Below are 41,533 nucleotides of genomic sequence, written 5' to 3'. Positions count from 1 at the left end.
GGCAGGGTGCTGGCGGTCATCGTTCTTCTCCTGCGGTGGTGGCGGAGGTCGTGACGGCCCCGGCCGTGTCGCGTCGCAGCACGAAGCGCTGGTAGACGAGGGCGACGACGAGCGAGATGAGGAACAGCACGACCGCGACGGCGTTGCCGTAGCCGTAACTGCCCGAGGTGCGGCCGTTGGCCACCATGTAGGTCGCCATGGTCGACGTGCCGGCGGTGGCCGCGATGTACTGACCCCAGATGATGTAGACGAGGTCGAACAGCTGCAGTGAGCCGATGATCGACAGGAACGCCCAGATGCGCAGCGTCGGTCCGAGCAGCGGCAGCGTGATGCGGCGCTGGATCTGCCACCAGCTCGCGCCGTCGATGGCCGCGGCCTCGCTGAGCTCCTCGGGCACGCCCTGCAGCCCGGCCAGGAAGAGGATGACGGCGAAGCCGACGTACTTCCAGGTGATGATGACGAGCAGGGTCCAGATCGCGATGCTCGGGTCGGCGAGCCAGTCGGTCGCGAACGAGCCGAGGCCGACCTTGGTGAGCAGGTCGTTGACGGCGCCGCTGCCCTGGAGCATGAGGCTCCAGCCCGTACCGACGACGACCTCGCTGATGACGTAGGGCACGAAGATCAGCACGCGGATGAGCGACTGACCGCGCAGCTTGCGGTTGAGCAGCAACGCGAGCCCGATGGCCACAGGGCCCTGCAGCACGAGCGAGAGCACGACGATCGTGGCGTTGTGCCGCAACGCGTCGAGGAAGGTCGGGTCCTGGAAGATCGTGACGTAGTTGCGGAACCCGACGAAGTCGGTCGGCGGGCCGAAGCCCGACCAGCTGAAGAAGCCGTAGTAGGCGGCCATCACGATCGGGAAGACCACGAACGCCAGGAACACGACGAGGGCGGGACCTACCAGCAGGGCGATCTCGAGGCCGCGGGCGCCACGCCCCTTCCGGGACACGGCCCGGGAGGCCGCCGGGGGCGAGGCGAGTGCCTCGCCCCCGGCGGTGGCGTGAGGCCGCGAGGGTGCGGCGGGCCGCACGGAGGGTTCGCGGAGACTCACGATCCGACCTCTACGCCTTCTTGGCGGCGGCGTCGACGGCGTCGACGAACTGCTGCGGCGTGCCGTCACCCGAGAGCAGGTCGACCACGGCGACGTTCATCGCGTTGCCGACGTTCAGGCCGTAGACGGTGTCGAGCCACTGCGAGACGAAGGGGGCGTCGTTGTAGGCGCTGAGCACGTCCTGCAGGTAGGGCTCGGTGACGGCCTCCTGGGCGACCGTGTTGACGGGAGGCGCGTTGAAGGCCTTGTAGTAGGCCGTCTGCACGTCGGGGGTCGCCAGGTAGTTCAGGAAGTCGACGCACGAGTCGGGCGCACCGGCCGAGCACGAGTACCCGTCGACCCCACCCATGATGGCGCCGGTCTCGCCGTCACCGCCGTCGACGGCGGGGAAGGGGAACCAGCCCAGGTCGGACAGCGGCTGCTGGTCGGGCGTGAGCGAGGCGATGACGCCCGGGTTCCAGGCACCCATGAGCTCCATGCCCGCCTGGTGGTTGGCGATCAGGCCGGCCGAGCTGCCGGCGCCCTGCTGGGCCGCCGTGGTGAGGAACCCGTCGTTGAACGGCTCGGTGTCGCGGAAGTCGGCGAGGTCCTCGGCCGCCTTGACCCAGCAGTCGTCGCTGAAGTCACGGTCGGTCGCGGCCTTCTCGAGCACGTCCGAGCTGCACGAACGCAGCGCGAAGAAGAAGTACCAGTGGGCGGCGGGCCAGGCGTCCTTGGCGCCGAGCGCGACGGGCGAGACGCCCGAGCCCTTCAGGGCGGTGACGGCCTGGTCGAGCTCGTCCATCGTCTTCGGGGCCTCGGTGATGCCGGCGGCGTCGAAGAGGTCCTGGCTGTACCAGAAGCCACCGGGGAGCACGGCGACGGGCATCGAGTACACCTTGCCGTCGACCGAGCCCGACCCGAAGGTCCCCTCGCTGATGTCCTGCTTCGCGTCGTCCGAGATGACGTCGGTGAGGTCCTTGACCTGTCCGGCCGAGACCATGGCCTGGAGCTTGCCGCCGCCGCGCTGCAGGAACACGTCGGGGGCGTCGCCCGAGTTGAGGGCGGTCTGCAGCTTGCTGTCGAAGTCCTCGTTCTGCACGGTCTGGACGTCGATCTTCACGTCCGGGTTGGCCTTCTCGAAGTCGGCCGCGGTGGCCGTCCAGAAGTCCTGGCCGGGGCCGGTCGTCGAGTTCTGCCACAGGGTGAGCGTGCCGTCGTCCGACCCGCTTCCGCCCCCGGTGCTGCAGCCGGTCAGCAGTCCCGCTCCGATCAGCAGGGCCGCAGACCCGGCCAGGAGCCGTCGAGATGTGGTCATGGTTCCACCTTTTCCTCTTCGTTGAGCGGCCGTGGTCGGCCGAGCGTGCCGTGCTCCGATGCGCGGCATGGCCTCAGTGTCGAAAACGTCCGGACCGGTGTCAAACGTTTTCGAAAACCATTTCCGTCGGGCTAGGCTGCCGACGTGATGACGGCACGGGTGACGATCCACGACGTGGCACGAGCTGCCGGGGTGTCGGTCGCGACGGTGTCCAAGGCGGTCAACGGCCGCTACGGCGTCTCGGCCCAGGCGATCGAGCGCGTGATGGCGGCGGTGGACGAGCTCGGTTACGAGTCGAGCCTGGTGGCCAGCAGCATGCGGGCCCGCCGCACCGGGGTGATCGGCGTGCTCGTGGCCGACTTCGAGCCGTTCAGCTCGGAGGTGCTCAAGGGGGTCGGGGCGGCCGTCCGGTCGAGGGGCGCCGAGTACGACCTGCTGGCCTACAGCGGGGCGCACCGCGGCGAGAACACCGGGTGGGAGCGTCGCTCGCTCAGCCGGTTGAGCGGCACGCTGATCGACGGCGCGATCCTCGTCACGCCCTCGGTGCTGACCACCGCCGCGAGCATCCCCGTGGTGGCCGTCGACCCGCACACCGGGCGCACCGACCTGCCGTCGGTCGAGGGCGACAGCCGGGGCGGGGCGCTGCTCGCCGTCGAGCACCTGCTCGGCCTGGGGCACCGTCGCATCGGCTTCCTGGCCGGACGCCCCGACCTGCGCTCGGCGTCGTTGCGCGAGGCGGGCTACGTGCAGGCGCTCCGGGCGGCCGGCATCACCCGCGACCCGGCGCTGACCCGCAACGGCGACTTCGAGTTGACGGCCTCGCGCCAGGCGGCCCGCTCGCTGCTGACGAGCCCCGACCGGCCGACGGCCGTCTTCGCCGCCAACGACCTCTCGGCCATCGCCCTGCTGCGCACCGCGCTCGACCTCGGCCTGCGGGTGCCCGACGACCTCAGCATCGTCGGGTTCGACGACATCCCCGAGGCCTCCCGCGAGTCGCCTCCGCTGACCACCGTGCAGCAGCCGATGCAGCGGCTCGGCAGCGCGGCGGCGGGCATGCTCTTCACGATGCTCGAGGGCGGCGAACCGGCCGCGCCCGAGGTGCAGCTGCCGACGCGGCTCGTGGTGCGCGGGACGACGGGGCCGCCGCGCGGGTGAGCCCGGCGGAACCGGTTGCCTGTTTACACTTCCCTACGCGTCGGCGTACCCTTGTGTGCATGCCTGAGCAGAGCGTGGCCGACTACGCCGCCAAGAACGGCCTGTCGGTTCGACGTGTCCAGGCCCAGGCTGCGAGCGGCGCACTGCCCGCACGACGGGTCGCGGGGCGTTGGCTGATCGATGAGTCGCTCGAACACCGTGCCGTCGCACGGCGCCCTCTCGGTGCGCGCATGCAGAAGGCCCTGTCCGCACGACTCGAGGATCTCGACGACGGGTTGACGCCTACGGAGAAGGTGCGCCTCGTGAGGCACCTCGACGACTTGCGGTCAGCCGACGACCCCGCCGACCTGATCTGGGCGTGGTTCCGACCTCGGCAGCCCCTGCGACTCGACGGACTCGCGAGCGACGTCGCCGACCTCCCCGGCGACGCCCGAATCGTCCCGTCCGGGTTCAGCGACCCTCGCGCCGGGATCGCGGCCGCCGGAATGCTCGAGGCCCACGTCGGCACCGACGACCTCGACGCCGTACTCGACGACTTCATCCTCGAACCCTCCGACCGGCCGACCGTCCTGTTGCACGTCGACGACGCCCGCCCCGTCCATCCGGTGCCACTAGCGGTCCTTCTCGTGGATCTCGCACAGAGTCCCGGGCCGCGCGAGCGTGCCCAGGTGGGCCGTCTCGTGGCCGAGCGCCTGTCATGACGATCGTCGCCCCCGTCATGACCCCGGCTCAGGCAGCCGCATGGCATTCCCTCTTCGCCGTCCACCGACGACTGCCGACCGGCTGGTGCCTCGTCGGAGGCCAGATGGTCCATTCGTTGTGCTGGGAGCACGGAATCACCGCATCCCGCCCCACCGAGGACGCCGACGCCGCACTCGACGTCCGGGCACACCCCCGGATGCTCTACGACTTCACCCGCAGCCTGGCGGACCTCGGTTACGGGCCGGACGGTGAATCGTGGAACGGGCACCACCACCGGTGGGTCAACGGGTCGGCACAGATCGACGTCCTGATCCCTCGCTTCCTCGGCGAGCGTGCCGATTCCCGACGTGGCGCATCAGGTGGGACGACGATCGCTTCCGCGGGCGCACAAGGGGCGCTGAACCGAGCAGGGCCCGTGCGGATCGAGGTCGCCGGTGTCGTCGGGACGGTTCTCCGGCCGACGTTGCAAGGAGCCTTGTTCGCGAAGGCGGCTGCTCTCGTCAACGACGATCCGAATCCCGACCGCCATCTCCTCGACATCGCCTTGCTCGGCACGGCGGTGGGCAGGACCGTGCGTCTCGCCGAAGGCGCGACCACCGTCGAGAAGCGTCGCCTGCTCTCCGCCCTGGAACGGCTCGATCGCCGCCCGGCTCTGACGGCCGGGATCGACCGCGGCCCCGGGGTGACCCGCCGACTCCGACTCGCCCTGGACCGGACCTGACGACCCCGCAGACCCCGGTGTCGCCCTTGACACCAGAGTCCGTGCCGAGAGTTCGGGCTCCCGACCGTGCCGACGGTTCGGGCCGCCGACGGCGTGCCGCGACAGGGTCGGTCGGACACGGGGCACCCCAGGAGGCACCCGGGCATGTCTTCGGAGCGGCACGCCTCCCCCGTTTGGGCGACGTCGCGCGAAAACGGGAACGCAGGAGGCGCGGGTCACGCGACCCGCGCCTCCTGCGTCCTCGGGGCCGTCAGGCCCGGCCGATCAGGCCCAGAGGAACGGCACCACGAACACCAGCAACGTGACGACCGGTCCGATGACCACCATCGAGAGGCCCCATCGGGTCAGGTGGCGGTAGAGGCGCGGACGATCCTCTTCCACGCCCGAGGCGACGATGGTCGCGCCGGTCGTGCCGAACGGGGCGCAGTCGACGAGCGACGCGGAGATCGCCAGGGCGTAGATGAAGCCGGTCATCTCGAGTCCGCCGCCCGGCACGAGCAGGGGGACGGCGAGCGGGATGAGCGCACCCAGGATGCCGATGGTCGACGCGAAGGCCGACACGAGTCCGGCGATCACGCAGATGACGAACGCGGCGAGCAGCGGCGACGAGACCGACCGGGCGACCTCGCCGAGCTGGTCGATGGCACCGAGCCGCGTCAGCACGCCGACGTAGGTGATGATCCCGCCGAGCAGCAGGATGGTGTTCCAGTCGACGCGCGCCAGCGACGCCCGGCCCACGTCTGGCTTCACGAAGGCGAGGAAGACGGCGAGCGTCAGCGCCACGGCACCGAGGTTCAGGTCGACGTCGAGCAGCGTGATCGTGAAGAAGCCGACGATCAGCACGGGGATGCTCACGAGCACGACGACCTGGTAGGCGCCCAGCCGGGTGGCCGTGGCCGGCTCCGTCAGCACGGCCGTGCCGCCCGCACCGCGCCCCGTACCTGCACCTGCACCTGCACCGCGCCCGGCACCGCGCGTGCCGCCGGTCCCGCCGCCTGCCGTCGTGGCCCGGGCCGCGCCCGCCGCCCGGGTCCGGGCGATCAGCTCGCGACCGCCGAACAGGAAGAACGCGACCAGCACGACGAGCGTGTTGACGCCCACCGAGAGGCCGAACATGAGACCCGGGTTGTAGGGGATGCCCGAGGCCCGCGCCACCGTCATGACCGTGATGCCGTTGATGCTGGTCGGGGCGAGGGCACCGCCGACGATGGCCGAGCTCATGACGATGCCCATCATCGTCGAGTGGATCTTGTGCTTGTGCGCCAGGCTCATCGCGATCGGCACGATCGTGAACGCCGCGTGCGACGTGCCGAGGCAGGCGACCAGCGTGCCGATGACGAACATCGCCCACGGGATCAGCGCCACGCGGTCGCCGATCAGCCCGACCGAGCGGTCGACCAGCCAGTCGACCACCCCGGTCTCGCGGGCTATGCCGAACAGGTAGGTGATGCCGAGCAGGATCAACAGGGCGTCGACCGGGAATCCGCCGAGGACGTCGTCCAGGCTCTCGCCCACGACGAGCACGCCGACGAGGAGGGCCGCGACGAGCGCCAGGGCTCCCATGTGCACGTTGCGGATCGCCGAGAGGGCGAAGACGGCCACGAGGACGATCAGCGCGACGAGCTCGACGCTCACGAGGTCGCCGCCGGGGTGGGTTCGGTCGGGTCGGGGGTGTAGGGCATCGTCGTCGATCTCCTGGTTCGGGGTGTCGCGGGTGGAGTGGGGTCGGCGGGCGTGGGGTCGGCGGGCGTGCGGTCGGTCATGGTCGTCGTCCTTCGGGAGCGTCGGCGGGCAGGGCGGGGCGTCCGCTCGACCCGTCGACGACGAGGAGCGGTGCTACGCCATGGGCGGCGGGCACCCGGCGATCTCACCGTGGGCGTTGCTGCCCCACAGGCTCATCCAGCCGTTCGTGCCGCAGGTGCGCTTCGTCAGCACGAGCCGCTTCGGGAACGCCTGCTGCGCCGTGCGCGCCCGGCGCGGGGCGCGGGACGGGCAGGCGGGTGACGACATGCCCACCAGGGTACCGCCGGGCCCCGGGGAGCAGGCCGGGACGCCGCCCACCCGCGGGTCCCACGGTGCCGGCCCGCGCCTCCTGCGCTCTCGGGGCGGGACTCCTGCGCTCTCGGGGCGGAGCGCACCGCCAACTGAGCGTCGCACCGCGTGTTTCGGCGGTGCGACGTTCAGCCGGCGGTGCGACCTGCGCCTCCTGCGGTCAGGCGACCGGGCCGCCGCGCCCGCCCGGTCGAGGTCGCACCACGCCCGCGTCGTCCAACCACGCACGAGGGTGGTTCGACGACGCGGGCGTGGTGCCACCCGGTTCTCGTCGGACCAGGAGGCGCGGCGACGGTCAGGAGGCGCGGCGCACGTCAGGAGGCGCGGCGCACGTTCTCGACGAAGCCCGCGGCCCGCACGCGCAGGCTCGCGATGCGCTCGAGTCGGGCCGCCTCGGCGTCGAACCCGAGGTAGGCCTCGGCCGGCAGCACGTGCACGTTGGCCGAGCACTCGAACCCGCCGCAGACGAGCGTGCCCACGGTGTCGCCGTTGCGTCCGGCCGCGCCGGCTCGCTTGGCGCCGTAGAACAGCACGTCGGCCGGCAGGCGGACGTCCTGGCACCAGGTGCACTGCGCACGCTGCCGGGGCGAGGCCTCGGCCTGCCGCAGCACGACGCCGGCGACCGCGGGGCCCGGCTCGCCGTCCGCGTCGAGCGTCGGCACGACGACGTAGGCCCGGCGGGCGAGCCTGGGGTCTCGCCAACCGAGGTACTCGAGGTCGGTCCAGTCGAGGTCGGCGAACTCGGGCGGCAGCGTCAGGTCGGCTGCTTCTCGGCGGCTCGCGTTGACGAACGAGGCGCGGACGGTCTTCTCGGTCAGGGGGATCATGTGGTTCTCCGGTCGTCGGGCCCGGGGCACGGTGACGTCGACGCGCACACCCGCGCGATCGGCGACCGCGCGGGTGCCCGCCGTCGACGCGTCGGCCGACCCGGGTGTTCTCGTGGGATCGTGCCGGGGCTCCAGCCCACGCGGCACGGGTGCGCGGTCGGACCTCGACGGTCGATCCGCGGCGGAGACGCGACTACCTGCAGCCGGCGCACGCGGCGCCGACGACCCCCTCACGCCCGGTGGGCGTCGCAGGTGCGGACGGGATCTTCACCCGGCCACCCTACGACCGTGAGCGCTCCTCGGCAACGGCGCCCGCGCCTCCTCGTCCTGGCCGGGTCGCACCACGCCCGCGTCGTCGAACCACGCTCCAGGGTGGTTCGACCACGCGACGATGGTGCGACCCGATCAGGAGGCGCGGGTCGCGTCCCCGAGGCCGGCGACGGCCACAGCGCACCACGAAAGGGACGTCGCACCGCCGAGTTCGGCGGTGCGACGTCCAGTCGGTGGTGCGACGTGCGGGGTCAGCCCGCGTGGCGCCCGTGGTGGTCGGGGTCGCTGCCGTCGGGGACGGCGTCCACGGGGGCGGTCGGGTCGACGTGCGAGACGTGCCCGTCACCGGAACCCGAGCCCGAGCCCGCGTCCGCGTCCGAGCCCGAGCCCGAGCCCGAGCCCGACGCGTCGCCGGCCGAGGCGTGCGGCCGCGACCGCTCGAGGGAGGCGCCCTCGACGTCGACGTCGGGCAGGATGCGGTCGAGCCACTTCGGCAGCCACCACGCGGCGTCGCCGAGCAGGTGCATCACGGCCGGGATCAGCAGCAGGCGCACGACGAACGCGTCGACCAACACGCCGAGGGCGAGGCCCAGGCCGATCGACTGGATCATCACCGAGTTCGAGAACACGAAGCCCGAGAAGACCGCCGTCATGATCAGCGCCGCGGCCGTGACCACCGTGCGACCGGCGTGGACGCCGCGCTGCACGGCCAGGCGGGCCGGCGAGCCGTGGGCGTACGCCTCGCGCATGCCGCTGACCAGGAACAGCTGGTAGTCCATCGCGAGCCCGAACAGCACGCCGACCATCAGGATCGGCAGGAAGCTCAGGATCGGCCCCGGGTCGTGCACGCCGAAGACCGGGCCGAGCCAGCCCCACTGGAACACCGCGGTGACGCCGCCGAACGCGGCGAACAGCGACAGCACGAAGCCGATGGTGGCGGTGATCGGCACGAGGATCGAGCGGAACACGAAGATCAGGATGATCAACGACAGCCCGACCACGACGAGCAGGTAGAGGGGCAGGGCACCGGCCAGCTTCTCGCTGACGTCGATGTTGCCCGAGGCGTTGCCTGCCACGCCGAGCGACGAGACGTCGTCGATGTCGAGGCCGCGCAGGTCGCGGACGAGCTGCTCGGTCGACTCGGCGGTCGGTCCGCCCTTCGGCACGACCTGGAACGCCAGCAGGGTGTCGTCGTCCGAGGCGCCGATGGGGGCGACCGCGGCGACGTCGTCTTGGTCCTTGAGGATCGTGCCGATGCGCACCTGCTCGGAGACGAGGTCGTCGTCCGAGATCGCGGTCGGCAGGTCGGCCACGACGACCAGGGGGCCGTTGACGCCGGCACCGAACTTCTCGTCGATCAGCTTGTAGGCCTTGTAGGCGCTCGAGTCGACCGGCTCGGACGACCCGGCGGGCAGGCCGAGGCGCATCGAGAGCGCGGGGATGGCGACGATCAGCAGCACGGCGACGCCGGCCACGAGGGTCAGCACGGCGCGGGTGGTGCTCATCGGCTTGGTCGGCACGCGGACGGCACCCGTGTTGCCGACGTTCTTCCGAGCCTTCTTGGTGAGGATGCGCAGGCCGACGAGGCGCAGCAGCGCCGGGGTGAGCGTGATGGCGATCAGGATCGCCACGAACACGCAGACGGCGCCGACGGTGCCCATCAGGCCGAGGAAGGGGATGCCGGTCAGGTTCAGTGCGAGCAGGGCGATCAGCACGGTCGAGCCGGCGAAGACGACCGCGTTGCCCGACGTGCCGTTGGCCAGGCCGATCGACTCGTGCAGCGGCACCCCTTCTTTCAGCTGGGTGCGGTGCCGGTTGAGGATGAACAGCGAGTAGTCGATGCCGACCGCGAGGCCGAGCATCACGCCCAGCACGGGCGTGACCGACAGCATCTCGACGGCACCAGAGAGCGACAACGAGGCGAGCACGCCGACGCCGACGCCGATCAGGGCGTTGACGAGGGGCAGGCCGGCACCGATGAGCGTGCCCAGCATGACGAACAGCACGATGGCCGCGATGACCACGCCGGCCACCTCGCCCGGGCCGAGGATCTCGGGGATGCTGGCCGCGATGTCGTTCGACACCTCGACCTGGACGCCGTCGATGTCGGCGTCGTTCATCGCCTCGACGACGGCCTCCTTGTTCTCGCTCGTGACGAGGTTGAGCGCCTTGTCGAACTGGATGCTGGCCACGGCCGTGGTGCCGTCGGTCGACACCTGACGGATGCCGTCGGTCAGTTCGAGCAACGACGCACCCTGCTCGAGCGTGGTGCTCTGCGTCTCGAGTTCGGCCTTGCCCGCGTCGAGGGTGGACTGCTGCGTGGCGATCTGCTGCGTCCCCGCGTCGAGCTGCGCCTGCTGTGCCTCGAGTTGCGGCGTGGCGGCGGCCAGTGCGGCCCCGCCGGCGGCCTGCGCCTGGGCCTTCGCGGCGTCGAGCTGCTGCTGGCCGGCGGTGATCTGGGCCTTCGCGGCGTCGATCTGCGCCTGGCCCGAGGTGATCTGGGCCTCGCCGGCGGCGATCTGGGCCCGACCGTCGGTGATCTTCTGCCCCTGGTCGTCGATCTGCTGTTGGGTCGCGAAGGGATCGGTCGTGCCCTTGACGTCGTCCAGCTCCTTCGCGTCGGTCAGCAGGGCCGCGATGTCGGACTTCTGCTGGTCGGTGAAGGCCGCATCGTCGGCGGTCGTGAAGACGACCGTTCCGGTGCCGCCGCTCGCCTGGGGGAACTTCTCGGCGAGTTCGTCGCTGACCTTCTGGGTCGCCGTGCCGGGGATGCTGACGGCGGTGGTCAGCGTGCCGCCGAACAGCGCGAAGGCGCCGCCGGCGAGGCCGAGCACGACCAGCCAGGCCACGATGACGAGCCAGGCCCGCCGGGCCGAGAACCGGCCGAGTCGATAGAGCAGGGATGCCATGGGTGTCTGTTCCTCCAGGGGTGGTGCGGGGTGATGCGGGTTGCGGTGGTGGGCCTCACGTCGCGTCGTCGAGAAGGAGGTGCGGGTCGGCCGGGCGTGCCGGCCGACGGGTCAGGGGGTGGTCGGGTCGGGCTCCGTCGGGCCGGCCGCGGGGGTCTCGGCGGCCGAGGGCGCCGCATCGACCGCGGGCGTCCGGGCGCCCGCCGGCGGCGGCCCGTAGCCGGCGCGGATGCTCGTCGTCACCCGGTCGAGCAGGTCGGCCCAGACGTCGCGGCTGTCCGCGTCGACCACGGCGCCGGTCCGCGTGATCCAGTGGCGCGCGACGACGGCGATGCCGTTCATCAGCGAGCTGACGAGCACCTCGGCCTCGAGCGGGTCGGTGGCCGGGCTGCGCTCGGCCATCTCGATCGAGAGCTGCTCGGTGACGCGGGTGAAGACGTCCTGGATCAGGCTGTGCGACCGCGGGTCGCCGCCGTCGTCGCCGAGGACGCCCCAGAGGTACGAGACGACGGCCGGCAGGTCGATGCCCTGCATGGCCTGGATGATCTCGGCGAACAAGGAGGCGCGGCTGCCGTCGCCGACGGGCGTCGCGGCGGTCGCGGCCCGGAACTCGTCGACGGCGCCGGTGAGCACGCGGGTGCAGGCCGTCATGACGACCTCGTCGAGCGACGAGAAGTGGTTGAAGACCGTGCGGCGCGAGACGTCGGCACGCTCGGCGAGCTCGTCGACGCTGAATCGGGGCGCCCCGCGCTCGGCGATGAGTGCGTCGGCGGCGTCGAGGATCGCCTGGCGGTGCTTCGCCTTGAGAGCGGCACGGCGGTCGGGCACCAGGGTCTTGACGGTCACCTGCCTACACTAAGTGCAGCGACGCACTCGGTGCACCCACAGCGGCTGGGGAGTCGCTGGGACTTGCGCGGCCGGTACGCGGCCTCCGTACCCCGCCGCCCCGCGCCTCCTCGTCCTGCCGACCGGACGAAGAGGGGCGCCCCCGGCGCACGGCCACGGGACGCCCCTGCCCCGGCGGCTAGTCGGCGGCGATCTCGCGGAGGGTGGCGAGATGCGCGGCCCAGGCCTCGCGCCCGGCCGGCGTCGCCTTGAGGCTCGTCCGGGGCCGCTTGCCGACGAACCCCTTCGTCACGGCGACGTAGCCCGCCGCCTCGAGGGCGCTGACCTGCTTGCTCAGCGTCGAGTCGGTCACCTGCACGGCGTCGCGCAGGTCACGGAAGTCGAGACCCTCGGCCGCGGCGAGCGCCGCCATCATCGAGAAACGGACGGGCTGGTGCAGCAGCTCGGACAGCCGGAGGCGCGGGTGCGGTCGCGCGGTCATCGTCGCGCCTCGCGCACCTCGACGGCCGCGCAGGCGACCGACACCGCGAGCAGGACCGCCGCCATGACGGCACTGCCGACGACGTCCTGGCCCTGCGAGAAGCCGACGACGAGCATGGCCCCGACGTAGCAGGCGAAGAACGCGGCCAGGTAGGCCATCCAGCGCCGGCCGAAGCCGACGCGGGCCGACCTCCTCAGCAGGACGAACGCCACGACCAGGACGGCGATCCAGACGAGCAGGCCACCCATCGCGACGAAGTAGGCGGTGCCCGTCGTGAGCCCCATGGCGAGGGTGCCCATCGACGCGGCGGCACCCAGGCCGAGCAGGAAGGCGACGGCGGGCCAGCTCGCCGCCGACGTCGCGCTGCGGCCCACGGCGTCCGCCCGGTCGAGCAGGCGCCGGGCCTCGGCGGAGTCGGGGGTGCCGGTCGTGCCGGTGAGGTCAGCGGTCATGGTGGTCGTCCTCTCGTAGGACTCCCACTCTAGAAAGTACTTTCACGATAAGCAAGTACTTTCTCGTCGATTCGATCGAGTGGGCAGAAGATGTTCGTCCCCCGCGGCGGAAGGACGTCTTCTGCCCACTCGACCGGCCCGTCGAGGCCGGGGCGTCCGGTCGGGCGCCGCCGGGGCCGCGCTAGATCGTCTCGTCGAGGTCGAGCAGACGGGCGCTCTCGTCCCACAGGCGTCGGGCGAGGTCGGCGTCGGCCGCCTGACGGGCCACGCGACCGGGGGCCTTGAGGCGGTCGAAGTAGTTGCCGCTCGGCGCCGGTACGGTCGCCACCCCCGCGAGGCGGATCAGCGGCTCGGCTCCGTCCTCGGTCGAGACGGCCAGGCGCTTGGCCGCGGTCATGAACGCGCCGTCGCCACCGAAGCCCGAGGCGACGAACCCGGGGTGGAACGCGAACGCGTCGACCCCGCCGCCGGCGCGGGGCAGGCGTCGGGCCAGTTCACGGGTGAACAGCACGTTAAGCAGCTTCGAGGTGCCGTAGGCGCGGAAGCCGCCGGCCCACGCACCCCGTGCGTTGTCGAGGTCGTCGAGGTCGACCTTGCCGAAGAGGTTGCCGGCACTCGAGGTCTGGACGATGCGGACCGACCCGGCCGGCGCCTCCTTCGCCGTCTCGAGGAGGCGCGGCGTCAGCAACGCGGTCAGGAGGAAGGGAGCGAGGTGGTTGCCCTGGAACGTCGTCTCGTGGCCGTCGACGGTCAGCGAGCGCTCGGGGATCGTGGCGCCGGCGTTGTTCGCCAGGACGTGGATGCGCGGCAGCTCGGCGAGCAGCTGCTCGGCCAGGTCGCGGACGGTCGAGAGGTCGGAGAAGTCGGCGAGGTAGGCGGTGCCGCCGATCTCGTGCGCGACGGTGCGGGTGCGGTCGGGGTTGCGGCCGACGACGGCGACGGTGGCTCCGAGGCGGGCGAGCTCGCGGGCGGCGGCGCGGCCGATGCCCGAGCTGGCTCCGGTGACGACGACGGTCCGGTCGTCGAGGCGGGCGGCGGGAGGCAGGGTGACGGTCATGCAGGGGACGCTAGGCGGGATGCGCTGGGGCCGGGTCGGCGGTAGGCGTTCTCTCGGCAGGCGTACAGCCGCGCGGGCCCCCGCCCGCGGTAGCGTCGCATTACGAGACGAAGTGTCTCGATTCAGGGCGTGGTTTCCGCGCCTCGACCCGACCCTCCTCAGAGAAGAGACGACATGTCCGACGCCACCGCCCCCCTGACCGGCTCCCGCACCATCGGCACCTGGCTCGATCACCCCGAGGGCGGGCCGGCGCTCCGGGCCGCCCTCGGGCAGGGAGGCGCGTTCGACGAGGGCGCGCTGGCCCCGGTCCGCGGCCTGCCGCTGCAGCAGCTGGTCGCGATGAGCCAGGGGCAGGTGCCGCAGGAGCTGGTCGACGGCCTGGTGCTGCAGGTCAACGGCGGCGTCGTGCCCGACGAGGCGGTCGAGGCCGACGGTCCGTGGCGCGAGACCGTCACCCCCGGTCGCTTCGCCGGCAAGACCGTGATCGTCACGGGAGCGGCGTCCGGCATCGGCCGGGCGACGGCGTCGCGGGTGGCACGCGAGGGCGGTCGCGTCGTCGCCGTCGACCTCTTCGCCGACAAGCTGGAGGCACTGGTCACCTCCCTGCCCGACGCCGACGTGGTCACCGTGGCCGGCGACATCACGAAGCAGGACGACATCGACGCGATCGTCGCGGCGGCCGGCGACCGCATCGACGCCCTGGCCAACATCGCCGGCATCAACGACGACTTCTCGCCCCTGCACGAGACGAGCGACGCCATGTGGGACCGCGTGATCGGCATCAACCTCACCGGCGGGTTCAAGCTGTCGCGCGCCGTGATCCCCGTGATGCTCGGGGCCGGGCGCGGCTCGGTCGTCAACGTGGCCTCGGAGGCGGGACTGCGCGGCAACGCGTCGGGCAACGCGTACACGGTGTCGAAGCACGGCGTCGTCGGCCTGACCAAGTCGGCGGCCTTCATGTACGCGAAGCAGGGCATCCGGGTCAACGCGGTGGCACCCGGCGGCGTGGCGACGGGCATCCCGTTCCCGGCGAACGTGTCCGAGGCGGGGTCGGCGCGGCTCCGTCCGTTCCAGGCGGCGATCCCGACGATCGCGACGGCCGAGGAGCTCGCGGCGTCGATCACGTTCCTGCTGAGCGACGACGCGGTGAACGTCAACGGCGCGATCCTCGCGAGCGACGGCGGCTGGTCGGTCCAGTAGGAGGGGTGGGGCCGCGGCGGGCGTGCGGGAGGATGGACCGGTGACCACCGCACGCCCCGGCCGCGCCCGCAGCGAGGCCGCCCGCCTCGCGATCCTCGACGCGACCCGCGACGAGCTGGCCGAGCGCGGCTACGACAAGCTCTCGCTCGACCGCATCGCCGCGGCGGCGGGGGTCGGCAAGGCGACGATCTACCGCTGGTACCCGGCGAAGGCGGCGCTGGTGGCCGAGGGGATGCTCACGGGACACCTGCTGCCCCACCTCGAGGTGGCCGACACGGGCGACGTCCGTCGGGACGTGCTCGACTGGCTCCGCGCCTCCTTCTCGACCTTCGCCTCGCCCGCGGCGGGCGGGCTGATCCGCGCGTCCATCGCGGCGACCGCCGAGGACGCCGCCGTCGCCGAGCACTACGAGGAGCGTGTCACCTCGGTCACGCGGGCGGCACTGCTCGCCCGCCTCGAGTCCGGGAGGCGCGCGCGGCAGATCCGGGACGGCGCCCCCCTCGAGGCCCTCGTCGAGTCGCTGATCGGCACCGTGCTGCTGCACGTCGTGACGCGCCGCGATCCCAGGCCGGCCGCGCTCCAGGCCACGGTGGACCTGCTGTTCGACGGCGTCGCGGCGCGGTCGGACTGACGCGTCACCGCCCGTCCATCGCCTCCTCCACAGAAGGGCGCCGAGCGTGCCCGAAGGCGTGCGCCCGTGGAGGGACGCCTCCATCGCCTCCAGTAGCAGTGGGTGGTGTCCGAGGGCAGCCTCTGAGCAGGTCGCGCGGGCCCGACGAGCCGGCGTCGTACTCCGGTGACGCGCCACCGGGGCCCATCGTTGGTCACCCGACCAACGTCGACCGTGATCGCGTGCATCGCGCCGCCGGTGGCCACAGGATCGTTCTCGCAAGGCAGTTCCACTCGACAACACGAAGCACCGCAACTCGAACTCCTACGACAACGAAAGAGGACGAACCATGAGCAAGCTGAAGTCGAAGACCGCCACGATCATCGCCGCCGTCGCCGTGAGCGGCGTCGCCGTCACGGGGCTGAGCGGATTCGCCGCCGCACCCGCACAGGCGGCGACCACCGCCCCCGCCTCGCCGGAGTCCAGCACCGGCAGCCCGATCACGGGCAGCGTCACCCTCGACCCGCTGGCCATCGTCAGCGCGATCAGCGCCGCCGTCAACGACCAGGGCGACCGGTCGGGCGCCGTGCTGGCCGCCCTGGACGTCGGCTACTACAACGCCGGCAACCCCGACCGGCTCACGGTCGCGGTCGTGAACAAGAACCAGGACATCACCGTCGAGGGCTCGATCGCCGACGCCCAGCCGATCGACATCAAGGGTGGAAGCTACGTCATCTACTGGTTCGACGGCCCCGGCAAGGTCACCAACAACGGTGACGGCGGCTACCTGAACTGGGGCGTGCTCGGCAACAACGTCAAGACCGACAACGTCATCAGCATCAACGGCGGCTGACCCCGCCGCGGCACCGCGGAACCGCCCCGACGTCCTCACCGGACGCCGGGGCGGTTCCGCGTGCGCCGTCAGGCCGGCGGCAGGGCAGGAGGCGCGGGTCGGTTCGGCGCCTCGACCGCCGCCTGGCCGTCCCGACGGCGCCCCCGCCGCACGATGCGCGACCGGATGACGCCCTTGACGAACGCGACCGAGACGAGCGCCGTCCGGTTCGGGGCGCTCCACGTCCGCATCAGACGGGCCAGGTGCCAGGCCACGGCCTGGCGGCTGTAGGCCGTCTCGCGGGCGATCTCGGCGTTCGAGAGGCCGTAGGCGGTGAGCGTGAGCATCTGCCGCTCGACGTCGTCGAGGTCGGGGGCGTCGGCCACGAGGTCGAGCACGACGTCGGGCCCCGGGGCCGCAGGGGGTGGCTGGGGGCCGCCCGCGCCTCCTGGTCCCCCGCCCGGCGGGGCGGCGACGAGACGGGGCCGGTGCCGCGCCCACTCCTCGGCCCAGCAGGTCCCGAGTTCGTGGGCGACCTGCGAGGCGCGCGCCATCGCGAGGACGAGCGCCCCGGCCTGCCCGCCCGACGCCGAGTGCATGACGAGCGAGAAGATGCGCAGCGCGGGCAGGGCGCCCCGCAGGACGACGGCCAGGTCGACGTCGGGGCAGGCCGCACTGCGGCGGGCGACGGCACGCAGCTCGTCGAGGCACGAGGCCGACACCGGACGACCGTGCTCGACCGCGGCGAGGGCCGGACCGAGCACGATCGGCACGATCTCGGCGTACCGGTCGCGCAGCCACGACCGGCCGGTCGCCCCGACGTCCTCGAGCGAGCAGTCGAGCAGCAGGTCGCTGAACTCGTCGTGCCGGGCGTCGAGCCGCAACCCGAGGGGCTGACCCGGACGCATGATCGTGGTCGGGCGGCCCGTCGCGGCGCCGCCCGTCGTCGGGCGGTCCGCGGGGACGCCACCCTGCTCGGTCAACGTCCCACCCCCGGTCGCGGCGCCGGCGCCCCTGGCCGGTCGGCCCGCCTCGCGGGCACGTTCCGAGCCTAGGAGCGACGAGCCGGTCGCACAGTCGGCTGGCTGGCCGACCGCGGTGTCCCCCGCAGGGGCCGGACCGACGCGACGGCGTGCCCGCCGGGCCGGTTCACCGGCCGGTCGCGGGCGCGGCGAACACCACGCGCACGACCAGACCGCCCGAAGGAGGCGCGTCGAGGGTCAGCGTCGCCCCGTGCGTCTCGACGACGGCCGCGACCAGGGCCAGGCCGAGTCCGTGGGAGCCGGCGACCCGACCCGCCGACCGGTGGAACGGCTCGGTCAGTCGCCCGACCTCGGCCGGGTGGAGCACGGCCCCGCCGTTGGACACGATCAGGGTCGGCGCCCCCGAGCCGTCGGTGCCGACCGTCACGTCGAGCCGGCCGCCGGGTTCGTTGTGGCCGATGCCGTTGCGGACGAGGTTGCCGACGAGCACCGAGAGCAGGGCCCGGTCGCCCGTGACCTGCGCGGGGCGGGCGACGCAGTGCACCTCGACCCGCGCCCGGGCGGCGGCGGACGCCGAGGCGGCCACCACCTCGTCGACCACGGCGACGAGGTCGACCGCGTCGGCGGCGACGCCGTCACCGGACTGGACGTCGGACAGCGTCAGCAGGGCCTCGACCGTCTCGATGCTGCGGGTGTTCATCTCGCGCAGGCGTCGGATCGTCACGGACGGCGGCGAGCCGGCCGCGAGGGCCGCGTCGAGCATCGCCTGCGTCGTCGCGAGGGGCGTGCGGAGCTCGTGCGAGGCGTTGGCGGCGAAGCGACGTTGGGCCTCGTACGAGCGGTCGAGCCGATCGAGCATGTCGTCGAACGTGGTCGCGAGACGGCCGAACTCGTCGTCGGGGCGCCCGGGTGCGAGCGCGGCGAGCCGCTGCCGGAACGACCCCGCGGCGCCGTGTTCGGCCTCGCGCGCCGCACTCGCGAGGTGCTCGACCGGGCGGAGGAGGCGCCCGGCGACCACCCAGCTCAACCAGACGCCGACGACCAGCGCGACGACGAACACGATCGACGACGTCGTGAGCAGGACGCGCAGAAGGTCGTTCTCGCCCGAGATCGTGACCGCCGCGCGCAGCTCGGCGGTCTCGGCGACGGGCGACGGCCCGGCGGTGGCGACGCCGCCGTCGCCCGCCGGCGCCCACGTCGCCGTCGGCGACGCGGGGTCGCCCGCGCCGGCGCCCGGCGCGTGCAGGGCGGTGATCCGGTAGTCCGGGACGAAGCGCATCACCAGGAACACGGACGCCACGATCGACAGGCCCACGACCGTCAGCACCGCGCTGACGGTGGCGGTGAGCCGGAGACGGGCGCTGCCCCGGTGACGCAGCCCGCGCCTCCTGGGCTCTGCGGCCGACGAGCCGGTCTCGACGGTCACCGGTCGCCCCCGTCGGCGACGGCCTCGGCGTCCTCGGCGGCGATGCGGTAGCCGCTGCCGGGGACGGTGTGGATCACCCAAGGCTCGCCGAGGCGTCGCCGGAGGTTCGAGATCGTGACCCGCACCGAGTTGGTGAACGGGTCGGCGTTCTCGTCCCAGGCCTTCTCGAGCAGGCGCTCGGCACTGACCACGCCCCCGTCGGCCTCGAGCAGCACGCCGAGCACCGCGAACTCCTTCCGGGTGAGCCTCACGTACCGGCCGTCACGGTAGACCTCGCGGCGGAACGCGTCGTACCGCAGGTCGCCCCGGACCGTGACCGGCGGGCGCGACCGACGCGGGCGCCGGGCGAGCGAGCGCATCCGGGCGATCAGCTCGGGGAACTCGAACGGCTTGGCGAGGTAGTCGTCGGCACCGAGCTCGAAGCCGTCGACCTTGTCACGGGTGCGTCCGGCCGCGGTCAGCATCACGATGCCCGGACCGTCGCCGGCCGCCGCCACCACGGCGCAGACCTCGTCGCCGTGCGTGCCCGGCAGGTCGCGGTCGAGCAGCACGACGTCGTAGTCGTTCAGCGCGATCGCCTCGAGAGCGGCGTCGCCGTCGTGCACGACGTCGACGGCCATCGCGTGGCGCTCGAGGACGCTCTGGACGGCCTCGGCGAGGTACACCTCGTCCTCGGCGACGAGTACGCGCATGGTGGCTCCTGTTCGGGTCGGGACGGACGGGACGCGGACGCCCCTCTCCAGTGTGACATGTCGGATGTCACCAAAACGTAAAGCCCGCCGTTTACGGGCTGGCAACGAGCCGTGCGGTGGTCTGGACCCCGTCGCCCGACGAGGGCGACGCCGCGACCGCCGGTCGCGGCCCGTGATCGTGGAAGACCAGGAGTCCCCTCATGTCCAGAACCCGTGGCACCCTCTTCGCCGCCCTCCCCCTGCTCGTCGTCGCCCTCGCCGGCTGCTCGACCGCCGCCGACGACGCCGCCGCCGAGACGAAGTCCGAGTCGCAGATCGCCGCCGACGCCCAGGCGTGGGACCTCGCGAACGCGAACTGCCTCCGCGAGGAGGGCGTCGACATCGGCGACCCCTCGGGCGACGGCGGGGGCGTGTCGATCTCCCGCGGCGACGCCGTGGACATGGACGCCCTGCTGGCCGCGTCGGAGCGGTGCACGGAGGCGACGACCGACGAACTCGGCGAGCGCCCCGTGACCGCGTCCGAGAAGAAGAGCCAGGACGAGTTCGACGCGAGGCTGCGCGAGTCGGCCGAGTGCGTCCGTGAGGCGGGATACGACGTGACCGACCAGCTCGACGGCGCCGGCGGCACGGACACGATGGACGACGTCCCCGCGGGCGTGCTCGAGGAGTGCGGCGCATTCGGCAGCATGCCCACGACGGTGACCCGGTGAGGCCGTCGCGCCGAGCCGTCGCCTGGTGGTCCGTCGCCGGCGTGGCCGTCGTCGGGACGGCCGTCACCGCCGTGCTGATGGTCGGGCCCCCCGGAGCGTCTGGTGACGACGACGCGGAGGCCGCGGCGGGCACGACGCCGAGGCCGACCACGGCCGTCGTCGAGCAGGGCACGCTGACAGGCACGACGACCAGGGCGGGCACGCTCAGCCGCCTCGACGGCCCGACGATCACGGGGTCCGCACCCGGCACGATCACGTCGCTGCCGGAGGTCGGCGACGTCCTCACGGCACGCAGCGAGCTCTTCCGCGTCGACGACGAACCGGTCACCGCGTTCGAGGGCGCCCTGCCGCAGTGGCGGGCCTTCGGACAGGGCATGGCCGAGGGCCCGGACGTCCGGCAGGTCGAGGAGAACCTCAGAGCCTGGGGGTACTTCACGGGCACGCCGGACGACCGGTTCGACCGGCGCACCGCGACCGCCGTCTCGGCCTGGCAGAAGGACACCGGCCAGGAGCGCACCGGGTCGATCGACCAGGGCGCCCTGCAGTTCGTGACGGGGTCGTTCACGGTCCGCACCCTGACGGCGGCCGTCGGCGACGCCTCGGGAGGCGACCTCTACGACACGGCGCGCGACGACGCGGTCGTGTCGGTCGACCTGCCGGTCGGGTCGCCGCTCGCCGCCGTCGACGGGGTCGTGTCGGTCGACCTGCCCGGCCACGGCAGCGTTCCCGGGCGCGTGTCCGACGTGGGCGCGGCCGTGGCCGACGAGACCACGGGCACGACGACGGTCCCCGTGACGGTGTCGCTCGACGACCCGGCGGCGGCCGGCGACCTGACCGAGGCGTCCGTGCAGGTCGACTTCGTCTCCGAGGTGGAGGAGGACGTGCTGCACGTGCCGGTGCTCGCCCTGGGTGCGGCCGTCGGCGACGGGTTCGTCGTCGAGGTGCTGCAGCCGGACGGCACGACCACGGCCGTGCCGGTGGAGGCCGGCCTGTTCGCCGGCGACCGGGTCGAGGTGTCCGGAGCCCTCGAGGCCGGCGACGAGGTCGTGGTGCCCGCATGAACGCCGTGATCGAGCTGCGTGACGTGACGCGCGAGTACGGCCGACCCCCGACGACCGCGTTGTCGTCGGTGTCGCTCCGGGTCGAGCGCGGCGAGTTCGTCGCGATCGTCGGTCCGTCGGGATCGGGCAAGTCGACGCTGTTGAACGTCCTCGGCACGCTCGACCGGCCCACCTCGGGCACCGTGCTCGTCGACGGCGTCGACGTGGCGGACCAGAACGACCGCGAGCTGTCGGCCCTGCGGGCTCACCGCATCGGCTTCGTCTTCCAGCAGTTCCACCTCAGCGAGGGCGTGAGCGCGACCGACAACGTCGCGAACGGCCTGCTCTACGCGGGGGTGCCGATCCGGCAGCGACGGGCACGGGCGCGCGAGGCGCTCGAGCGCGTCGGGCTGGGCCACCGACTGACGCACCGGCCGAACCAGCTCTCGGGTGGCGAACGGCAGCGGGTCGCCATCGCCCGGGCGGTCGTGCACCGCCCGCCGCTGCTGCTCGCCGACGAGCCCACCGGCAACCTCGACACGAAGGCCGGCGAGGGCATCGTGTCGCTCCTCGGCGAGCTGCACTCCGAGGGCACCTCGATCGTCGTCATCACCCACGACGTCGAGCTCGCCCGGCGGCTGCCGCGGCGGGTGACGATCCGCGACGGGCACCTCGAACACGACAGCGCGACGCGGGCGGGGGTGACCGCATGAACGCCTCGGAGACGCCCTCGCGCCTCCTCTGGTCGGACGTCGTGCGACTGGGGGTGTCCGGGCTGGCGTCGCGACCCACCAGGGCCGTGCTGTCGGCGCTCGGCATCGCCATCGGCATCGCGGCCATGATCGCCGTGGTCGGCATCTCGACGTCGAGCCAGGCGAAGCTCGCGGCGACCCTGGACGAGCTCGGCACGAACCTGCTCTCGGCCTCGCAGGGGAAGGACTTCTTCGGCGAGGCGGTCGACCTGCCACTCACCGCGGGGGCGTCGGCCGGGCACACCCAGGGGGTCCGGTCGGCAGCCACGACCGGCACGGTGGCCGACGTCGGCGTCTACCGCAGCAGCGCGGTGCCCGCGGGCAACACGAACGGCATCACGGTGCGGTCGGCGTCGCCCACGCTGCTGGAGGTGCTCGAGGCCCGCGTGGCGTCGGGCGTCTGGCTCACCGACGGCATGGCGCGGTACCCCGTGGTCGTGCTCGGGGCCGAGGCGGCGGCCCGGTTGGGCATCACCGTGCCGGGGCGCCACGTGATCGTCGGCAGCACCGAGTACGTGGTGGCGGGCATCCTCGAACCGGTGCCGCTGGCGGCCGAGATCGACTCGTCGGCGCTCATCGGTGAACGGGCCGCGGAGGTGCTGGCCGGTGCGCCCGTCCACCCGACGGCGGTCCACGTCCGGGCCGACCCCGCCCACGTGCAGGAGGTGCGCGACCTGCTCGCCCGGTCCATCCAGCCGCGGAGCCCGTCCGACGTCGAGGTGACGCGGCCGTCCGACGCGCTGGCCGCACAGCAGGCCGCGGACCAGGCGTTCACCGGGTTGCTGGTCGGCCTCGGCGGGGTCGCGTTGCTGGTCGGCGGCATCGGGGTGGCGAACACGATGGTGATCTCGGTGCTCGAACGGCGACGCGAGATCGGGCTGCGGCGGGCGCTCGGGGCGACGAGGTCGCACATCCGTCGGCAGTTCCTGGCCGAGGCGCTCGTCCTGTCGCTGCTCGGCGGGGTGGCCGGGGTGCTGCTCGGGGCGGCGGTGACCGCGGCGTTCGCCGCGCTGCGGGGGTGGCCGACGGCGATGCCGCCCGTGGTGCTGGTCGCCGGGCTCGTCGCGACGCTCGTGATCGGGGCTCTGGCCGGGCTCTGGCCGGCCGTGCGGGCGGCGCGCATCCCGCCGACGGAGGCGCTGCAGTCGTGAGGGGGGCGTGCGAGGCCCCGCATCCGGGCCCGGCGCGGTCGGCGGGGGGGCGCGGACCGTCCGCCGCCCACCGCCTGCGACCTAGCTCCAGCCCCGACGCGACGCGTTGGCCGCGACGGACTCGGAAAGCGTGGCGGCGAACGGCTCGTCGATCTGCGCGGCGGCCACCTCGAAGGCCTCGGCGACGCCGCCGATGATGCGCCGGTACCGATGCACCGCCTCGTCCGCGGGGATCGCGAACGACCTAGCGGCGTCACGGAACTCCGGTTCGCCGATCGAGTCGAGCGCGTACTCGTCGCCGATCGACATCGCCGAGCGCAGGGGGGCACCGCCTCGGGTCGGATAGGGCGAATGCGAGCCGAGGTCGTAGAGCGGCGCGAGTCGAACGTCGGAGCCGCTCAACGTGAGCGAGTAGTTCTTCGCGTGTGCGTCGGTGTTCTGGGAGGCCACGGTGAACACGAGAGCCTCGAAGAGTGCTCGCTGCGTGACGGAACGGACGCCGTGGTCGGGTATGTTCTCGGCGACGACCCGGGCGATCTGCCGAACGGACGGCCCGCCCTGATCTTGGTACTTGTGTGACGGGTCGACGCTCATGGCCTGGCAGAAGTCCTCCTGGTGCAGCCGGTGCCACACTCCGTCCCGCTCGACGCGATCGAAACGCCGGGTCACGAAGACGTGAGTGCCCGCAGCCGTCCTCATCAGCTCGTGGTCGGCCACCTCGAGTCCCAACGCCCGGGCAGCAGCCATCGACACGAACTCGTTCACGTCGTGGTCGGGCAGAGCGGCGGCCGTCGGCTTGAGGATGTGCGTCGTCGGGGTGGAATCCCGGGGAACCCCCCAGGAGCCGTCCGGGAACCGGAACAGCGCCACCTTGCTCTGCGCCCCGGCCAGCGACCAGCGACCGCCGTGGTCGTCCCTCCCCCAGACTCCCGGATCACGGGACGCACTGGCGAGGAGGACGGCGACGTCGTCATCGGTGAGCCGCTCGACGTCTCCCGTCCGCGATGCGGCATCGCTCGACGCCTCGTCGGGAGGAAGCAGCTGCACGGCACCGGCAGCGTCGCGCCCGACGCTCTCGAGCAGGCGGAACGGGTGTTGGCTCGTCCGGTACCGACTGGCGAGTTCGGCGAGTCGTTCGGGGCTGTCGGGCAGCAGGCCCGCGAGGAACGGACCGGCCGCCCGGGAAGGCCACTCGGCGCGGGTCGGCCGCATGGAGAGCGACATCGGGGTCGGGGTCGCCTGTGAGCGGTAGTCGCCGTCGTACGCAAAGGTCACCCGACCGGACGCGTTCATCGCGAAGGTTCCCGCGAGAGTCCCGTCGAGATAGGCGAGCAGGTCAGCCATCGGCCTGCCCCGGCTCACGCTCGGAGGCCTCGAGGACGATTCCCAGTGCCTGCAGCGCGTCGAGCACCAGGCGGAGCTGCGCCGTCCCCTTGCCGGCCTCGAACCTGTTCACCCACGCACGGCTGACACCCATCGTCGTCGCCAGGCGATCTTGCGACCATCCGAGCGCGATTCGCCGCTCGTGCACGAGGTCGCCCACGGCGAAGACGGTGTCGATTCGCATGTGGCCCTCCGAGGTCGCCGACTCCTGTAGCCGATCGGCTACAGGTTAGCGACGTAACCGATCGATTACCAGACCATCCCGTGACCGATCGATCACACGATCGAGATGTGGCCGTCCGGTCACCACCAGAACGGTGACTGCGGCCGGTAGGGCTCCTCGAGGCGGCGGACGTCGTCGTCGGTCAGCTCGACGTCCAGGGCGGCGACGGCGTCGGCGAGGTGGTGCGGCTTCGTCGCGCCGACGATCGGGGCCGAGACGACGGGGTTCCGCAACACCCACGCCACGGCGATCTGGGCCATCGACACCCCGTGCTCGGCGGCGACCTGCTCGACGGCGTCGATGATCGGGCCGTCCTCGTCGGCGTCGAAGGCCTTCGCGACCTCGTCGACGGCGGACCGCTCGGTGGTCGCACCACGCGGTCGCGTCAGCCGCCCCTTGCCCTGCGGCGAGTAGGGCACGAGCCCGACGCCGAGGTCGGCGCAGAGCGGGATCATCTCGCGTTCCTCCTCGCGCTTCAGCAGGTTGTACTGGTCCTGCATGGTCGAGAACGGCGTCCAGCCGTTGACCACGGCGGCGGTCTGCATCTTGGCGAACTGCCAGGCGAACATGCTCGAGGCGCCCGTGTACCGGACCTTGCCTGCCCGGACCAGGTCGTGGAGCGCCTCCATCGTCTCCTCCACCGGGGTCTCGGGGTCGAAGCGGTGGATCTGGTACAGGTCGACGTGGTCGGTGCCGAGTCGCGTGAGCGACGCGTCGACCTGCTCGAGGATCGCCCCGCGTGACAGCCCCGCTCCCCCCGGACCGTCGTGCATGCGACCGCCGACCTTCGTCGCCAGCACGACGTCCTCGCGGCGGGAGTACTCGCGCATCGCGCGGCCGACGAACTCCTCGCCGGTGCCCTGCTGGTAGACGTTCGCGGTGTCCCAGAAGGTGACCCCGAGCTCGACGGCCTGGCGGAAGAACGGTGCCGAGGCCGCCTCGTCGAGCGTCCACGAGTGGAGGCCCCGGGTGGGGTCGCCGTAGCTCATGCAGCCGAGGCCGATGCGGCTGACCTTCAGCCCTGTGGTGCCCAGACGGCTGTACTTCACGGTCGTGCCTCCTCGGCGTCAGGGGGCGGTGTGGTCTCCATCGTGGCGGAGGTCTGTGCGGCGTCGGTCGCGCCGGGCGCGCGGCGGTGGAAGAGCGCGGCGATCGCCCAGGGGCCCGGCTGGAGACGCACCGCCATCTCGTCCAGCACCCGCGCCTCCTGCTCTCGGTCGCGCGTGAGGTCGGAGATCTCGCAGGAGGCGCGCCACCACATCGCGAGGCGGCTCACGATCCGGCCGCCTCGCGCGGTCCGCTCGCGACGTCGGGTCGGTCCGGGGCGTCGGCGCGGACGACCGCAGGGTCGGCCTGCGGCGCCGCCCAGCTGGCGAGGAGGCGGAGGCGCTCCTCGGTCGGCGAGCCGGGCTCGGCGCTGTAGACGAGGAAGTTCAGGCCCTGGCGGCCCATCGGCTCCATGGCCTCGTAGACCATGTCGAGCTGACCGACGACCGGGTGGTGGAAGCGCTTCTGGCCGGACGTGTGGTGGCGCACCTCGTGGGCGCCCCAGCGCACGCGGAACTCGTCGCTGCGGGTGGACAGTTCGCCGATCAGGTCGTGCAGGGCGCGGTCGTGGGGGTCGCGGCCGGCCTCGGTGCGCAGGATCGCGACGTTGATGTCGGCGGCCACCGACCACGACGGGTAGAAGGCCTCGGCTTGCTCGCGGTGCAGGAAGACGAAGCGGGCGAGGTTGACCGGCCGCTCGTCGAGGGCGTAGAGGTCGGAGTAGAGCGCGCGGAAGAGTGCGTTCTCGGCGAGGACGTCCATGCGCCCGTTGCGGACGAACGCGGGCCCGGCCGTGACGGCGTCGAGCACGAGCTGCATGCTGCGCGAGACGGTCTCGGGCGGACGGCGTCGACGCCGGGCGCGCACGGGCGACTCGTTCGCGGCACGGGCGAGGTCGGCCAGGTGCTCGCGTTCGGCGTCGTCGAGCAGCAGGGCGGTCGCGAGCGAGTCGAGCACGACCTCGGACACCCCGCCGAGGCGCCCGCGTTCGAGCCGCGTGTAGTACTCGACGCTGACGCCCGCGAGCAGCGCCACCTCGCTCCGCCGCAGTCCGGGCACGCGGCGTCCGGGGCCGCCCGGCAGCTCGACCTGCTCGGGCCGCACCCGCGCCCGTCGGCTGGTCAGGAAGTCGCGGATCTCGCTCTCGGTGTCCATGCCCTCGACGCTACGACAGGGGCGGGTCGCCGTGGGAAGCCCTGGTGGTGACCCCCTCGGCGCGACGACGGGACGAACCCCGTTCGCGAAGGAGAACCCCGATGAAACGGGGGTCGTCTTCGCGAACGGGGTTCGTCGTCGCGGACGGGGCCCATGACGATCCCGACCGCACCGCTCGGTAAGATCCGCACGTGCCTTCGACCCTCTACGAGCAGATCGCCGACGACCTGCGGCGGCGCATCCTGAGCGGCGACCTCGCGGTCGGCGACGACGTGCCGAGCGAGGGCGAGCTGGCCGAGCAGTGGCGCACCTCCCGCGGACCGATCCGCAACGCCCTCGCCGCCCTGCGCTCCGAGGGCCTGGTCGAGACCCGACGCGGCCGCCCGGCGCGGGTCGTCGCGCGCAAGGCGCACCACCCGGTCGACGTGTCGATCCCCTTCACCAAGTGGGTGCGCGACGTCGGCGGCGAGCCCGGCGCCCGCACGCAGGAGGTGTCGCTGCGCCGCGCCGACGACGACAAGGCCCGGTCGCTCGGCATCGAGCCGGGCGCCCTCGTGGTCGACGTCGTCCGGCTGCGACTCGTCGACGGCCGCCCGACCATGCTCGAGCGCCTGACCTTCATCGAGGAGGTCGGCCGCGTGCTGTTCGACGTCGACCTCGACACGGTGTCGATCACCGAGTACCTCGACTCCCGGGGCTTCGGCTACGCCGACATCGACCACGAGATCGACGCGGTCGCCGCCGACGAGCTCGACGCCGAACTGCTCGGGGTCGAGCCCGGCACGCCGATCCTGCGGCTGCACCGCATCACGCGCGGCCCCGACGGCCGCACCTTCGAGGCCTCGGACGACCGGTACCGCAGCGACATCGTCCGCTTCACCGTCTCGGCGTCGGGCCGGGCGCGCGAGGGCGACCACTTCATCCGCGCGATCGGCCCCTGAGCGGCGCCGACCCGCACCCCTCCCGCGTCCGCGGACGCAGGAGGCAGGACGCAGGAGGCGCGGGGCAGCCCCCGCAGGCCGCCACCGCCCCCGGTCACTCGGGTCGGACGCCCACCCGCACCGACCCGCCGGCGGCGGCCGCCGCGATGCCGGCGTCGAGGTCGCGCAGGGCGACGACCTCGCCCACGAGGGCGTCGAGCGGCCAGGCCGCGTGCCTCCGTTCGACGAAGCGGGCGGCCTCGACGAGGTGCCGCGGGGCGTAGTTGTGCACGCCGCGGAGGGTCACGAGACGTCGGACGACGCTCTCGGCGTCGAGCGGCACCGCCGGGGCGGGGAAGACGCTGCCGACGAGCACGGCCACGCCGCCGACGCCCAGCGCGGCGAGCGCCGAGGTCACGGCGTGCGGCGACCCCGAGGCCTCCACGGCGACGAGCGGGGCACCGCCCGCGACGGAGAACGCGGTGCTCAGGCCGTCGTCGGAGTCGGGAGCAGCCGTAGGGTCGACCGTCGCGACCGCGCCGAAGCGGACGGCGAGTCGACGGCGGGCGGGCTCGGGGTCGACGACGACCACCCGGGCCCCGGCGTCGGTGGCCAGCGCGGTCGCCGTGAGGCCGATCAGCCCGGCCCCCGTGACGAGCACCACGGCACCGTCCAGGGGCACGATCGCCGAGGCGGCGTCGAGGGCCGCCACGGCCGTCGCCGTGCCGCACGACACGGGGGCCAGCAGCTCGGCGGGCAGGTCGGCCTCGACCGGGACGATCGCCGTGCCCGACCGCACGTGCACGTGCGTGGCGAAGCCGCCGCTCAGTTCCCAGCCCGTGAGGAGTCGCTCGTGCCCGTACTTCCGCACCGACTCGCACTTCTGCGGCAGGTCGCGTCGGCAGGTGGCGCACCGACCGCACGAGACGGTCAGCGACCAGACGACGCGTTGCCCGACGGCGAGCGGCGTCCCGTCCACGGCGGCCGCCCCCGGCCCGAGGGCGACCACGCGACCGACCTGCTCGTGTCCGAGGACGAGCGGGGCGGGCGCGCTCCGGTCACCCCGGGTGGTGTGCACGTCCGAGCCGCAGATCGTCGCCAGCTCGACCTCGACGAGGGCGTCGCCGGGCTCGAGGACGACCGAGGGCACCGCGACGGCCTCGTGCGGACGGCCGGGTTCGAGCCACACCATGGCGGTCGGGGCCGGGTCGAGGGGCAGCGCGGCCGGGGAGGCGGGGTCCGCCGGGGAAGCGACCCGCGCCTCCTGGTCCGTCGTCCGCGGCGGCACCCCCGTCCGCGGCAGGGCGGTGGTCACGCGACCGCGGTCGTCGACGCGCCGGCGGCCGCGACCCCGGCGAAGGCCGGCAGCCCGACGAGGTCGCGGACGCTCTCGAGCACGACGTCGGCCCCCGCGGCGAGCAGCTGCTCGCGGGTGTGCGCGCCGGTCGTCACGCCGACGACGAGGCCCGCACCGGCGGAGCGCCCCGAGAGGACGTCGCTGACGGTGTCGCCGACGACCGCGACGGCGGCGACCGACGAGGCACGGGTGCGCAGCAGCGCGGTCAGCACGAGGTCGGGTGCGGGGCGGCCGCGGCCGGCGTCGACGGGCGAGAGGGCGGCGTCGACCGTCCAGCCGAGCGCGTCGAGCAGGCGGTCGCGCGTGACGGGCGAGAAGCCCGTGGTCAGGACGACCGAGACCCCGGAGGCGCGGAGTGCGTCGACGAGGTCGCCCGCGCCCTCGATCGGCTCGACTCCCGACTCGTCGACGAGCTCGCCGTAGGCCACCTCGAACTCGTCGTTCGCGCGCTGCGCGAGCGCCTCGTCGCCCCCGGTGAGGTGCCGGAAGACCTCGATCTTCGAGCGGCCCATCGTGTCGCGGACGTACTGCAGGGCCTCGTCGCGACTCAGCGTCGGGCCGAGGTCGACCCGGTCGGCGACGCGGGCGAAGGCCTGCTCGACCACGCCGTCGTCGACGACGGTCGTGCCGGCCATGTCGAGCACGACGAGCTCGATCGGGGTCGCGGCCTCGGCGGCGGGGGTGCCGGACGAGGCGGGGGTGGTGGCGGTCGTGGTGCTCATGCGGTGAGGCTCTCTGTGAGGGGCGAGGGGACGGCCGAGGGGACGGGCGAGGTGACAGGCGAGTGGACGGTCGAGGTCGGGGCGAGGGTGTCGAGCGCCCGGTCGCGCCCGCCGTCGAGGTGCGCCCCGACGACGTGCTCGGCGAGACCGAGCCCGGTGGTCATGCCGATGCCGGTCGAGACGACCGTGACGAGCACGCCCGGGGCGACCTCGTCGACGACGAACTCGTCGCGACCCGAGGCGTAGACGCCCTGCCACCGCTCGGTGACGACCGGCTCGGCGCCGAACAGCACGCGGAACTCGTCGAGGAAGGCGTCGGCGATCCGTTCGTCCTGGAACGGCGCGATCGAGGCGCCCTTGTGGTGGCTGTCGCCGACGATCACCGACCCGTCGGGCAGCTGCGTGTACATCTGGTTGAGGTCCATCGCGGCCAGGTCCGGGCGCTCGGCGTGCAGTCGGGACCGCACCGCGTCGGCCGCTCCGGTGCCGGCGAACGCGCTGTAGCGGATCAGCGACCAACCGGTCAGCAGCGGGGCGACGAGCGGCCGGACGAGGTCGGCCCGCACCCGCAGCATGTCGAGGCCGCAGCGCTCGAGGGCGTGTCGGTCGGCGAGGTCGGGCAGCAGCTGGTCGAGGTCGTGGTTGGTCGCGACGACGACCGTCCCGGCGTCGATCGGCCCGCGGCTCGTCTCGACGCGTCCCGACGAGACCGACCCCACGGAGGTGCGGGCCAGGAAGCGCACCCCTCGCGACTCGAGGTGCCGGCGGATCGCGTCGGCCGCCTCCCTCGGGTCGACCTGCAGGTCGTACGGGAGCAGGGCGCCGCCGACGACCGCACCGGGAGCGACCGGGGCCAGGGACGACAGCTCGGCCGCGTCGAGCCGCTCGATCTCGGGCCGGTCGCCCAGCACGCGGTCGGTGCGGGCGAGGGCCAGCTCGTCGAGCAGGTCGAGCTCGTCGACGTGTCGGGCGGCGACGAGCGTGCCGCGCCGGGACAGCCAGAAGCCGGCGTCGCGGGCCAGCCGCAGCCAGAGCTCGCGGGCGGCGAGGGCGTGGCGGCGGGCCTCGCCGCTCTGCGGGGTGAGGCAGAGGTGGCCGAAGTTGCGCACGGTGGAACCGCCGATCACCGGGGAGCGGTCGACGACCAGCACCGAGAGCCCCCGGTCGACGGCGGCGAGGGCGGCACCGAGGCCGACGATGCCCGAGCCGACGACGACCACGTCGTGCGGTGCCGCCGCGTGCCCTGCTGCCGCGGTCGAGGCCGCGGTCGGGGCAGCGGTGTGACGGGCCGCCCCGCGGGCCGTGTCGTGTGTCGCGGTCATCGGAAGACCCTCCGCATCCAGATGGCGAGCCCCTCGACGACCAGGACCGTGACGAGGATCATCAGCACGATCGCCGTGACCGTCCCGTAGTTCGAGCCCTGGCTGGCGTTGAGCAGGTAGTAGCCGACTCCCCCGGCACCGACGATGCCGAGCAGCGTCGCGGCCCGCAGGTTGGTGTCGAGCATGTAGAAGGTGTGCCCGATCAGGGCCCGGGTGCCCTGCGGCAGGGTCGCCCCGGCGTAGACCTGCACGCGACTCGCCCCGGTGGCCGAGAGGGCGCGCTCGGGGCCGGGCGAGACCTCCTCGAACGAGTCGGCGAGCAGCTTGCCGAGCAGCCCGACGCCGCCGAGCGCCAGGGCGAGGGTGCCGGCCTGCGTGCCGAGCCCGGTGACGACGATCAGCACGATGGCGAGGATCACCTCGGGCACCCCGCGGATGCCGACGAGCAGCAGGCGCATGCCGCTGCGCACCCCTCGGCTCGGGGCGACGTTGCGGGCCGCGAGCGACCCGACCACGATCGAGGCGACGAGGGTCAGCACGGTCGCGGCCAGCGCGATGGCGATCGTCTCGCCCATGGCGGCGACCATCGTCGACGCCTCGTAGCTGCCGAACGACGGCGGCCAGAACTGCGTCGCGACGGCGGGCACCTTCGCCCAGACGGTGACGAGGTCGGACCAGGCGATGTCGCAGACGGCGACGCTCGCGACGACCACGGCGACCGCGAGCCACCCCCACGAGACGGTGCGTCGACGGGCGCGGTCCCACGGTCGGCGGAGCGCGGACTCGACGGTGGCGGGCACGGGACGCGACGGGGCGGGGTGACCGGCACCGCGCCTCCTGGTGGCCCGTCGGACGACGCGGTCGCCGAGACCGCGGCCGGTCGGCGCGATGCCGAGCATGGCGGCGCGGACGCTGCTCGAGACGACCTCCATCACGACGCAGAGCACGAAGATGACGAGGGCGTAGCCGAGGCCGAGTCCGTAGTCGAGCGACTTGAAGGCGAACGACATCTCCATGCCGAGGCCGACGACCCCGACGTAGCCGAGGATCACGCTGCCGCGGAGGTTGATGTCGTTGCGGTGCAGCACGGTCGCCACCCACGACGGCAGCACCTGGGGCAGCACGCCGGCGGTGAACTGCTGGAGGCGGCTGCCCCCGGCGGCACGGACGGCGGTGCGCGGGCCCTCGTCGATCTGCTCGATCGCGTCGGCGAAGAGCTTCGAGATCATGCCGACCGAGTGCAGGCCGATGGCCAGGATGCCGGGCAGCGTGCCGAGCGAGAAGAGCAGCACGAACACCATGGCGAGCACGACGTCGGGCACGGCCCGGGCGAGCACCGTCACGAAGCGGGCGGCCGCACGCCACGCGGGGCCGGGGGTGGTGTTCGAGGCCGCGAGCACGGCGACCGGCACCGACAGGACGGCGGCGAGCAGGGTGCCGCAGATCACGAGGCCGAGCGTGAGGGCGGTGAGCTGCAACAGCTCGCCGAGCGGGGGGAACTCGATCGCCCCGACGCGGCCGAAGAACCGCTCGGCGTTGGCCCAGCTCTGCAGCATCCGCGCGGGGTCGATGTCGACGCTGCGCAGGGCGACGAGGCTCGCGACCAGCAGGGCGACGAGGGTGAGGCCCGCCGCGACGCGCTCGGGCGAGACCCGGCGACGAGGAGGCGCGGTGACGGGAGCGGGGGCCGCCCCGGTCGTGCGCGGGCGCTCGGTGACGGCGGTCATCGGACGGCGTCCCCGGCGAGTTCGAGCTCGATGGCTGCCATCTGGTCGGTGCTCGTGGCGACGCGGCCGTAGATCTCCATCACCTGGGCCTTCGACAGGCCCTCGGTCCCGGTGTCGAGCACGACCCGGCCGTGGCGCAGCCCGACGATGCGGTCGGCCCACGAGAGGGCGAGGTCGACCTGGTGCAGGCTGCAGATGACGGTGAGGCCCTCGTCGGCCGCGATCTCGCGGATCAGCGCCATCACCTGGTCGCTCGACTCGGGGTCGAGCGAGGCGACGGGCTCGTCCGCGAGCAGCACCTGGGGGCGCTGCATGAGGGCCCGGGCGATGGCGACGCGCTGCTGCTGGCCGCCCGAGAGGGTGTCGGCGCGCTGGTAGGCCCGGTCGAGCAGGCCGACGCGCTCGAGCCGGGCGAGCGCCTCGGCCTTCGCGGCCCGGCCGTACGACCAGAGCCCGAGGCGGGGCCCGCGCACGGTGGCGAGCGAGCCGGTCAGGACGTTCTCGAGCACGGTCAGCGACGGCACGAGTTCGAACTGCTGGAAGATGAACCCCACCTCGCTGCGCAGCCGCCGCAGGGCCCGCCCGGTGAGCTCGGTGACCTCGCGGCCGAGCACCGTGACGCGGCCGTCGGTCGGCCGTTCGAGGCCGTCGACGTGACGCAGCAGGGTGGACTTGCCCGAGCCCGAGAGGCCCAGCAGCACGACGACCTCGCCGCGTCGGACGCTGACCGAGGCGTCGTCGAGCGCGAGGGTCTCACCGAAGCGCTTGGTGATGCCCTCGAGCCGGACGACGGTCTCGGCGGGGGCGGTGTGCGGGTTCATGTTCGTCTCCGGTTCGTCGTGCTCGGGCCCCGGGACGTCGCCGGGACCCCCACGCGCGCGCGAGGGTCCCGGCGGGTTCCCGGGGTGGGGAGGTGCTACGTCGTGCGGGTCAGGCCTTGCACTGCGACGCGTTCGTCTTCTCGCAGATGTCGCGGATCTGGTCGTAGTACGCGTCGTCGACCGGCGTCGTCTGGAAGAAGACGCTGCGGAAGCCCTCGCTGTCGGCACCCTCGATGCCCGCGGCGACCATGTCGTCGGCGGTGACGTTCGAGAGGATGTCCTTGAGCTGGGCCTTGACGTCGTCGGGCAGCGAGTCCGACTCGACGATGGGCGCGCCGGGCACCATCTGCTCGTCGATCATCTCGACGGCATCGCTCTTGGCGACCTCGCTGTCCTCGGCGAAGCCGGCGTCGCACTCGGTGCCCTCGCCGACCTTCTGCACGCTGACGTCGTGCTTGCCCGCGAAGACCGGGGTGATGTCCTTCTCGGGGTCGATGCCGGCCTCGAGCAGCGCGTAGCTCGGGAAGAGGTAGCCCGACGTCGACGACGGGTCGACGAAGCAGATCTTCTTGCCCTTCATGTCGGCGATCGACGTGATGTCGCTGCCCTTCGGCACGATGGCCTGCGAGTAGTAGCCGGGCTCCTGGCCCTCGGCCGTGGTGATCGACGAGATCGGGGTGAGCTCGGCACCGTTGTTCGTGGCGGTGACGTAGGTGAAGCCCGAGAACGAGGCGACGTCGACCTGGCCGGCGATGCTCGCCTCGATCAGGGCCGCGTAGTCCGTCGACTCGTGGTACTCGACCGTCTTGCCGGTCTCCTTCGCGATGTAGTCCATCAGCGGCTGGTAGTTCGTCTCGGTGTCGACCGAGTCGGGCACGACGCCGAAGACGAGGGTGCTGTCGTCGACCGCGTAGCCACCGGCCGCGTCGGACGAGCCGGTGGCCGAGGAGGCGGGGGTCGAGCAGGCGGACAGCGTGACGGCGAGCAGGGCGGCGCCGACGAGGGCGGTCGCGGCGCGGGGACGGCGGAGGGTCATGACGGCCTTTCGGGTGGGAGCAGGACGTGACGATGGTGGCACGCGCCCGACCAACATAGGAACCTATCTTTGGGCCCGTTCAACGAGAGTTCACCTCTTGTCTGCCTAACCTGGGCGAGCCGCCCGCGGGGCGGGACGGGGTGCCGTCCCGGCCATGGCGGGTCCAGGTGCGGCGGTCTACCCTCGGACCACCACCCCGCCCTGCTCCCGCGACGAAGGCCTCCGCATGCGACACGACGACGGCACCCCCGACTCCCCCGGCGACGACCTCGCGACCTGGTCGGACGAGGCCCACCGCGAACTCGAGCTGCTCGTCGCCCGTGACCGCGAGGCCGAGCATGCTCGGCAGCACGAGGCCGAGCGCGTCGCCCGGGTCGAACGGGCCGACCGCCTCGAGCAGGAGCGCCGCCGCCGTGAGGCCGAGCTCCCGCCCGAACTGCGCGACGCCGACGACGAGCCGTACGACGGCGGGCCGAGGCGCCGACTCGTCATGGGGTCGTCGAAGGTGCTCGCCGCCGTCGCGCTGCTGGCCGCGGTCGCCGTCGCGGTGACCGGGTTCCTGTAGGCCGACCCGCGCCTCCTGGGCTCGTGCGACGCCCGTCAGAGGGCGAGCAGGGCGATGCCCCCGAGCACGACGCCCGAGGCCGCGAGCCGCTTCACGAGCGACCCCTCACGCAGCACGAGCGCCCCGAACACGGCCACCATCACGACGCTCGTCTCGCGGGCCGGGGCGACGAGGGCGACCGGAGCCGTCCGGATCGCCGTCAGCACGAGGATGTACGACAGCGGCGACAGCACGCCGAAGGCCAGCACCCGCGGCCAGTGGGCGCGGGCGACCGCGACGAGCTCGCCCCGACGCCGGCCGAGCGACGCGCTGTAGAAGAGGACCTCGGCGAGCGTCACGCCGACCATGAACGACACGGGCGAGAGGCCCCAGGTGCGCAGGGCGTGGGCGTCCCAGATCGTGTAGCTCGCGATGGCGAGGCCGGTGAGCAGGCCCCAGGCGATGCCCGGGTCGAGGCGACGGCGCGCCGGGCCGGGGGCGCCCGGCGTCGACGCGGTCGACGGCCCGTGCAGGAGGCGCGGCGCCGGAGAGCCGGTCGGCCGCCGGTCGATCAGTCCGGTCGCCACCACCCCCGCGACGACCACGGCGATGCCCACCACGGCCGTCGCCGAGAGCTGCTCGCCGAGCAGCAGGACGGCGAGACCCGCACTGACCGCCGGGCCGCTGCCGCGAGCCGTCGCGTAGACGGTCGACAGGGTGCCGACCGCGTAGCCGCGCTGCAGCACCGTCATGTAGACGACGTGCAGCACGGCCGAGACGCCCGCCCCGACCGCGAGGCCGCCGACGCTCGCCCCGAGACCGCCCGTGAACGGGACGACCGGCAGCCAGAGCACGGTGCTGGCGACGGCTCCCCACCAGAGGAAGGGGGTGCCGAGGCGGCTCACCCCGTGGGCGACGACGTTCCAGCCGGCGTGGCAGACGGCGGCGGCGAGGACGAGCAGGAGGGCGGTGGTGGACATGCGAGGACCCATCGGCTCGGCGCGGGGCGCGCCGAACGGGTCCTCCAGGCTTTTGTCCGTTCAGATGACGGCCCGGCGATGGCGCCCGACCGTGGCGCCGCTTGGACCAGTCGGATCGTGGGACCCCGGAACCCTAGGCGCTGTCGCGGTCAGCGTAGGGGCGGCGGGTGTCCGGGAGGTGAACCGTGCCGCGCTGCACCCGGTTTCGAACGATGCACCCGGAAGCTTCGGGGTGCATGGTTCGGAACTGGGTGCGAGGGCGATGGCCGGAAGCGGGATCGGGAGCGGCTCAGCCTTGCTGCACCGACCACGCGACGTCGAGGCTCGTGGCCTCGCCCGGCGCGAGGGTGACGAGCGGCCCCAGCACCTCGAGCTCGACGAGGTGCGCCGAGGGGTGCAGGTCGCCCAGCTCGCCGATCGGCGACGCCGTGGGGCGCTGCAGCCAGATCTCGACCTTCGAGCCGCCGTCGGGCCAGGTGCCCCCGGCCGCTGGCTCGGTGGCGAGCGTGAGCGTGGTGCCGTCGGGGTCGCGGTAGGCCGCGGAGCCCGACGCCTCGGGGTAGCCGCGCTTGGCCACGCCGGTCCCGACCGGCAGCAGCACGTCGTCCTCGTGGCGCGACGACGTGACGTCGCCCTCCCAGCCGCCGAGGTCGAGCTCGACGGGAGGCGCGGCGTGGGCGACGACGACCGCAGCGTCCTCGAGGGGGCGACCCGCGCCTCCTCGGGTGTCGACCTGGCAGACCTCCCAGATCGACCAGGTGCGCGGGACGGCCGAGACGTTGGTGAAGGTCGCCGTCTGGCGGAACCCGGCGCCGACGGCGGGCACCGTGAAGCGGCGCTCGACGCGGAGACCCGATCGGGCGTCGTCGGCGCTGGTCAGCACCACGGTCGCGGCCCCGTCGTCGAGCTGCCACCCGACCGCCCACGGCCCCGAGTCGAGCACGGGGTCGGGCGGGCCGGCCCACTCGTCGGGGCCCGACCAGCCCTGCGGCGCCGGCCAGGTCTTCGAGCCGCCCACGTTGGCCCAGGTCGACATGTCGCCGTCGCCCGCCGGCCACGCGGCCACGGGGACGACCGGTGCGAGGTCGGCGTCGACCAGATCCGGGTCGCGCCAGAGCCGCTCGCGGCCGTGGGCGACCAGCGACAGCAACCGACCGCCCCGGGTGGGTGCGAAGACGAGCTCGAGGTCGGGCGTCGTCACCCGCAGCAGCGGCAGCTCGGGCGTGCCCGCCTCGACGACGGCCGGTCGGGACGTCACGCGCGCGGAGCCGGTTCGCGCGCGCCGGCCTCCTCGCGCACGGGCGCACCCGCCGGGATCAGCACGACCTTGCCCGTGGCCCCGGCCGCGGCGATCCGGTACGCCTCGTCGGCGTCGGTCAGCGGGAGCCGGTGCGAGACGACGATCTCGGGGCTGAGGCCGTCCGCGGCGATCATGCGCGCGACGTCCTCCATGCCCTGCACCGAGGTGACCCACGACGCCGTGAGGGTGAGCTGCTTGTGCAGCAGGGTGTCCGAGACCTCGGTCTCGAGACGCCCGCCCTCGCCGAGCAGGCCGACGCGACCCCACTCGGCCGCGGCCTCGACCGCGGTCAGGCGGCCGGGCGTGCTGCCCGAGCAGTCGACCGTGACCTGGCAGCCGACGCCAACGGTCAGGGCCAGCACGTTCGCGACCGCGTCGCCGTCGGCGAGGACGACGTCGTCGACCAGGCCGGTCGCCCGGACGAACTCGATGCGCTCGGGCGACCGCTCGACGCCGATCACCCGGCGGGCACCGAGCATGCGGCCGAGCATCGCCGCGGCGAGGCCGACCGGCCCGAGGCCGACGACGAGCAGGTCCTCCCCGCCGTGCACGCCGGTGCGGCGCAGGCCCTCGTAGGCGGTGCCGAATCCGCAGGCGATCAGGGCGCCGTCGACGAACGACAGCCCGTCGGGCAACGGCACGCAGGTCGACTCGTCGACCAGGACGTACTCGGCGTGGCCGCCGTCGCGCTGCCAGCCGTACGACGCCTTGTTCGGCTGGTCGGTGCAGCTGATGAAGTAGCCCGAGCGGCAGTTGCGGCAGCGTCCGCAGCCCTGGATGTGGTAAACGATGACGTCGTCCCCGACGCCGAAGCGCGTGACCCCGGGGCCCGCCGAGACGATGCGGCCGCTCGGCTCGTGGCCGGCGACGACGCCCTGGTAGGCGGGGGCGCCGTCGAGGCCCTTGTGGGTCTTGTAGCCGTGGTAGATGAAGCCGATGTCGCTGCCGCAGATGCCGCTCGCGCCGACCTGCACGAGCACCTGCCCGGGGCCGGGCGTCGGCACGTCGTGCGTCCGCAGCTCGGCGGTGCCGTCGCCGGGCAGGAACACGCCCTGCATGGTGCCGGAGGGGGACGAGGAGGCGCGGGTCGCGTCCCCGGCGGAGGACGCGGTGGCGGAGGGTGCGGTGGTGGTCATGGCCTAGCTCTCTTCGATCGACCCGCGCTTGCGGGACAGGGTGACGTTGAGCAGCACGGCGAGCACGATGATGACACCGCGGACGACGCTCTGCAGGAAGGAGTCGACGCCGAGCAGCACGAGCCCGTTGCCGATGAGGGTGATGAAGATCACGCCCAGGAAGGTGCCGATCAGGCTGCCCCGGCCGCCCGACATCGCGGTGCCGCCGATGACGACCGCGGCGATGACGTCGAACTCGAGGCCGTTGGCGGCGCCGGCGTTGCCCGAGCCGAGGCGCGCCGCGAGCAGCACGCCGCTGAGGGCGCCGAGCATGCCCATGATCGCGAACAGCACGATCCGCACCCGGGCCACCTTGATGCCGGCCAGCCGGGCGGCCGCCGCGTTGCCGCCGATCGCGAAGACCGAGCGGCCGAACGCGGTCTTGCGGGCGACGAATGCGAAGACGAGGAAGGCCAGGATCATCACGACGGCGGGCGTCGGGACGCCGAACACCGTGCCGGTGAGGAACGGCATGACCGGGTCGTCGAGCGGCAGCGGCACGGGCAGGGCGTCGGTGCCGAACTGGCCGAGGCCCCGCAGCACGCTCCAGAGCCCGAGGGTGGCGATGAACGACGGCACGAGGAACCTCGCGCGCAGCACGCCGGCGAGGGCGCCCCAGCCGGCTCCGACCACGAGCGTGATGAGGATCGCCAGCAGGGCGGGCAGCCCCCACTGGGTCATGGCGACGGCGACGATCACCGACGAGAGCGCGACGGCGGGGCCGGTGCTCACGTCGATCTCGCCGGCGATGATCACCAGGGTCATGCCGGTGGCGGCGATGCCGATCAGCGCGGCGTCGCGCAGCAGGCCGCTCTGGTTCGCCACGGTGAAGAAGCCGACCGCGTTGAACATCAGGTAGAGGTACAGCAGCACGATCGCGACCAGCAGGCCGACGATGTTGACGAGCGTGGTGTTGCGACGGAAGGCGTCACGGACGCGACCGAGCGCGGAGTCGCGAGGCGCGCCTCCTGGTCCGCCGGTCGGGGTGGTCGTGGGGTCGAGTGTGGTGGTCATCGGGTCGTCCTTCTTCAGCTCGAGACCATGGAGGCCTGGAGCAGCACGGGCAGGGAGATGTCGGGGGCGCGGAACTCCTCGCGGAGGCCGCCGTCGCGCAGCACGAGCACGCGGTCGCAGGCGAGGGGCAGCTCTTCGATCTCGCTCGAGACGAAGACGACGAGCTTGCCGGTGTCGGCGACGGCGCGCATGATCTCGTAGATCTGCGCCTTCGCCTCGACGTCCACGCCCCGCGTCGGCTCGTCGAGCAGCAGCACGCGGCTGTCGGCGTGCAGCCACCGCGCGATGACCGCCTTCTGCTGGTTGCCGCCGCTGAGCGTGCCGATCGGCCGGCCCAGGTCGTGCGCCTTGATGTTCAGACGCTCGGCGAGCGCCTTCGTGGCCGTCGCGATCGCACCCGACGACAGCGCGCCTCCTCGGGTCACCCGGCCGAAGTCGCTCATGACGATGTTCTCGTCGATGCCGAGGCCGGGGATCACGCCGCGGCCCTTGCGGTCCTCGGGCGTCATGCCGACCCCGAGCGCGAGCATGCGGGAGGCGCTGGGCCGGTCGACGACGGAGCCCGCGATCGCGATCGTGCCCCCGGTCGCCGGACGGAACCCCGCGATCGCCTGGAGCAGCTCGGTGCGTCCCGAGCCCAGCAGGCCGGCGATGCCGAGCACCTCGCCGGCCCGACCCTCGAAGGTGACGCCCGAGAGCTTCGGGGCGACCTCGAGGTCGGTGACGGCGAGCAGCACCTCGCCGCTCGTGACGGGGCGCGTGGCGACGGCGCGCTCCCCGGGGTCGGCGCCGATCATCAGCTCGATGATGTGGGCGGTGTCGCTGCCGGCGATCGACACCGTCTCGACGACCTTCCCGTTGCGCATCACCGTGGCCGTGTCGGCGATCTGCCGGATCTCGTCCATGCGGTGGCTGACGTAGAGCACGGCGACGCCCTGCGCCGCGAGGCGCTTGACCGTGTCGAGCACGAGGTCGACCTCGGCGGCGGCGAGCGCGCTGGTGGGCTCGTCGAGGATGAGGAGGCGCGGGTCGTCCTGCAACGCCCGGCCGATCTCGACGATCTGCTGTTGCGCGAGGGTCAGCCCGGCGACCTCGGCGTGCACGTCGATGTCGGCGCCGAGGCGTTCGAAGGTGGCACGGGCCCGCTCGACCATGGCCCGGGTGTCGATGCCGAAGCGGCCGCGCGGCCACCGGCCCATGGCCAGGTTCTCGGCCACGGTCACGCCGGGCACGAGGCTGAGCTCTTGGTAGCACGTGGCGACGCCGGCGGCGGCGGCCGCGGTCACGCCGCCGGCGCCGAGCGGCACGCCGCCGAGCAGGACCTCGCCGGTCGTGGGGGTCTCGACCCCGCTCAGCAGCCGGATCAGCGTGGACTTGCCGGCACCGTTCTGGCCGAGCAGCGCCCGCACCTCGCCGGCGTGCACGGCGAAGTCGACGCCGTCGAGCGCGGTGACGCCGGGGTAGACCTGGCTGACGCCGCGGGCCTCGGCGATGGGGGCGCCGCGGTCACGGGCGGGATCGAGCGGCGCGTCCGGGGTGGGAGCTGTCGACTCTGACAAGGGGATCCTCCTGGGATCGAGGGGACGGGGTG

The 41,533-nt window shown here is 73.1% G+C and carries 41 protein-coding genes; 12 read left to right on the top strand and 29 right to left on the bottom strand.

Translation table 11 applies throughout. The features are described 5' to 3' along the window. Window positions 1-16: 16 nt before the first annotated feature. Together ARTHRO9V_RS00205 and ARTHRO9V_RS00200 are read right to left on the bottom strand one after the other, a co-directional pair. Entirely contained in the window at window positions 17-1,051 is a 1,035-nt protein-coding gene (locus ARTHRO9V_RS00205) for a carbohydrate ABC transporter permease (RefSeq protein WP_056047131.1), read from the bottom strand. A 10-nt stretch (window positions 1,052-1,061) separates the two neighbouring features. Next, window positions 1,062-2,348: an ABC transporter substrate-binding protein gene (locus tag ARTHRO9V_RS00200; protein WP_159824788.1), complete on the bottom strand. Its 1,287-nt coding sequence runs from the start codon at window positions 2,346-2,348 to the stop codon at window positions 1,062-1,064. Window positions 2,349-2,495: 147 nt separating this feature from the next. Here ARTHRO9V_RS00200 and ARTHRO9V_RS00195 point away from each other — a divergent pair, with 147 nt between their 5' ends. From ARTHRO9V_RS00195 to ARTHRO9V_RS00185, 3 genes are read left to right on the top strand one after another with little or no spacing between them, the layout of a single operon-like run. Next, window positions 2,496-3,503, top strand: coding sequence for a LacI family DNA-binding transcriptional regulator (locus tag ARTHRO9V_RS00195; protein WP_123571912.1), 1,008 nt, complete (start codon window positions 2,496-2,498; stop codon window positions 3,501-3,503). Window positions 3,504-3,562: 59 nt separating this feature from the next. Beyond that, complete coding sequence (locus tag ARTHRO9V_RS00190; RefSeq protein ID WP_123571913.1) at window positions 3,563-4,204, top strand: hypothetical protein; 642 nt, start codon at window positions 3,563-3,565, stop codon at window positions 4,202-4,204. Then, window positions 4,201-4,926, top strand: coding sequence for a hypothetical protein (locus ARTHRO9V_RS00185; RefSeq protein WP_056047144.1), 726 nt, complete (start codon window positions 4,201-4,203; stop codon window positions 4,924-4,926). The genes ARTHRO9V_RS00190 and ARTHRO9V_RS00185 overlap by 4 nt, the downstream gene beginning before the upstream one ends. Window positions 4,927-5,190: 264 nt before the next feature. Here the strand turns inward: ARTHRO9V_RS00185 and ARTHRO9V_RS00180 are convergent, their stop codons facing one another. The 8 genes from ARTHRO9V_RS00180 to ARTHRO9V_RS00145 all read right to left on the bottom strand — a co-directional run bounded on the left by ARTHRO9V_RS00180 (window position 5,191) and on the right by ARTHRO9V_RS00145 (window position 13,820). After that, window positions 5,191-6,561, bottom strand: coding sequence for an SLC13 family permease (locus ARTHRO9V_RS00180; protein WP_123571915.1), 1,371 nt, complete (start codon window positions 6,559-6,561; stop codon window positions 5,191-5,193). A 201-nt stretch (window positions 6,562-6,762) separates the two neighbouring features. Continuing rightward, the gene (locus ARTHRO9V_RS00175; protein WP_159824777.1) at window positions 6,763-6,936 is read right to left on the bottom strand and encodes a hypothetical protein; all 174 of its coding nucleotides are present in this window, start codon (window positions 6,934-6,936) and stop codon (window positions 6,763-6,765) included. 356 nt (window positions 6,937-7,292) lie between these two features. Beyond that, window positions 7,293-7,805, bottom strand: a complete 513-nt coding sequence (locus ARTHRO9V_RS00170; protein ID WP_159824775.1) for an FBP domain-containing protein — start codon at window positions 7,803-7,805, stop codon at window positions 7,293-7,295. Between the two features lie 521 nt (window positions 7,806-8,326). Next, on the bottom strand, window positions 8,327-10,984 hold the full coding sequence (locus ARTHRO9V_RS00165; RefSeq protein WP_159824773.1) for an MMPL family transporter: 2,658 nt from the start codon (window positions 10,982-10,984) through the stop codon (window positions 8,327-8,329). Between the two features lie 111 nt (window positions 10,985-11,095). Then, on the bottom strand, window positions 11,096-11,830 hold the full coding sequence (locus ARTHRO9V_RS00160) for a TetR/AcrR family transcriptional regulator (RefSeq protein ID WP_159824771.1): 735 nt from the start codon (window positions 11,828-11,830) through the stop codon (window positions 11,096-11,098). A gap of 178 nt (window positions 11,831-12,008) precedes the next feature. After that, entirely contained in the window at window positions 12,009-12,311 is a 303-nt protein-coding gene (locus tag ARTHRO9V_RS00155) for a transcriptional regulator (RefSeq protein ID WP_056043893.1), read from the bottom strand. Then, the gene (locus ARTHRO9V_RS00150) at window positions 12,308-12,763 is read right to left on the bottom strand and encodes a chemotaxis protein CheY (RefSeq protein WP_123571383.1); all 456 of its coding nucleotides are present in this window, start codon (window positions 12,761-12,763) and stop codon (window positions 12,308-12,310) included. The genes ARTHRO9V_RS00155 and ARTHRO9V_RS00150 overlap by 4 nt, the downstream gene beginning before the upstream one ends. Before the next feature lie 181 nt (window positions 12,764-12,944). Beyond that, window positions 12,945-13,820, bottom strand: a complete 876-nt coding sequence (locus tag ARTHRO9V_RS00145; protein ID WP_159824769.1) for an SDR family NAD(P)-dependent oxidoreductase — start codon at window positions 13,818-13,820, stop codon at window positions 12,945-12,947. Between the two features lie 174 nt (window positions 13,821-13,994). Here ARTHRO9V_RS00145 and ARTHRO9V_RS00140 point away from each other — a divergent pair, with 174 nt between their 5' ends. The 3 genes from ARTHRO9V_RS00140 (at window position 13,995) to ARTHRO9V_RS00130 (ending at window position 16,483) form a co-directional block, all read left to right on the top strand. Next, a complete protein-coding gene (locus tag ARTHRO9V_RS00140; RefSeq protein WP_159824767.1) occupies window positions 13,995-15,020 on the top strand; it encodes an SDR family NAD(P)-dependent oxidoreductase in 1,026 nt (341 codons plus the stop codon). A 40-nt stretch (window positions 15,021-15,060) separates the two neighbouring features. Further along, window positions 15,061-15,651 (top strand): TetR/AcrR family transcriptional regulator, encoded by a 591-nt coding sequence (locus tag ARTHRO9V_RS00135; RefSeq protein WP_159824765.1) that lies wholly within the window; start codon window positions 15,061-15,063, stop codon window positions 15,649-15,651. Window positions 15,652-15,979: 328 nt separating this feature from the next. Then, on the top strand, window positions 15,980-16,483 hold the full coding sequence (locus tag ARTHRO9V_RS00130; protein WP_056043909.1) for a hypothetical protein: 504 nt from the start codon (window positions 15,980-15,982) through the stop codon (window positions 16,481-16,483). A 68-nt stretch (window positions 16,484-16,551) separates the two neighbouring features. On the opposite strand, the gene ARTHRO9V_RS00125 is transcribed toward ARTHRO9V_RS00130, so the two are convergent. The 3 genes from ARTHRO9V_RS00125 to ARTHRO9V_RS00115 form a co-directional block, all read right to left on the bottom strand. Next, window positions 16,552-17,445 (bottom strand): LuxR C-terminal-related transcriptional regulator, encoded by an 894-nt coding sequence (locus ARTHRO9V_RS00125; protein WP_056043912.1) that lies wholly within the window; start codon window positions 17,443-17,445, stop codon window positions 16,552-16,554. Between the two features lie 166 nt (window positions 17,446-17,611). Then, window positions 17,612-18,871, bottom strand: coding sequence for a HAMP domain-containing sensor histidine kinase (locus ARTHRO9V_RS00120; protein WP_159824763.1), 1,260 nt, complete (start codon window positions 18,869-18,871; stop codon window positions 17,612-17,614). Then, window positions 18,868-19,563 carry a response regulator transcription factor gene (locus ARTHRO9V_RS00115; RefSeq protein ID WP_159824761.1) on the bottom strand — a complete coding sequence of 232 codons (696 nt, stop codon included), beginning with the start codon at window positions 19,561-19,563 and terminating at the stop codon, window positions 18,868-18,870. The genes ARTHRO9V_RS00120 and ARTHRO9V_RS00115 overlap by 4 nt, the downstream gene beginning before the upstream one ends. 200 nt (window positions 19,564-19,763) lie before the next feature. Between ARTHRO9V_RS00115 and ARTHRO9V_RS00110 the strand changes: the two genes are divergently transcribed. The 4 genes from ARTHRO9V_RS00110 to ARTHRO9V_RS00095 are packed head-to-tail and all read left to right on the top strand — an operon-like array spanning window position 19,764 to window position 23,216. Continuing rightward, complete coding sequence (locus ARTHRO9V_RS00110; RefSeq protein ID WP_159824759.1) at window positions 19,764-20,273, top strand: hypothetical protein; 510 nt, start codon at window positions 19,764-19,766, stop codon at window positions 20,271-20,273. After that, window positions 20,270-21,334 carry a peptidoglycan-binding domain-containing protein gene (locus ARTHRO9V_RS00105; RefSeq protein WP_159824757.1) on the top strand — a complete coding sequence of 355 codons (1,065 nt, stop codon included), beginning with the start codon at window positions 20,270-20,272 and terminating at the stop codon, window positions 21,332-21,334. Before ARTHRO9V_RS00110 ends, ARTHRO9V_RS00105 begins: the two co-directional genes overlap by 4 nt. After that, window positions 21,331-22,026 carry an ABC transporter ATP-binding protein gene (locus ARTHRO9V_RS00100; RefSeq protein WP_159824755.1) on the top strand — a complete coding sequence of 232 codons (696 nt, stop codon included), beginning with the start codon at window positions 21,331-21,333 and terminating at the stop codon, window positions 22,024-22,026. Before ARTHRO9V_RS00105 ends, ARTHRO9V_RS00100 begins: the two co-directional genes overlap by 4 nt. After that, window positions 22,023-23,216, top strand: a complete 1,194-nt coding sequence (locus ARTHRO9V_RS00095; protein ID WP_159824753.1) for an ABC transporter permease — start codon at window positions 22,023-22,025, stop codon at window positions 23,214-23,216. The genes ARTHRO9V_RS00100 and ARTHRO9V_RS00095 overlap by 4 nt, the downstream gene beginning before the upstream one ends. 81 nt (window positions 23,217-23,297) lie before the next feature. Here the strand turns inward: ARTHRO9V_RS00095 and ARTHRO9V_RS00090 are convergent, their stop codons facing one another. The 5 genes from ARTHRO9V_RS00090 to ARTHRO9V_RS00070 all read right to left on the bottom strand — a co-directional run bounded on the left by ARTHRO9V_RS00090 (window position 23,298) and on the right by ARTHRO9V_RS00070 (window position 27,024). Beyond that, window positions 23,298-24,560 carry a HipA domain-containing protein gene (locus tag ARTHRO9V_RS00090; RefSeq protein ID WP_159824751.1) on the bottom strand — a complete coding sequence of 421 codons (1,263 nt, stop codon included), beginning with the start codon at window positions 24,558-24,560 and terminating at the stop codon, window positions 23,298-23,300. After that, complete coding sequence (locus ARTHRO9V_RS00085; RefSeq protein WP_056043935.1) at window positions 24,553-24,783, bottom strand: helix-turn-helix domain-containing protein; 231 nt, start codon at window positions 24,781-24,783, stop codon at window positions 24,553-24,555. Before ARTHRO9V_RS00085 ends, ARTHRO9V_RS00090 begins: the two co-directional genes overlap by 8 nt. 119 nt (window positions 24,784-24,902) lie before the next feature. Further along, window positions 24,903-25,871, bottom strand: coding sequence for an aldo/keto reductase (locus ARTHRO9V_RS00080; RefSeq protein ID WP_159824749.1), 969 nt, complete (start codon window positions 25,869-25,871; stop codon window positions 24,903-24,905). Beyond that, window positions 25,868-26,098, bottom strand: coding sequence for a hypothetical protein (locus tag ARTHRO9V_RS00075; RefSeq protein ID WP_159824747.1), 231 nt, complete (start codon window positions 26,096-26,098; stop codon window positions 25,868-25,870). The genes ARTHRO9V_RS00080 and ARTHRO9V_RS00075 overlap by 4 nt, the downstream gene beginning before the upstream one ends. Then, complete coding sequence (locus ARTHRO9V_RS00070; RefSeq protein WP_159824745.1) at window positions 26,095-27,024, bottom strand: helix-turn-helix transcriptional regulator; 930 nt, start codon at window positions 27,022-27,024, stop codon at window positions 26,095-26,097. Before ARTHRO9V_RS00070 ends, ARTHRO9V_RS00075 begins: the two co-directional genes overlap by 4 nt. A 191-nt stretch (window positions 27,025-27,215) precedes the next feature. Between ARTHRO9V_RS00070 and ARTHRO9V_RS00065 the strand changes: the two genes are divergently transcribed. Beyond that, complete coding sequence (locus ARTHRO9V_RS00065; RefSeq protein WP_043594651.1) at window positions 27,216-27,965, top strand: GntR family transcriptional regulator; 750 nt, start codon at window positions 27,216-27,218, stop codon at window positions 27,963-27,965. Between the two features lie 94 nt (window positions 27,966-28,059). Here the strand turns inward: ARTHRO9V_RS00065 and ARTHRO9V_RS00060 are convergent, their stop codons facing one another. The 6 genes from ARTHRO9V_RS00060 to ARTHRO9V_RS00035 all read right to left on the bottom strand — a co-directional run bounded on the left by ARTHRO9V_RS00060 (window position 28,060) and on the right by ARTHRO9V_RS00035 (window position 34,929). Beyond that, on the bottom strand, window positions 28,060-29,259 hold the full coding sequence (locus tag ARTHRO9V_RS00060; RefSeq protein WP_236556790.1) for an alcohol dehydrogenase catalytic domain-containing protein: 1,200 nt from the start codon (window positions 29,257-29,259) through the stop codon (window positions 28,060-28,062). Beyond that, on the bottom strand, window positions 29,256-30,023 hold the full coding sequence (locus ARTHRO9V_RS00055) for a phosphonatase-like hydrolase (RefSeq protein ID WP_159824743.1): 768 nt from the start codon (window positions 30,021-30,023) through the stop codon (window positions 29,256-29,258). Before ARTHRO9V_RS00055 ends, ARTHRO9V_RS00060 begins: the two co-directional genes overlap by 4 nt. Then, window positions 30,020-31,345, bottom strand: coding sequence for a TIGR03364 family FAD-dependent oxidoreductase (locus tag ARTHRO9V_RS00050; RefSeq protein WP_159824741.1), 1,326 nt, complete (start codon window positions 31,343-31,345; stop codon window positions 30,020-30,022). Before ARTHRO9V_RS00050 ends, ARTHRO9V_RS00055 begins: the two co-directional genes overlap by 4 nt. Further along, the gene (gene phnE, locus ARTHRO9V_RS00045) at window positions 31,342-33,072 is read right to left on the bottom strand and encodes a phosphonate ABC transporter, permease protein PhnE (protein WP_159824739.1); all 1,731 of its coding nucleotides are present in this window, start codon (window positions 33,070-33,072) and stop codon (window positions 31,342-31,344) included. Before phnE ends, ARTHRO9V_RS00050 begins: the two co-directional genes overlap by 4 nt. Beyond that, entirely contained in the window at window positions 33,069-33,893 is an 825-nt protein-coding gene (phnC, locus tag ARTHRO9V_RS00040) for a phosphonate ABC transporter ATP-binding protein (RefSeq protein WP_056043952.1), read from the bottom strand. Before phnC ends, phnE begins: the two co-directional genes overlap by 4 nt. A 109-nt stretch (window positions 33,894-34,002) precedes the next feature. Further along, the gene (locus tag ARTHRO9V_RS00035) at window positions 34,003-34,929 is read right to left on the bottom strand and encodes a phosphate/phosphite/phosphonate ABC transporter substrate-binding protein (RefSeq protein ID WP_159824737.1); all 927 of its coding nucleotides are present in this window, start codon (window positions 34,927-34,929) and stop codon (window positions 34,003-34,005) included. A gap of 226 nt (window positions 34,930-35,155) precedes the next feature. On the opposite strand from ARTHRO9V_RS00035, the gene ARTHRO9V_RS00030 reads away from it, so the two are divergent. Then, window positions 35,156-35,494, top strand: coding sequence for a hypothetical protein (locus tag ARTHRO9V_RS00030; protein ID WP_159824735.1), 339 nt, complete (start codon window positions 35,156-35,158; stop codon window positions 35,492-35,494). A 35-nt stretch (window positions 35,495-35,529) separates the two neighbouring features. Here the strand turns inward: ARTHRO9V_RS00030 and ARTHRO9V_RS00025 are convergent, their stop codons facing one another. From ARTHRO9V_RS00025 to ARTHRO9V_RS00005, 5 genes are all read right to left on the bottom strand, one after another. After that, the gene (locus ARTHRO9V_RS00025) at window positions 35,530-36,453 is read right to left on the bottom strand and encodes an EamA family transporter (RefSeq protein ID WP_159824733.1); all 924 of its coding nucleotides are present in this window, start codon (window positions 36,451-36,453) and stop codon (window positions 35,530-35,532) included. A 289-nt stretch (window positions 36,454-36,742) separates the two neighbouring features. Beyond that, a complete protein-coding gene (locus ARTHRO9V_RS00020; RefSeq protein ID WP_159824731.1) occupies window positions 36,743-37,711 on the bottom strand; it encodes a hypothetical protein in 969 nt (322 codons plus the stop codon). Next, a complete protein-coding gene (locus ARTHRO9V_RS00015) occupies window positions 37,708-38,889 on the bottom strand; it encodes a zinc-binding dehydrogenase (protein WP_201298890.1) in 1,182 nt (393 codons plus the stop codon). The genes ARTHRO9V_RS00020 and ARTHRO9V_RS00015 overlap by 4 nt, the downstream gene beginning before the upstream one ends. Window positions 38,890-38,892: 3 nt before the next feature. Continuing rightward, window positions 38,893-39,942, bottom strand: coding sequence for an ABC transporter permease (locus tag ARTHRO9V_RS00010; protein ID WP_043594640.1), 1,050 nt, complete (start codon window positions 39,940-39,942; stop codon window positions 38,893-38,895). A 14-nt stretch (window positions 39,943-39,956) separates the two neighbouring features. After that, complete coding sequence (locus tag ARTHRO9V_RS00005; protein WP_159824729.1) at window positions 39,957-41,501, bottom strand: sugar ABC transporter ATP-binding protein; 1,545 nt, start codon at window positions 41,499-41,501, stop codon at window positions 39,957-39,959. Between the last annotated feature and the right edge of the window lie 32 nt (window positions 41,502-41,533).

This window comes from Frigoribacterium sp. 9N (assembly GCF_902506305.1).
Classification (GTDB): Bacteria; Actinomycetota; Actinomycetes; order Actinomycetales; family Microbacteriaceae; genus Frigoribacterium.
The sequence above is the reverse complement of the archived record's forward strand: the minus strand, read 5'-3'. Positions and strand labels throughout refer to the sequence as shown.

Coding starts and splice junctions, on each gene's coding strand:
- ARTHRO9V_RS00070 (WP_159824745.1), bottom strand. CDS start 27,024: ATGGACACCGAGAGCGAGATCCGCGACTTCCTGACCAGCCGACGGGCG.
- ARTHRO9V_RS00175 (WP_159824777.1), bottom strand. CDS start 6,936: ATGTCGTCACCCGCCTGCCCGTCCCGCGCCCCGCGCCGGGCGCGCACG.
- ARTHRO9V_RS00085 (WP_056043935.1), bottom strand. CDS start 24,783: ATGCGAATCGACACCGTCTTCGCCGTGGGCGACCTCGTGCACGAGCGG.
- ARTHRO9V_RS00130 (WP_056043909.1), top strand. CDS start 15,980: ATGAGCAAGCTGAAGTCGAAGACCGCCACGATCATCGCCGCCGTCGCC.
- ARTHRO9V_RS00145 (WP_159824769.1), bottom strand. CDS start 13,820: ATGACCGTCACCCTGCCTCCCGCCGCCCGCCTCGACGACCGGACCGTC.
- ARTHRO9V_RS00050 (WP_159824741.1), bottom strand. CDS start 31,345: ATGACCGCGACACACGACACGGCCCGCGGGGCGGCCCGTCACACCGCT.
- ARTHRO9V_RS00165 (WP_159824773.1), bottom strand. CDS start 10,984: ATGGCATCCCTGCTCTATCGACTCGGCCGGTTCTCGGCCCGGCGGGCC.
- ARTHRO9V_RS00030 (WP_159824735.1), top strand. CDS start 35,156: ATGCGACACGACGACGGCACCCCCGACTCCCCCGGCGACGACCTCGCG.
- ARTHRO9V_RS00110 (WP_159824759.1), top strand. CDS start 19,764: ATGTCCAGAACCCGTGGCACCCTCTTCGCCGCCCTCCCCCTGCTCGTC.
- ARTHRO9V_RS00190 (WP_123571913.1), top strand. CDS start 3,563: ATGCCTGAGCAGAGCGTGGCCGACTACGCCGCCAAGAACGGCCTGTCG.
- ARTHRO9V_RS00200 (WP_159824788.1), bottom strand. CDS start 2,348: ATGACCACATCTCGACGGCTCCTGGCCGGGTCTGCGGCCCTGCTGATC.
- ARTHRO9V_RS00090 (WP_159824751.1), bottom strand. CDS start 24,560: ATGGCTGACCTGCTCGCCTATCTCGACGGGACTCTCGCGGGAACCTTC.
- ARTHRO9V_RS00095 (WP_159824753.1), top strand. CDS start 22,023: ATGAACGCCTCGGAGACGCCCTCGCGCCTCCTCTGGTCGGACGTCGTG.
- ARTHRO9V_RS00025 (WP_159824733.1), bottom strand. CDS start 36,453: ATGTCCACCACCGCCCTCCTGCTCGTCCTCGCCGCCGCCGTCTGCCAC.
- ARTHRO9V_RS00010 (WP_043594640.1), bottom strand. CDS start 39,942: ATGACCACCACACTCGACCCCACGACCACCCCGACCGGCGGACCAGGA.
- ARTHRO9V_RS00115 (WP_159824761.1), bottom strand. CDS start 19,563: ATGCGCGTACTCGTCGCCGAGGACGAGGTGTACCTCGCCGAGGCCGTC.
- phnC (WP_056043952.1), bottom strand. CDS start 33,893: ATGAACCCGCACACCGCCCCCGCCGAGACCGTCGTCCGGCTCGAGGGC.
- ARTHRO9V_RS00195 (WP_123571912.1), top strand. CDS start 2,496: ATGACGGCACGGGTGACGATCCACGACGTGGCACGAGCTGCCGGGGTG.
- ARTHRO9V_RS00055 (WP_159824743.1), bottom strand. CDS start 30,023: ATGAGCACCACGACCGCCACCACCCCCGCCTCGTCCGGCACCCCCGCC.
- ARTHRO9V_RS00140 (WP_159824767.1), top strand. CDS start 13,995: ATGTCCGACGCCACCGCCCCCCTGACCGGCTCCCGCACCATCGGCACC.
- phnE (WP_159824739.1), bottom strand. CDS start 33,072: ATGACCGCCGTCACCGAGCGCCCGCGCACGACCGGGGCGGCCCCCGCT.
- ARTHRO9V_RS00170 (WP_159824775.1), bottom strand. CDS start 7,805: ATGATCCCCCTGACCGAGAAGACCGTCCGCGCCTCGTTCGTCAACGCG.
- ARTHRO9V_RS00015 (WP_201298890.1), bottom strand. CDS start 38,889: ATGACCACCACCGCACCCTCCGCCACCGCGTCCTCCGCCGGGGACGCG.
- ARTHRO9V_RS00100 (WP_159824755.1), top strand. CDS start 21,331: ATGAACGCCGTGATCGAGCTGCGTGACGTGACGCGCGAGTACGGCCGA.
- ARTHRO9V_RS00035 (WP_159824737.1), bottom strand. CDS start 34,929: ATGACCCTCCGCCGTCCCCGCGCCGCGACCGCCCTCGTCGGCGCCGCC.
- ARTHRO9V_RS00185 (WP_056047144.1), top strand. CDS start 4,201: ATGACGATCGTCGCCCCCGTCATGACCCCGGCTCAGGCAGCCGCATGG.
- ARTHRO9V_RS00150 (WP_123571383.1), bottom strand. CDS start 12,763: ATGACCGCTGACCTCACCGGCACGACCGGCACCCCCGACTCCGCCGAG.
- ARTHRO9V_RS00155 (WP_056043893.1), bottom strand. CDS start 12,311: ATGACCGCGCGACCGCACCCGCGCCTCCGGCTGTCCGAGCTGCTGCAC.